The following is a 57671-nucleotide window of genomic DNA, read 5'->3' as shown; positions in this document are numbered from 1 at the left end:
CAGGTTCCCGTGCGACGCGCCGATGAGCTCATCTCAGACCATCTGCGTGGGGTACTGAGCGCGCGGGCCTCCGCGTTGCTCGGCCTCCAGGAAGTGCAGCACTTGCTGGAGGGGCTGGAGGCTCAGGCTCCGGTCCTGGTGAAGGAGGCCATGCAGAAGGTGCCGCTGCCGCTGCTGGTGGACGTGCTGCGGCGACTCGTTCAGGAGCAGGTGAGCATTCGGGACCTGCGGACCATCCTCGAAGCGCTCGTCTCTCCAACGACGGAAGGTGATGCCGCCGCGCTCGCGGAGCGGTGCCGGCAGGCGCTGCACCGCTACCTGAGCCACAAGTTCGCGCCTTCCGGCCCCCTGTATGCCTACCTTGTGGACCCCGAGGTCGAGGAGTCACTCCGGAACGGGGGGCCTCGCGGTCCCGCGCTCGCGCCGGAGCGTGCGGCGGAAATCCTGGAAGGGGTGCGCCGAATCTCCACCGGAGGCCGCGCCGTGTTGCTGACCGCGCCCGATGTCCGACGCTCCCTGCGCAAGCTGTGCGAGGGCGCCTTCCCCGAGGTGGCGGTGTTGACCTACGGCGAACTGGAGGGGAGTCTGCAAATCCGCCCGGTTGGCCGACTCACCGCGGTGTCCGCGGGAGCCTGAAGACCGACGGCAAAGCCCTTCGGTCAGAGGGTGCCGGTTCCGCTGCCCTTGCTCTCGGACGGGGACGGCAGGTCCGTCTGGGCCTGCTGGGGGGCGGGGCGGTTGACCCGGTCTCGGAGCTCCTTGCCGGTGCGGAAGAGCAGGCCCCGCTTGGGCTTCACCGGGATGACCACACCCGTCTTCGGGTTGCGGCCCTGGTATCCCTGGTAGTTCTTCACATGGAAGGCGCCGAGACCGCGAATTTCAATGTTCTCACCACGGCAGAGGGCGTCCTTCATGGACTCGAAGATCGTCTCGATGGTGGCCTCAGCCTGCTTCTGGGTCACGCCTCGCTTGCCAACGAGGATGTTGATCAGATCGGACTTGAGCATCGGACGCTCCCGCAAACCCGGTGACCCCTTCGCAACAGGGCGCTCTGGCCCGTGGTCGAATCCAGAAAACATAACAGAACCCCTCCGTCATGCAAGCCGACGAGGCTTCCAACCACTCAGAAACGTTACGGATTTCGACCACCGGCCGCGACTCGAGGAGTGGATGCCGGGGGCTCCTCCCTCGTGTCGGGTCCGGGTCCTGCGAGCAGATCGACCCAGCGGGTGCGCCGCAACAAGTCGATGCCCGCGCAGTCAGCTGACTGAAAGAGCGGTTCGAGCTGCTCGAAGCCCGGGGCCTTCGGTCCTGTCCAGGTATCCGGCCCACCGGTGATCATCACGCCATGGACCGCCAGGGTCGTGTCCGCCAGGGTCAGCTCGGCGGGGTCCTTGGCGGGGAGCAGGCCCCCTCGGCGCGCGTGCTCCAGCAGTCCGCCTTCGACCATCCGGTCGACGACCTCGTGGACGAGGGATTCGGGGACGCGAATGCGGGTCGCGAGTTCGCGGGGTGATGGTGGGGTCCGTCCTTCCACCCAGCAGAGCGTGGCTTCCTGGGCGACTCGGGCGGCGACCAACTCGTTGGCGCGAGGGTGGCTCCCGAACGCGAACAAGGAATCGCGAAAGGACGTGTGCTCCACGGCATAGGCCAGCCGCGCGCCGAACAGCAGCAGCAGCCAGCTCACATGGACCCACGCGAGGAACAGGGGCAGGGCGCCCAGCGAGCCGTAGAGGGGGTTGTAGTGGAAGCTGCGCACGGCAAACTCGGCGTAGACCTGCTTGGCCAACATCCACCCCAGGCCCGCGACCAGTCCCCCCGAAAGCGCCGAGCGCACACGGACATGCGCGTACGGCGTCCAGTAGTAGAGCAAGGTGAGGCTGACGATGGCCGTCAGCGTGGTGCCGATGCCAATGAAGACAAAGGCATACGGCATGTTGGTCTGCAGGAAGGAGCGCACCGCGCCCGTCCCGGAGATCGACACCGCGAGGAAGAATGGGCCCAGCAGCAGCAGCCCCGCGTAGATGAGCAGCCGCGCCATCAGTGGCCGCTGACGGCGGATGCCCCACAGCTCGTTCACGGCGCCATCGAGTTGGCGCAGCAGCGAACCCGCAGAGAGCAACACGGCGAGGAAGCCCATGCTGCCGACCGCGATGGTGCTGCTCGGGTGCAAGAACCGGTCGAGGAACGCCGCGGACTCCTCGCGCACACCCGGCGCGAGCAGCTCGAAGATGACGAAGCGCAAGCGCTTCTGGAAGTTCTCCTGGTGGAAGGCCCGGAGAAGCACCAGTCCCACCGTCAGCAGCGGCACCAGCGAGAACATGCTGACGTAGGTGAGCGCCGCGGCTCGGAGGCGGAGGTTCTCTCCCATGAACCCCCGGGCCACCGTGCGCGCCGCGAAGAAGGTGTCCGCCGCGAACTGGCCCAGCGTCGTCGCGCCTACAGGTGCCCACAGGCGAGCCGCCCGCGCGAGCAGCCAATCCCGTACCGCCTTCGCATGAGAGGGGGAACCCGAGGCCACGGTCATCCTCACTCGCACCAGCCCGCACGGGCAGATGCCCGGGCGGAAAAGCGGCCCGCAGGGACGGGGGGGCGCCGCGAGGGGGATGGAGAGGGCCGGGCCATGCGAGTCGGGCGGTCCAGGCTAGCCAAACCTGGGGCGCCCGGGCCAGCCCACTCCGTGCGCTGTTCTGCCACAGGGTCACGCATCGCACGGACCCAACGGCGCCGCGTGTCCGCGCTGGAGGGCAACGCCGAGGCTGTTCTCCGCGAGGCCAGACGCGAAGTCTCTCACCCGCCAGGGGTTCCACTGAGGCTCAGCGGTGGGCTGGTGGCCCTTGGGCACGGCGCCGGTCGGTGGCTCATGGCCAACGTCGACCGGCGCCCCATGACTGCTTCGTGCGCTAAGGCGAGGCACTTGGGACGATGGAGGTCCCAAGGCGGTGCTGCGTCACTGCGTGAAGCCATGGGACCTCCGTCCCATGGCCTCACGGTGCGCGTCAGGCCGCGCCGCCGCCCGAGGGCTCCGAGCTGCCTCCCCCAGTCGAGGACGGCGGAGTCCCGCCGGAGTTGTCTCCGCCGCTCCCGCTGTTCGGGGGCGTCTGCCGCGCGGCGTGCTCACCGCCCCGCTCGCCGCGGTCACCTCGCTCGCCGCGCTCACCTCGGTGTTCGCCGCCGCCGCGCCGCTCGCGGTCACCGCCGCGCTCGCGGTCGCCGCCGCTGCGCTCGCGGTCGCCGCCGCGGTTCCGCTCACCGCCGCCCGAGCCTCCACCGCGCTCAGGACGCCGCCCCTCGCGCCGGTCCCCACCGCCGCCTCCGCCACCCCCGCCCCCGGAGCGCTCACGGTCACGGTCACGGCCGCCGCGGCGGTTCTGGTCCTGGCGGCCGTAGTTGCTGTCAGGCCGGCGCTGCTGCATGGCCAGCTCGCCATCTCCCGAGCCGGGAGACGAGGCCACCTTGTGCTCGGGGCCCGTCGCTGAGCGGCCGTAGATGTCGTACTGCTCGCGGTGGTAGTTCTGCTGCGCCTTGACCTGGATGGACTTGTTGTAGCGGTCCATCAGGTGGCGCAGCTCGTTGCGCTCCTCACCCTGGAGCAGCCGAGCCACCTCGGCATTGCAGTTGATGACGAGCGTCGAGTCCTTGTAGCCCGGCGCCTCGCGGCGAATCTCGCGGAAGATTTCGTACGCCACCGTGGTGGCCGTCTTCACGAAGCCCTTGCCGTCGCAGTACGGACAGTCCTCGTGCAGCACGCGGCCGATGGACTCGCGCACGCGCTTGCGCGTCATCTCCACGAGGCCCAGCTCGGAGATGCGCAGGACGTTCGTCTTCGCCTTGTCGCGTCCCAGCGCTTCCTGCAACGACTTGAAGACCTTGTCGCGGTTCTGCGCCTTCTCCATGTCGATGAAGTCGCAGATGATGATGCCGCCGATGTTGCGCAGCCGGAGCTGGTAGACGATCTCCTTGGCCGCCTCGACGTTGATCTTGGTGATGGTCTCCTCGAGGCTCTTCTTGCCGACGTAGCGGCCCGAGTTGACGTCGATGGCGGTGAGCGCCTCGGCCTGGTCGATGATGAGGTAGCCGCCGCTCTTCAGCCACACCTTGCGCTGGGTGGCGCGCTGCAGCTCCTGCTCGATGCCGTACGCGTCGAAGACGGGCTCATCCCCGTCGTGCAGGACGACGCGGTCCCTCAGGGCAGGGTCCTGTGCGGTGACGAAGCCCTGGATGCGCTCGTACTCCTCCGGGTCGTCGACGACGAGCTTCTCCACGTCGTGGGCGAACAGGTCGCGCGTGGCGCGCAGGATGAGGTCCAGGTCCGGGTGCAGCAGGCCCGGGCCACCGCGCTTCTCGTTGCGGCGCACGACCTGGTTCCACACCTCGATGAGGAACCGGATGTCGCTCTCCAGCTTCTCCTGGGGAACGTTCTCCGCCACGGTGCGGACGATGAAGCCCGTCCCGGGTGGGCGCAGCCGATCCACAATCTCCCGCAGGCGCCGGCGCTCCTTCTCATTGGAGATGCGGCGGCTGATGCCCACATGGTCCACCGTGGGCATGAACACCAGATGGCGGCCCGGGATGGAGATGTGCGAGGTGAGGCGCGCGCCCTTCGTGCCGATGGGGTCCTTGGAGATCTGAACCACGACCTCCTGCCCGACCTTCAGCAGGTCCTCGATCTTGTCCGTCCGGCGCTGCTTGGGCTTCTCCTTCTCGTCCTCGCGCTTGTCGCGGCGCTGGCCCTCGGCCGGGCGGCGACCCTTGTCCTTCTCACGGGCCTCGCGGGCGCGGGGCTCGCGGGCCTCGCGGGGGGCGCGGCGCTCTCCGGACACGTCCGCCGGACGGGCCACGACGGCCTCGCCCTCGGGCGCGGGGATGATGTCGCCCAGCGCGGCGGCGGAGGGAGGTGGGGCCTCAGGGGAGGCCAGCGCCACCACGGCGCTGTCATCCGTGCCCGTCGCCATCGGCGCGGCTTCGGCCGGCGGGAGGACGGCCGCGTCGGTGGAGACCGCCTCCAGCACCGCGACCGCGACGGACTCGGTGGCGGCGGGGGCCTCGGGGCTCGCCTCGGCCGCGACGACCGCTCCCTCGGCGGGAACGACCACGACGGCCGCATCCTCCGTGGGGATGATCGCGGGCGACGTGGCCGCCAGCTCCACCACGGTGTCGCGAGGCAGCGCCTCGGTCAGCGGGGCGTTCACCTCGGGGCCCGCGGCCAGCGCCTGGGCCTCGGCTTCGACCTCGGCGGCGTGCGGTCCGGGCTCGTGGACGGCGGCTTCGGCGGCTGCCTCGGCGGCATCCGCTTCCATCTCGGTGGGGACCTCGGGCGCGTCTTCGTGCTCGCCCTCGGTCAGTTCGAACTGAGCGCGGGCGAAGTCAGGGTCATAGACGACGTCGCTGACATACAGGAACGCGGCCTTCTCCAGACCGATGTCCACGAAGGCCGCCTGCATGCCGGGGAGCACCCGGACGACGCGACCCTTGTAGATGTTCCCGACGACTCCCTTGTCCTTCTTACGCTCGAGATAGAACTCCGCGATGTGTCCGTTCTCGACGAGCGCCACCCGGGTCTCGCGACCCGCGGCGTTGATGACGAGGACACTGCTCATGGATGAATCCTGGACGCGCGCGCGGTAGGGCGGACCACACCGGACGGGGGGCGGCGGGGGGCCACACCTCCGAGCACGCTGCGAGGGGAGAGGCGGTTCCAGGCCCTCCAGTGAAGCCGTACACCCCGGAGTCTCCGGGGGGGACCTGCATCGCTGGGGTGAGGGCCAAGGGGACCACCGCCTGCTCCTCCGAGTTCATGTCGCCCCGCATTGCAACCGGCACCGTGCCGGGGGGGCCTGCTTCTCTTCAAGCGTTCGAGGCCCTCCACCACGCGCGTGGGCCGCCCGCCCCCTCTTCCTCACCCGGTCGGTGCCCATCCGTGGGCATCTTGGGGGGGTGTTTGGGAGCCCCGGTGCGGCTGACGCGTTCGGAGGGGTCTGGAACGCAACCCGTCGAAATTCCTGCCTGGACATGACGTCCGACAACGCGGAGCGTCACACAACCGTCCAGAAACACGACGAGTTTTCCACGCCCCACCAGGTGTGTAAAGGCAAGAAGCGTCGTTCATCCACTGGGATGCAGATGCCCTGCGTCTGTCCGCCCGCCCGGTCAGGCCTGCGCGGGGGCCTGCTTGCGGCCCTCGGGCTTGTCCAGGCGGCCGCGTGGGCGGCGCACGAGGCGCAGGCCGGTCCAGGTCGAGTCGATGAGGCAGATTTTGTTGTCCACGAGCCCGATATCGAGCGCGGCGTGGCGCACGAAGTCCTCGGACAGCGTCGACTTCACGCCCTCGCCGCCGGGCCAGCAGACCCAGATGCCCCCTGTGAGGGCCATGGCGCGCGCGAGTGCGGGCAGGCGTTGGACGAGCTCCTGGGCGTCCGGGGTGAAGAAGAGGATGACGTCCAGGCCCGTCTGCGCGGTGATGAGGAACTCCACTCCGTCCGGCAGCGGATTGAGCCGCTGGACGAAGCCGCGAGGCGGGTTGATGACGGAGACCTTGGACCCTGCCCGGATGCCCAGCATGGTCGGCAGGGACGCCAGCGCGTACGGCGTCATGAGGTGCGCTCCACGGAGAAGAGGCTGTACTCGCCGGTGGCCTCGCCGTCCGTGCGCACCACCTCGGTGACGTGCGCGGAGCGGGGGCCACGATGGCTCCACTGAATGAAGAGGTCGAGGGCGGCGGGCTCACCCTCGGCGACGGCTTCCACGCTGCCATCGCTCAGGTTGCGCACCCAGCCGGTGAGGCCCAAACGCTGGGCCTCGGCGCGGGCGCTCTCCCGAAAAGAGACACCCTGCACCTTGCCCCGGATTCGCAGGGTCGCGCGCCGCCGCGTGCTCATGCCTCGGTCCTCATCATCCTCTGGCGTCGCCTTGTAGCATCAGGAGGAACGCCTGCTCATCCAGGATTCTTACCCCGAGTTCCTGCGCCTTCTTGAGCTTGGAGCCGGCATCCTCGCCCGCGACGACGAAATCGGTCTTGCGCGAGACACTTCCGGACACTTTGCCGCCGCGGCGCTCGACTTCTTCCTTTGCTTGCTCCCGGGACATGCCGCTCATGCCTCCGGTGAGGACCACCGTCTTTCCCAGGAACGGGCCGCTGGTGCTCACCTGCGGCGGGGCTGGGGAGACGCCTGCTTTCAAGAGCGCCTCCACGGCCTGCTGGTTCTGCGGCTCCTGGAAGAAGGTGTGGATGACCTGGGCCATCACCGGGCCCACGTCCTTCACGCGGGTGATGTCCTCCAAGGTCGCGGTGAAGAGGCGGTGCACCTCCGGGAAGGCCTCGGCCATGGCCTTGGCGGTGGCGTCCCCCACGTGGCGGATTCCCAGGGAGTACAGGAAGCGGCGCTGCGTGGTCTGCTTGGAGTGCTCGATGGCCGCGAGCAGGTTCTCCGCGCTCTTGTCACCCATCCGCTCGAGCGTCAGCAGCTTCTCCTTGGTCAGCCCGTAGACGTCCGCGAAGGACTTCACGGTGCCGGTGGCCACGAGCTGGGTGGCCAGCTTGTCGCCCAGGCCCTCGATGTCCATGGCCAACCGGCTGGCGAAGTGGCGGATCTTCTCCACCAGCTGCGCGGGACACGAGGCGCCGGTGCAGCGGATGATGGCGCCATCCTCGTCCTTCGCCGCGGCCGCGCCGCACACGGGGCAGTGCGCGGGGAACTCGAAGGGCCGCGAGTCCGCGGGGCGCTTGGACAGCACCACGCTGACAATCTCTGGAATCACGTCACCAGCGCGGCGCACGAAGACGGTGTCGCCCTGGCGCACGTCCTTGCGACGCAGCTCGTCCTCGTTGTGCAGCGTGGCGCGGGACACCGTGACGCCGCCCACCTTCACCGGACGCAGGTGGGCCACCGGCGTGAGCGCGCCCGTGCGGCCCACCTGGATGCCGATGTTCTGCACCTCGGTGGACTCCTCCTCGGGCGGGAACTTGTAGGCCACGGCCCAGCGCGGACTCTTGGAGACCTGTCCCAGCCTGCGGCGCAGGTCCTCCTCGTCCACCTTCACCACCATGCCGTCGACCTCGAAGGGCAGGGCGTGGCGTCCCTTCAGTGAGTCATCGTAGGCCTTGCGGATGCCATCGACGCCCTCGACGCGGACGTAGGTGTTGATGGGGAGGCCGAGCTTGCGCAGGTGCTCCAGCTTCTCGACGTGGCTCTTGAAGGCGGGCAGGTCCTCGGAAGGGACGCACTCGTAAAGATAGACGGTGAGAGGGCGCGAGGCCGTCACCTTCGGGTCGAGCTGGCGGAGGCTGCCAGCCGCGGCGTTGCGCGGGTTGGCGAAGAGCGGCTCTCCGGCCTCCTCGCGCTTCTCGTTGAGCTTGCGGAAGTCCTCCTTGCGAATGAAGACCTCGCCGCGCACTTCCAGCCGCTTGGGCACCTTCACGCCGGCGTCCAGGGGGAACAGCTCCATGGGCAGGCTGCGGATGGTGCGCAGGTTGCTGGTGACGTCTTCTCCCGTGGTGCCGTCGCCTCGGGTGGCGCCCTGCACGAACCGGCCGTTCTCGTACCGCAGCGAGATGGCCAGGCCGTCCAGCTTGGGCTCGCACACGTAAGCCACCTGGGTGAGTCCGGTCAGCTTGCGGATGCGGTCCTCGAACTCCACGAGCCCGGCGTCATCGAAGAGGTTGGCCAGGGACAACATGGGGGCCGAGTGGACGACCTCTCCGAAGTCATCCACCGGCGCGCCTCCCACGCGCTGCGTGGGCGAGTCCGGCGTGGCGAGCGAGGGGTGCGCTGTCTCCAGGCCTTGGAGCTCCCGCATCAGCGCGTCGTATTGCGCGTCGCTGATCTCCGGCGAGTCGAGGACGTAGTAGCGGTGATTGTGGTGGGCCAGCTCGCGGCGGAGCTCAAGGGCTCGGGCTTCGGCTTTCTGGAAGGTGTCCACGGGGCGGGGTCCTTACTCCAATTCACGGCGTCATGGCGCGTGCCCCCGGTATGGAGGACTCGCGCCGTCAGTGGCTGGCGGAGCCCCACACTCTACGGCCGTGACCTGACACGGCGTGCGCGCGCCGTCGTCGGGGCCTCCGGAGGGAGTGAGGCCGTGAGCCCGAGCGCGCCTGAATCGTGCGAGGACGCCGCGCGAGGACGCAGCGCCCGACGCTCCTCCGTGCCGGGTCGTGGCCAGCGTGGAGACTCCTCGGGTGGGGCGCGCGGCGCGGGCACGGAAGAGGATGTGCTCGGATTGAGCCGTCGCGTACGTGTCCTCCTGGAAAGGGAGTCCTCGAACGTGGCGCCGTGTGCTCTCCGAGTCCGATAGGCCAGGGATGCCTCCCTGATGACCGCGGATGAGGCGCGCGTCCCCGCGGGTGTGCCTTGCCCGGACAGTCCATGGGGTCGGCGGCTGGGGCGTTGAGGCGTGACGGCTGTGTCACATCTCCGGGGCCACATCTCCGGGGCCACATCTCCGGGGCGCAGGTCCGGGCGGGAGCGGGAGGCCATCGACAATCACGCGATGGGAAGAGGGTGGGGGAATGAGGTGTTGTCCCCACCAGGAGCCCACCTCGGTCGCTCGTGGGCCCGAATTTCAATGACATAGCGTTTTCCAGGTTCAGGAGGAGGCCTCCCTCCGGATGCAACCTCCTGAAAAATGGGTCGATACGGGGCACGGATGCCTTGACAGGCCCAGAGGGGGTCAATAGTTTCCGGCGCGATTCATGGCGCAGGGGTTCCCTCTCGCCCGTCTCTTCCCAACCACAGGCTTCCGCCCACCTCCGTCCCGTTCTCGGACCCGGGTAGGGCTGCCCTCCTGGAAGGTGCTTCCGAGCGCCGCGCGGCACTTTTCCGCGTCTCCAACCTGCCCGAGCCCTCGGGCGTTCCCCCCTTCCGTTGCTGCCCTGTCATGCCCAAAGCACGTTCCCCCAGAGAGAAAGTCACCGGCCCCGAGCTCGTCTCCGTGGAGGCGGACGAGAAGCCCCGTCGCAAGCGCGCGGCGAAGTCGGCCGAGCGCTACGAGGCGCCTGAGAAGCCCTCTCGCACCCGTCGCACCCCGTCCCGGCGCGATGAGGCCGGCGAGGAGGCGAGCGCTGAGCCGCCCCGTCCCGTGCTGACGCCCATGACGCCCGTCTCCCGGCCGGTGCGCGACGACGACCTCCAGGAGGTTCGTTCCACGGAGGACGGTGAGGAGCTCGCCGCCACCCTGCCGCCCGCGCCGGAGTCCCCCGAGGCGCCCGCCATCACGGAGGTCACCCGCGACGGCGCGCCCATGCAGGTCATCAAGCTCAATGACCTGAAGCGGATGAAGATCACGGACCTGGCCAAGATGGCCCACGACGTGGGCATCGAGGGGTACCAGGGCCTGAAGAAGCAGGACCTCATCTTCGCGCTGCTCGGTGGCATCGCGGACAAGCGCTACGAGGTCCATGCCGAGGGCGTGCTGGAGCTGTTGAGCGACGGCTTCGGCTTCCTGCGCAGCTCGGACAGCGACTACCAGCCGAGCCCGGACGACATCTACGTGTCCCCCTCGCAGGTGCGCCGCTTCAACCTGCGGCCGGGCGACACCGTGACGGGCCCCATCCGTCAGCCGCGCGAGGGTGAGCGGTTCTTCGCGCTGCAGAAGGTGGACAAGGTCAACTTCGCGGACCCCATGTCGGACGCGGCGCGCGAGCGCATCCTGTTCGACAACCTCACGCCGCTCTACCCCACGCGCAAGCTCAAGCTGGAGCATGAGGCGGGGGAGATGACCACGCGCATCATCGACATGTTCTGCCCCATCGGCCTGGGCCAGCGCTGCCTCATCGTGGCGCCGCCGAAGGCGGGCAAGACGGTGCTGCTGCAGAACATCGCGCACGCCATCAGCCGCAACCACCCGGACGTCTACCTCATCGTGCTGCTCGTGGACGAGCGCCCGGAGGAAGTGACGGACATGGAGCGCAGCGTGCGCGGCGAGGTGGTCTCCTCCACCTTCGATGAGCCCGCCACCCGCCACGTCCAGGTCGCGGAGATGGTCATCGACAAGGCCAAGCGCCTGGTCGAGCAGAAGTACGACGTGTGCATCCTGCTGGACTCCATCACCCGTCTGGCGCGCGCTTACAACACGGTGGTGCCGGCGTCCGGAAAGATTCTCTCCGGCGGCGTGGACGCCAACGCGCTCCACAAGCCGAAGCGCTTCTTCGGCGCCGCGCGCAACATCGAGGAGGGCGGCAGCCTCACCATCATCGGCACGGCGCTCATCGACACCGGCAGCCGCATGGACGAGGTCATCTTCGAGGAGTTCAAGGGCACGGGTAACTCCGAAATCGTCCTGGACCGGAAGCTGATGGAGAAGCGCATCTTCCCCACGCTCGACATCAACAAGTCGGGTACGCGCAAGGAGGAGCTGCTCTTGTCGCCGGGAGACCTCGTGCGCATCACTGCGCTTCGGCAGGTGCTCCACCCGTTCACGCCCATCGACGCCATGGAGTTCGTGCTCAAGCACATGCGTCCCACGGCCGCGAACGCGGAGTTCCTCGGCTCGATGAACCGCTAGCGACGACAGGGGGCCGCATGCGCCGTTCCGCAGTCGTGCGTCTCGCCACCCTGGTGTTCGGGGTGGCGCTCTCCGGCTGTGACGTGGGCGCCGAGGACCTGCCCGGGGGTGACTCGCCCCCGGTGCTCTCGCAGCGCGCTTGCTACGCGGACTCGGACTGCGTGGCGAATGCTTGCTGCGGCGAGGGCACGGCCGTCACGCACCGCGTGGACGGGCCCAGCTGCGGCGGGGCCTCTTGCACGGGGCGCTGTCCGGCCAACAGCATCGACTGCGGCCGCTGCATCCCCACCTGTCGCAACGCCCGCTGCGCCGCCGCGTGCCAGTGACGCGGGCTCACGCCGCGGTCGAGGACTTCTCCACGACGGGCGACGGCGGCAGGGACTCCACCACCGGGGGCTGCGCCTTGATGCGCGCGTAGTCGAAGCAGGCCACGAGGATGGCGGCGCTCGGCACGGCGAAGAGGGCGCCCATCAGCCCGTAGAGCTGCTCTCCCGCGATGAGGGAGAAGGCGACGATGACGGGGTGGATGCGCGCGGCCTCGCCCATGATTTTGGGGTTGAGGAAGTACGCCTCGAGCGCGTGGATGCCGACAATCCACAGCAGGATGGCCACGCCCTTCTGGAAGCCGTCCGCCAGCGCGATGAGCACGATGGGCACCGAGCTCAGGATGGTGCCGAAGATGGGGATGAGGCTGAGGAACGTCGCCACCGTCGCGAGCAGGAAGGCGAACTTCACCCCGAACAACAGCAGGCCCACGAAGGTGAGCCCGCCGTTGACCATGCAGATGGTGAGCTGGCCGCGCACCACGCCCGACAGCGAGCGGTCAATGCGGTCCACCAGCAGCCTCGCGTCCGGGAGCAGCTCCGGAGGGACGAGCGTGCCGAAGTAGCGGCGGATGGCCTGGGCGTCGATGGAGAAGAACGCGGCCACCATCAAGATGAAGAACAGCATGAAGACGCTGGCCAGCACCGACGTGACGATGCGCCGCGACACGTTGACGATGTCACCCAGGTTCTCCTTCACCAGCGAGGAGCCTCGCGCCACCGTGTCCCCGAGCAGCTTCTCCAGGTCCAATGCCAGGCTGAAGTGCCCCGCGCCGCCCGGGCCGTCCTCGCCCTCCAGCGCGCGGTTGGAGAGGGCCACGGGGATGCCATGGTCCGCCAGCCACGTCTCGCCGTGCTGGGCCAGCTCCTGCACGTGCTCGGGCGTGAGCGTGTTGGCGAAGGCCGCGGCCTCGCGACTGACGCGGGCCAGCTCGCGGTAGAGCTGGGGCACCAGCGCGACGAAGAAGAGATACACGCCGAGGAAGAACCCCGCGTAGATGAGCAGCAGGGCCGTCCAGCGGGGGAGCGCCCGCCCGGCCACCTTGCGCTGGGTGAGCCGCGCGACCAAGGGCTGCACCAGGTACGCGATGAGCGCCGCGCCCGCGAAGGGCATCACCACGGAGCGCAGGGCGATGAGCACCCCCGCGATGGCCACCCAGAGCCCCGCGAGGAGGAGGAAGCGCTTGCGGCGGTCGGCGGTGGCGGCGATCGAGGCGTCAACGGGCGGCGACATGGCGAGCCCGGCTTAGGGCACCCCACGGCCCGCTGACAAGGGGCGCGCGTGCGACAACGGGCCTTCAGGCCTGGATGGTCGCCTGCCGCAGCCGTGCTTCCAGGCGCTCCAAGCAGTTCTGCATGTGGGCGCGCTTGACTCGGCCCTCGGTGGCCTCGCCCAGGCCCAGCATCTGCTCGGTCAGCCAGCGGCTGAGGAAGAGCAGCGGCAGGCGGTCCTCGGAGACCAACCCCCGCTCCAGGTAGCGCTTGTTGCGCACGTACTCGTCCAAGGCGTCGAACTCGCGGGTGAGCTCCCAGCGCGTCAGCCGCAGCGCCTCCGTGTAGACGGCGGCGGCGGGCCGGGGCCGGGGCTCGGTGAAGAGGGACGCGAAGGCCCCTCCCGTGTCCAGGTCCAGCTCCTGCACGGGCGGAGGCCAGGTCTGGAGGTCCTTGGCGAGCAGCTTCGCCACCTCGTCGAGGAGGTGGTCGATGAGCGCGACGGGCTTGAGGTCGAAGAGGTGGTCCCAGCGCGAGGGCATGGCGGCTCAGGAGCCCGCGGACGGGAGCGACACGAGGGTCGGCTCCACGGCGGGCTCCGAGACACCATACCCCAGCGCCAGCTCACGGCGGATGACCTCGTAGACGGAGCGCTTGGTGAGCAGCTCGCCGTGGGACACGCCAGGGACCTCCAGGTTGAAGACGTTGGGCTGACCGTCCACGTGGAGCACCGCCGAGGGCCACGGCGCCACGGCGTCCGCGCGCGAGTAGATGGAGACGAGCCGCACGTCGCGGGGAAAGGCCCCCACGCTCAGGTGCTTGATGAAGGGGGACACGGGCGTCAGCTGCCACATGGCGCGACTGGCCCAGCCGAGCGTCATGCAGCCCAGGTACGCGAGCTTCGAGCCTCGGTGCGGCGTGCCCAGCGTCACCAGGCTCCGCACGCGGGTGTCACCGCCCAGCCGCTTCACGTAGTAGTGGCCGATGAGCCCGCCCTTCGAGTGGCCGATGATGGTGAGCGGCCCCATGTCCGGGTGGCGCGTGTAGAGGCGCTCCACCTTGCCGCGGACGCGGTGGGCCAGCTCGTCCACACCCTGGATGTTGAGGCGATCCAGCATGCCGCCCAGGTGGAGGGTCCAGACGCAATAGCCGTCCCGACGCAGGCGGTGCTCCAGGACCTCGAGGACGCGGTGCGTGCTGAGGAAGCCATGCAGGAGCAGCACGGGCCTGGCGCAGTCCTGGAAGTCCGTGCGCCGAGGCACGGGCCTCGCTCGAGGCGTCAGGTGGAGATAGCCGGTGAGGTGCCTCCACCGGCGCATCAGCTTGCGGTACTGCAACACGAAGAGATTCATGGCGCCCCCCCGCACTCAGTGACCCGAAACCCATTTCGCCGACTGGGTTCACGATAAGGTGCGAGTCCGGCACACGCCGGAGCCAGCGGGGCGCAACCGTCCACATTCGCGCGAGGCTCAGCTTCCTCCGTCCTCGTCGAGGCCGCCCGCGTCGGGAATCCCACCATCGTCCGCGCCCGCGTCGGGGGCTCCGGCGTCCGGGATGCTTCCTCGGCAGCAGGCCGCGTCGCGGAAGTAGACCCCGGCCTGCGCGCACGTGACGTGGATGTTCCGGCGGTACGCGCTGCACCCCGACACGAAGCCGCGTCCATCACAAACAGGAGGCGCGGCGGTCGCCGGGTCGCACGCCGACAACTCCTGCGCGCAGACCGCGCGCGAGCGGAAGAATCGCGCGTCGTTCGAGTCGCCCGGGACGACGGTGCAGGTGGTGCCCTCGGCGCACTCCAACTCGGTGGGGCCGGTGGAGCAGGGGCCCACCACGCACGCGGTATCGCAGTTGAGCGCGATGCCATCGTCGCAGCGAGGCGCCAGCGAGCAGAGGTTTCCGTTGGAGCAGGCGCCCAGGGCGCTGGCGAGGAGGAGGACGAACAGGTGGCGCGGCACGCGGGGCCTCGGGAGAACGGCGAAGAATGGGAGCGCGGTGAAGTTGAGCAGGATTCGGCGCGCGGCGGGAGTGTCTCTCAATCGTCCAGTGGTGGGCAGATGCGAGCCCCTCGTTGCGCGTGCGGGACGCTGATGCGCGCGCGGACCCCGGCTGCTTTCCACCGCATGACGTTCGCCGACGCGCGCGGTTGCCGAGCCAGGAGGCGGTTCCTACCGTGTCCGGCGCCCGGTGCCCCACACCGGCCGCTCTTTGTCTCGTGCGCCCCCGCGCACCCCGAGGCCTCGCATGTCCGACGCGCGCTCGCTCACGCCGCAGCTCCCCGTGCTCCAACTGCTCATCGAGGGTCAGTGGACAGACCCGGTGGAGGGCGGCACCTTTCCGGTGACGAATCCCGCCACGGGCCAGCGGCTCTGTGATGCGCCATCCGGCACCGCCGCGGACGTGGACCGCGCCGTGAAGGCCGCGCGCCGCGCCTTCGAGTCCGGGCCGTGGAGTCGCATGACGGGCCGCGAGCGAGGGCGGCTCGTGCGCAAGCTGGCGGACCTGCTGTGGGAGCGGCGCGAGGAGTTCGCGCTCATCGAGTCGCTCAACAACGGCAAGACGTTCCGAGACGCGGTGCGCGGAGACGTGGCGCCGGGCGCGGGCACGCTCGCGTACTTCGCGGACCTGGCGGGCGGCGTCCTCGGCGAGGTGCTCCCGGTGGCGGGGCCCTTCCACACCTACTGCCTGAAGGAGCCCGTCGGCGTGGTGGGCGCCATCGTCCCGTGGAACTACCCCACGTGCCTCCTGTGCTGGAAACTCGGCCCCGCGCTGGCGTCCGGGTGCACGGTGGTGGTGAAGCCCTCCGAGTACACGCCGCTCACCGCGCTGAAGCTGGGCGCGCTCGCGCTGGAGGCGGGCTTCCCGCCGGGTGTGCTCAACGTGGTGACGGGCTACGGTGACCCCGCGGGCGAGGCCCTCGCGCGTCACCCCGACGTGGACAAGATTTCGTTCACGGGGTCGGCGCGCACGGCTCGTCGGCTGATGCAGGCCTCGGCGGGCAGCAACCTCAAGAAGCTGACCTTGGAGCTGGGCGGCAAGAGCCCTCAGGTCATCTTCCCCGACGCGGACTTCGACCGCGCGGTGGAGGCGTGCTTCTGGGGCATCTTTGGCAACAAGGGGGAGACGTGCAACGCGGGCAGCCGCGTGCTCGTGCATGAGCGTGCGTATGACGCGTTCGTTCCGCGCCTCGCCGAGCGCGCCAAGGCGCTGCGCGTGGGCGATCCGTTGGACCCATCCACGGAGATGGGCGCGCAGGTGAGCCAGCGGCAGCTGGACATCATCCTCGGGTACATCGAGACGGGCATGAAGCAGGGCGCGCGCGTGCTCGCGGGCGGTGAGCGCGACCTCGAGGGCGAGAAGTCTCGGGGCTACTTCGTGAAGCCCACCATCTTCGGCGACGTGAAGCCGGAGATGCGCATCGCGCAGGAGGAGATTTTCGGCCCGGTGCTCAGCTGCCTGCGCTTCCGCGACGACGCCGAGGCGCTGAGCATCGCCAATGGCACGCCCTATGGACTGGCCGCGAGCTTGTGGACGCGCGACGTGGCGCGGGCGCATGCGCTCGCGCGACAGGTGAAGAGCGGCGTGGTGTGGATCAACTGCTTCAACGAGTTCGACGATGCGGCGCCCTTCGGTGGCTACAAGGAATCCGGCTGGGGCCGGGACCTGTCGCACCACGCGCTGGAGGGCTACCTGCAGACGAAGGCGGTGTGGACCCAGCTGCCCTCGCTCCCCTGAGGTTTCCGTGCGGTAGCACCGATTGCGAAAGGGATGGCCCCATGTCGACGCGACCCAAGGCGAAGCTCCTCACGCATCCGACGCTGGCCCGGCGCGCGCGGACGAAGGAGCGGGGCGACGCTGCTCGCGGTGCCCCCACGCGCGAGGGTGGCTCGGACACCCTGCATCGCTGGATGGACGCGAAGGGCGTGCGCAAGGTGAAGCTGGGCGCCATCGACCTGGATGGTGTCTGGCGCGGCAAGTACGTCTCGCTCGACAAGTTCTTCAGCGCGGCCAAGGGCGGCCTGGGCTTCTGTGACGTCGTCTTCGGCTGGGACCTGGGAGACGAGTTGCTGGACAACACCGAGGTGACGGGCTGGCACACGGGCTACCCGGATGCGAAGGCTCGGGTGGACGTGTCCACCGCGCGCATCATCCCGTGGGAGCCGGACACCGCGGCCTTCCTGCTCGACTTCGTGAACCCGGATGGCTCGCCCTTCGAGGCCAGTCCGCGTCAGCTCTTGCAGAAGGTGGCCGCGCGCGCGCGACAGCAGGGCTTCCTGCCGAGGTTCGGCGCCGAGTACGAGTTCTTCATCTTCAAGGAGCAGCCTCACAGCCTGCGTGAGAAGGGCTTTCAATCCCTGTCTCCGCTCACGCCGGGGATGTTCGGCTACTCGTGGCTGCGCACGTCGCTCAACGCGCCGCTGGTGCACGCGCTCATCGATGGGTGCAACGCGTTCGGCCTGGACATCGAGGGCTTCCACACCGAGACGGGCCCCGGCGTCTTCGAGGCGGCCATCCGCTACGACGACCTGGAGAAGGCGGCGGACAAGGCGGCGCTGTTCAAGACGGTGGTGAAGGAGATCTGCGCGCGCCACGGGCTCACCGCGTGCTTCATGGCCAAGGTGAACCCCAAGCTGCCGGGCTGCTCAGGGCACGTGCACCAGTCCCTGTGGAACCTCAAGGGAGATGAGAACCTCTTCCATGACCCCGATGCGCCGCAGGGGATGAGCGCGCGGATGCGGCACTACATCGGTGGGCAGATCGCCCTGATGCCGGAGCTGACCGCGCTCTACTGGCCCACCATCAACAGCTACAAGCGCAGCGTGGAGAACACGTGGGCGCCCACCACAGCCACCTGGGGCGTGGAGAACCGCACCTGCGCCATCCGCGTCATCGGTGACAGCCCGAAGTCCATGCGCCTGGAGTACCGCCAGCTCGGCGCGGACATGAACGCCTACGTCGGCATGGCGGTGAGCCTGGCCGCGGGCTTGTGGGGCATCGAGAACGAGGTGGAGCCGCCCGCGCCCGTGCTGGCCAATGCGTACTCCGCTCGGCACGCCAGGCCGTTGCCGCGCACGCTGAAGGACGCCGTCACGCTGCTCAAGGAGAGCGAGCACGCGCGCGAGCTGTTGGGCGATGCCTTCGTGGACCACTTCGTCCGCACCCGCGACTGGGAGGTGCGCCAGTACGAGCGCGCCGTCACCACGTGGGAGCTGGAGCGCTACCTGGAACTCATCTGACAGGAGATGCCATGAAGCCGTTCGACATTCCCCCCGAGCCTCGCGTGACGGAGATGGCGTGGCCCACGCGCATCGTCTTCGGTGCCGGTGCCCTCCAGCGCCTGCCCGCGCAGGTGGCTCGGCTGAGGATGAAGCGTCCGTTGGTGGTGACGGACGCGGGCGTGGTGAAGGCGGGGCTCGTCTCGCGTGTGCTGGAGACGATGAAGACCGCGGGCGTGACGTGCGCGGTCTTCGACCGTGTGGAGCCCAACCCCACCGAGGCCGATGTCTTCGCGGGGCTGGAGGCGTATCGCCAGCAGGGCTGCGATGGAATCATCGCGCTTGGGGGCGGCAGCGCGCTGGATGCGGGCAAGCTGGTGCAGTTGCTCACCACGCATGAGCCTCCGCTCAGCCGCTATGACGACGCGACGGGCGGCGACCAGTTCATCCGCGAGGACGTGCCCCCGCTCATCGCCATCCCCACCACGGCGGGGACGGGCTCGGAGGTGGGGCGCTCGGGCGTGGTGACGCTGAAGGACACCGGCCGAAAGACGGTCATCTTCAGTCCGCACCTGTTGCCGCGAGCGGCCGTGGTGGACCCTGAGCTGACGCTGGGGCTGCCTCCCGCCATCACCGCCGCCACGGGCATGGACGCGCTCACGCACTGCGTGGAGGCCTACGTGGCGCAGGGCTTCCATCCCTTGGCGGACGCGGTGGCCGTGGACGGGATGACCCGCGTGGGGCGCTCGCTCGTCACCGCGGTGCGCGAGGGCGAGGACCTCGCCGCGCGCACGGACATGATGGTGGCGGCGATGGAGGGCGCCATGGCCTTCCAGAAGGGCTTGGGGGCTTGTCACGCGCTGGCCCACGCGCTCACGCCCATCTCCGGCGTGCCGCACGGGCTGGCGAACGCCATCTGTCTGCCGGTGGTGATGGAGTTCAACCGCGCGGTGTGCACGGCGCGGCTGGCGCGCGTGGCGGTGGCGTTGGGGGACACCACCCAGGCCCGCGAGGAGGTGCTCGCGGGCAACGCCGTCGAGCGCGTGCGGCAGCTCAACGCCGCGGTGGGGTTGCCCTCGCGCCTGCGCGACGCGGGCGTGCGCGAGGCGGACCTGCCGCTCATCGCGACGAAGGCGTTCCAGGACGCCTCGCACCAGGGCAACCCGCGCAAGGTCACCGAGGCGGACCTGCTCGCCCTGGCGCGCGAGGCGTACTGAGCCCTCGCGCGCTCCAGTGGCTCAGTCCTCCTCGGGCTCGACGGGGAGGACGGAGTCCGCGCCCGCGTCGGCGTTGAACGAGGTGCCGCCGTCGGACAGCACCACGCTGCCCGAGCCGGGAGACGGGCCCGCTTCGCCGCCGTCGTGCGGCGTGAACTCCAGCGTCTCCACGAAGACCTTGCCCGGCAGCCGCAGGTCCATGGCGCTGATGCGGTCCTGGTTGCGCAGGTCGAAGAGCTGCTGCGCCACCGGGCCGGCGGGGATGCGGTCATCCGTGAAGAAGACGAAGAGGCGGACCTTCCCCTCCTGCACCGGGATGCGGAAGCGTGTGTGCCCGATGGGCTTGTTCGCCTCGCAGCGCACGGACTGATTCTCGCGCGTCATGGTGAGCTGGCGGATGACGCCCTTCTCGGACATGGAGTACAGCAGGCAGTAGGGAAGCTGTCCCTCCGCGGGGAGCACCTCCACCTGCGCGCCCTGGACGGCGCGGACCTGGGCTCGCGCCGAGCGCTCCGGTGGCTTGTTGTTGTTGCAGCCCGTGGCCAGCGCGGCCAGCGCCAGCGCGCACGTCCAGCGCATCATGTGTTCCTCCTGGCCCGAGTGGTCGCGGGCGCTGGTCGCGAGCCTACTCGCGCTCCTCGGGTCGCTGGTAGACGACGACCTGCGGCGTCTCGTCCACGTACAGCCCCGTCACGGGCGTGCGCGTGCCGAAGGCCTCCCACGTGAGGAACTCGTGCTCGCGAAACTCCTGATGGTACTGATACGCGACGATGTCCGCCTCGGAGGGGGCGCCCACCGCGCGCAGGTCCTCGCGCAGCATCCCGTTGCGCTGATAGTCGCGGAACGAGAAGCCATTCACCTCGTGCAGGAAGATGCGCGCACCGGGCTTCGCGTGGGCGTTGATCCACGGCAGCACGCCCGTCACGTGGCTGGACCAGAACTGGCGCTGCATGCCCAGGGTGGCCGCGCCGGGCAGCCCTCCCGCCAGCTCCGAGTAGTACGCCGTCCCATAGGGGAACACGCGCGTCAGCGCCCACAGCGCGGGCGCGAGCAGGAGCGCGAACACGGGCACCAGCACCGCCACGCGAGGCACGGTGGGGCGGCGCTCCTTCACGTGTTCCCACAGCGCATCGCAGCCGCGCACCACGGCCGCGCCCGCGAGGATGCCCAGGAAGGGCATCGAGGGGAGCCAGTGCTTCACGCCACCGAAGTGCGGCACCTCGGGGTGGCTGATGACGAGGATGGACAGCACCGCGTTGACGCCCACGAGTCCCTCGGCGGGAGTCGGGATGCGAACCCATTCCCGTGCGCGCGGCGACAGGGCCAGCACGCTCCGGCCGGCGAGCGCGGCGAGCCCCGTCACCATGGGCGCGAAGAGGCTGGTGGGCACCGTCAGCGCCGTCTTCACCACGACATAGGTGAGCGGGAAGGGCGGCGCGCGCATGAGCGTGCCCAGATAGAACCAGGCGTAGTGATTGTGCGTGGCGTGGAAGGCCAGGTACCACGCGGTGCGCTCCACCGGCTGGTGCCAGAGATAGGGCCAGTGCAGGTAGAAGATGACGGGCCCGAACACCGCCATCGCCGCGAGCGGCACCAGCGCGCGCGTCACGCGAGGGCTCACCGGCTCCAGGTCCTTCAAGAGCCACGCGCCGCCCGACGCCATCCCGGCGAACAGCAGCGTGTGGGGGCTGAGCAGGAAGAACTTGCGCTGGAAGCCATCGAGCCCGCCCAGGCTCACCACGAGCAGGCCGTAGAGTCCGGCCACCGCGGCGAACAGGCCCACGAAGCGGAAGAGTCGCGCGCGGGCCTCGGGCTGGGACGCGCTCTCCGTCCAGGCGCGCCACAGCGCGAAGGGCGCCAGCGCGAAGGGCAGGAAGAGCGCGTTGTGCTTGGTGGCCAGCGCGAGCCCGAAGGCCACGCCGCAGCCCACGCCCCAGCGCGAGTCCTCCATCGCGCGCCAGAAGCAGTACACGACGAGCAGCCACATCGCGGCCACCGGCATGTCGAAGCACGCCAGCTCGGCGTTGAAGTACTGCCGCGGCACCAGGAGGAACGAGAGGGCCGCGAACAGGCCCGCCGCGCGGCCATACAGCGCGCTGCCCAAGAGGAAGCTCAGCGCGGGAATCATCGCCGCCAGCGCGAAGGCCGGGAGGCGGAACGCGGTCGCGTCGCGCACGAGGCCCAACGTGTCGTGGAAGAGCAGGTGGCTCAGCCCGAACAGCGTCTTCATCAGCGCGGGGTGCTCGTGGTTGTAGTCCCACGCGCGCACGATGGCCGCGTCTGAGAGGGCCTGCGTCGGCGCGTGGAAGAGCAGCCGGAACCAGCCCGCGTAGCCCTCCGCCGCCGCGAAGTAGACGCTCTCGTCGCGCGTGAAGCCCACCGCGGACTCGGTGAGGCACAGCGCCACGAAGGCCAGCGCCCACAGGGCCCACGCCAGGCGCTTCTCGTCGCGTGTGGCCGCTCGGCCCGTCATCCCCGGCCTCCCACCGTTGGCTCCAGCGCCATCACGTCCAGGCACACCTGCCGCGAGTCCGCGTTGTCCGCCTGCACCCAGACCTTCACCGTGCGCGGCGGGCCGGGCGGGAGGATGACCTCCGAGGTCTGCACGCCTTCACGCCCGGGAGGAACCGGGACCTCCAGCAAGCGCGCGTTGCTCGCGGCGTCGTCCACGCCCAGGTGCGCGGTGCTCAGCCGAGGGTCCTTCGAGTGCGCGAACTCGAAGATGATGCCCCCCTCGAGCCGCAGCCCGAGCCCGCCCGGCACGTCGTCGAACTCGGCCACCAGCCGCTGGGGGCCGCCCGGTGCGTGCATCCACAAGCAGTGGCGCGGCTCGTAGAGAATCTCGTGCCACTCCGGCGCGACGTAGAGATACGGCGGGCCGGGACACCGGTGCGCGCGGCCGTCGAACGGGCACTCGCGGCGCGAGCCATCCTGCTGCTCCAGGTACACGCGCGCCCGAGCGAAGGACTCCGAGGCCACCCAGCGGCGCGGTCGATACCGCCCGTTCTCATAGAGCCCCAGTGTCAGCGTGCCCGCGTGCGTGGCGGGGCCCGCCGCCTTGCGCCCCGGGAGGAACGCGGCGTCGAACGCGGAGACATCCGAGCGCGGAAGCTCCGGCTGGCCCAGCACCCAGATGCGCGGGTGCGCGGAGAGGTCCGCCTTGTCCGAGGCGAGCCAGCCGTAGATGGGAATCTCGGGGGGGAGGTAGAGGCGCGCGCGCTCGGCCCACCAGGGGAAGAGCAGCACGGCGTCCCCGGGACGGGCCTCGGCCCGCAGTCGCTCCGCCACCGCGCGGTAGTCCGCCTCCGAGGGAAGGCGGCCCGGCAGCCGGAGGTGGAAGAGCAGGCACAGGAGCGCGACGAGAAGCAGGCCCCCCAGCTCCACGAGGGGCAGCGCGCGCGTCAGCCTAGGACTTCGCAAGGCGAATCTTCTGCTCGCTCTTTTCCCGGCAGAAGGTGCAGAAGATGGGCTCGCCCTGGCTGAACGACGGCGTCCAGGGCGGGTACATCGAGCACCGCGGGTCCAGGCAGTGGTGCAGCTCCCAGAGGTGGCCGAGCTGGTGCAGCGCATGCCGGGCCAGGCCCTTGTAAGCGCTCTCCAGGTCCTTGTGCGGGTGGATGCTGAGCACCGCGCGGTCCTTGCCCTGGCGCGCGAAGCCCACGGTGGGCGCGGTGCCGCTCGGCAGCTCGCGGTCCTTGAGCTTGCGCGTGGTGAGCAGCAGGACCTTGTCGTCCGTGTAGGCGCGGATGCCCTTCACCGCGTCCACGAGCTTCTCCGCGTCCAACGGCTCGGACATGCCCGCGGGAATCTCCGCGCTGCCGCTGTGCTCGCTGCCCACGCCGAACGCCGTGTAGAGCGTCCGGTTGAACTTGGCGAGCTGCTTGTCGTCGATGGGGTCCAACGTCACGACGCGAATCACGGGGCGTCACCTCGGCGGAGGAGGGGCGGGGAGGCCATCACGTCACTCGCCCTCCGGTGGTTTCACCTTGGGCGGGCGACCGCGCTTCTTGGGAGCGGCGGGCGCGGCGGTCTCGCTCTCTGGCGGCTTGGGCTTGGGCGGGCGGCCGCGCTTCTTCGGCGGCGGAGGCGGCTCGGTGGACACGACCTCGGGCTTGGGCTTGGGCGGACGGCCGCGCTTCTTGGGAGCGGCCGGGGCCTCGCCCTCGGCGGGCTTGGCCTTGGGCGGACGGCCGCGCTTCTTCGGAGCGGACTCGTCGGAGGCGGACTCTTCGGACTCCTCGCCTTCACCTTCGCCCTCGGCGTTCTCCTCGGGCTCGGCGGGGGCCTCCTCCTCGGAGGGCAGATCCAACTCGCCGCCATCCAGGCCCATGAGGTCGCCGTCGAGGTCCATGTCGCCGTCCTCGCCATCGGGGCGAGCGAACTCGGCGGCGGTGCGCTTGGGGCGCTCGCGGCCGGGCGGGAACAGGACGATGTCGATGGAGTCCTCGGCGTTGACCTCGGCGGTGCCCAGCGCGGCGGCCACCTCCGAGACCAGCAGGTGCCGGGCGGAGTCGTACAGCTCACGCTCCTTGGTGGGCAGCGGGCGCAGCTCGCTCAGGACCTGCAGCGCCTTGACGACCTCGGCCAGGCCGAGGATTCCGCCCTGGGTCATCCGGTCCAGGTTGGTGCGCGCGCGCTGCTTCCAGTCCAGGTCCGCCTTGTCGCTGTCGGAGCGCAGGAACGCATAGATGCGCTCGACGTCCTCGGCGGTCGCGACCTTGCGGACCCCGATGGCCACGACCTTGGCCTCGGGCACCATGACGACCGCACCGTCCTCCTCGCGGCGCATGGTGACGAACGTGAGCTTCTGGCCAGCGACTTCCTTGACGTCAATCGCGGTGACGCGACAGACCCCTTGGTTCGGGTAGACGACCCGGTCGCCGACCGCGAGCTGGAGTGCAGCGGACCCTTCAGGCATGTCCCCCTCGAGGGCGAGTGAGAGAAGAACCGACGCGGACGCCGGTCGTAGCATTGAGCCACGCCGGACGCCACGAGTTTACCGGGGGAGGGTGGCCATCCGTTCTCCGGCGCGCTGGGACTCCAGCAGCCGGCCCAGCACCTCGTGCGTCCGCGCGTCCAAGGCCGCCTCGACCTGGGCATCGGTCGGACCCTCGCTCGCCGCGGACAGCTCGGGGCGCGCATCCACGCGGGACGAGAGCCCCGCCGTCGCCACCACCGCGAACACGACGACCACCATCAGCTTCTTCATGTTGAGTCCTCCGTGGCGACCCAGGGTAGGGGGAGCGCTCGGTGGATCAACTTTTCGGCAACAGGTCGCTGCACCGCTGTAGCGCCCGGTGGCTCATGGCGACGCGGGCGGCTTCCCCGCGAGCGGCATCAGTACGGACACGTGCAGCGTGAGACTGCCTGAGTTGTCGTCCGCCGCGTCGTCTGGGTACAGGAGCTCCAGCCACCGCGCGCCGTGCACCAGCGTGGGGTGGTTGACCTCCAGCACCTCCAGCGAGTCTGGATCCTCGCCGTTGCCATGCAGCGCGAGCACCTGGCTCACTGGCTCGCTGCCGGGGCCGCGCGTGCGTGCGGGCTCGGCGCCCTGGCGCACGAAGACCTCGTAGGTGGTGTTCGGATCCAACGCCCGCAGGGTGAAGCGCTCGGAGGGCAGGGGCGTCACCGTGTTGCGACGCGAGTCCAGCAAGAGGGTGGTGAGGGCGCCGGTGGCCTGCTCGCGCACGTGGACCTGGAGGGCGCCGCGGTTGTCGTCCACGCGCCCGTCCAGGAGGAACACGTAGAGCACGGCGGCCTGGCTGACCTCGACCTCTTCGTCGGGGCCCACCACGCCAAAGGTGCGCCGCGCGGGCAGGGCGGTGCTGCCCTCGACGAACCACGCGGCCTGCGCGGTGGGGACCGGGCCGCCCAGCGACACACGGCCCTCGGTGCGCAGGCCATAGGTCCGCGATGGATCCAGCCGCACGCGAGCGGCGGCCGAGGGCGGAATGAGCAGGACCTGCGCCGCGGCGGACAGCGACGGCGACGCCGAGGGTGTGAAGGTCGCCTCGTGGGACGCGGCCTCCAGTGCCTGCGCGCGAGAAGCAGCGGGCAAGGCCGCGGGCGGAGTGCGTCGCCGCAGTCGGGCATGGACGGCGAGGGTCGTGCCTCGCTCGGCGTGCAGCCGCTGGCTCCATGGCACCATGCCCGGCAGCGTCACCTCCACCAGGTGCTCCGTGTCCGAGTCCAGGTGGGTGACGAGCGCGGGCGTGGTGTCCGAGATGGGCCGGCCATCGACGCGCAGCATGGCCCCCGGCGGCGAGGAGCTCAGCTCCACGGAGAAGGAGTTCGTGCCTCCCAGGAACAGCCCCAGGCTGGTGGCCATCAGCGCCACGCCCACGGGCGCGAGCCACACGGCGCTCCGGCGCAGGCGGAACCGTTGGGGCGCGGGGGCGGGGGGCTCGGGGATGGGTTGGGTGGTGCGTTCGCCTCGGGGCTCGGGGGGGAGCGGTTCGGCGGGGACTGGCCTCGCGGGCTCGGGCGTGCTGTCCGAGGGGCGTGACCAGCGAGAGACCTCGGCGAGGAACTCGCGCGGCAACTGCACCGGGCGCCCCTCGGTGACGAGGTCGGGCTCGAACAGGTAGCCCATGAGATGCGCCAGCGCGCTGGAGGACACGTCCGGCGCGGCGAGGTGGAGGAAGCGCGCCAGGGACTCGGCGAACGCCTGCGCGGTGGGGAAGCGGCGCGAGCGCTCGGTGGCCATCGCCGTCAGCAGGATGCGCTCCAGCGCGGCGGGGATGGTGGGGTCCAACGCGCGGGGTGGGGCGAAGTCTCCGTCGATGATGCGCTGGAGCACCCGGTCCCGTGGCCCCTCGAAGGGAAGGCGTCCGCAGAGCAGCTCGTACAGGACGGTGCCCGCGGCGAACACGTCCGAGCGGGCATCCAGCGCCTCGCCGCGGGCCTGCTCGGGCGAGAAGTAGAAGTACTTGCCCTGCGCGGCGCGGGCCTCGGCCTCGTGGTGCCCGGCCAGCCGCGCGCGGGCGATGCCGAAGTCCACCAGCTTCACCTGCCCCTCGTAGCTGAGCAGGACGTTCTGGGGGCTCACGTCGCGGTGGATGATGTGCAGCGGGCGGCCCCCTTCGTCGAGGCGCGTGTGGGCGTAGGACAGACCGCGCAGCATCTCGATGCCCACCAGCACCGCGAGCGGCTGGGGCAGGGCGCGCAGGCCCTTGTCACGCGCGCGGCGGAGGACCCGCGACAAGGGGTGGCCATCCACCCATTCCATGGCGAGGAAGTACTCCCCTCCCACCTCGCCGAAGTCGAACACTTGCGCGATGTTGCCGTGACTCAGCCCCACCGCGATGTGCGCCTCGTTGATGAACATCGAGACGAAAGCGGTGTTTCCCGCGTAGTCCGGGAGAATCTTCTTGATGACGACAGGCTTGGTGACGCCCGCGGCAGCGGTCATCCGAGCGCGGAAGATCTCCGCCATGCCGCCCGTCGCGATGCGATCGAGCAGCGTGTACTTCCCGAATGGCTGGCCCGCGGGAGGCGGCGGCACGTTCGATTCGGCTCCTTCGTTGGGCAGCCCGCACGAAGACCGAGGAACGCTATCATGGACCCTATTAGACGCCATGGTTGGAAAATTCCGCTGAGCACACCCATTCGACACTTGACTGTTGCGTTGTTGTTGGCGTCCCCGGCCGCCCTGGCGGGTCCTGCCATCTGGGTGGCGCCCGCCCTGGCGAGTCCCGAGGGGCTCACCCTGGCGGGCCGGGTCCTGCAGGACGCCCCACGTCCGGGCAGCTCGCCGCTGTCGCGAAACCTGCGGCGTCTGCTGGCTCCGAACTGGGAGGGCGCGTCGGTGGAGGTGGAGTTCCAGGGCGTGAAGGCCTCCGTGACGAGCGGCGACGACGGCGCGTTCTCGGTGGACCTCCGGCCTGGGGAGGGGCATCGCTTCGAGTCCGGCCCATCCGTGGCGGAGGTGCGCGTGGCGGGAGCTCGGGCGCGCGCGCGGGTGGAGGTGGTCGCGGACGACGTGCCCTTCCTGGTGGTCTCGGACTTCGACGACACGGTGGCGGTGACGGGCGTGACGAGTGCACGGAGCCTGTTGACCTCCGCGCTGCTGCGGGACGGCCACACGCAGGAGGCGGTGCCTGGGATGGCGGCCTTCTATGGCTGTCTGCGAGCGGGCGCCGCGCCGGCGTTCGCGCTCGTGAGCGGCTCGCCCATTCAGTACCTGTCGCGGGTGCGAATGTTCCTGGCGCGCAACGGCTTCCCGTCGGGGTTCGGGGTGTACCTGCGCGACCTGGGGCCGGGGACGTGGTCGGGCTACAAGCAGCCCATCATCCGGCGGCTGCTGCGCCAGTTCCCGCAGCCCGTGGTGCTGGTGGGGGACTCGGGTGAGAAGGATCCGGAGGTGTACCGGGAGATCCGCGACGAGTTCCCGGGGCGCGTGAAGGCCATCTACATCCGCGACGCCGGCCACTCCGAGGACCCGAAGCGCTTCGCGGACATGGTGCTGTTCCAGGCGCCGCGCACCGCGGCCGAGCACGCGGCGAAGGCCGGACTCGCGAGCCCTGGATGTGTCGCGGCCTCGCTGCCCGTTGCGAAGGAGGCGCCGTGACGGTCCTTCGTGGGCGTGCTCCGTGGCGCCGAGGCGCGAGCCGTCCGGGGCTTGGCCCAGGTGATGGACACCGCACCATGACCGCCGCGAGCGGGCTCCCAGGCGCGGTGGCCGCCATGGGGCTGGTTCTCCTCCTGGGCGCGGGCTGTCGTGAGGACACGCCCGTGGAGCCGCTGCGCTCGTTGGCTCCGGCCCCGCTGCCATCGCTGGCGAGTGGCTCCGCGCATGGCTCGGACGCGGGGCGCGCGGAGGATGCCCTGCTCGAACTCGCGCCCGCGCCCGTGTTCGGTGAGCCGCTGCCCCAGGACGCCGTGACGGTGGTGCTCCACGGCGATGGTGCGCGCGTGGCGGGAGAGGACTTCGTGCCAGCTCGCCCCCAGGACGCCGCGCGACTCGGCGCGCGGATCGACGGGCGCGAGGTGCTCATCGTTCCGGACGCGGACACGTTCCTGGCGCAGGTCTCCGAGCTGTTCGCGGTGCTGAGGACGCACGCGGCCGAGGTGTGGCTGCAACACCCGGATGCGCCGGCGGCATACCCCCTCACGCTGCGCGATGAGGAGGGCTTCCGGGCCTGGTTGGATGATGTCGCGCCCGGAAGGCCGCGCATCATCCAGCGCGCGGACGGCTTCGAACTCGCCACGAGCGTGGGCAAGCTCCCGGGGCCGGACGCCAATGGACCTTCGGTGCCGGTGCGCGGCGGGCGTCAGGACCTCGCCACGCTGCGCCGCGGGCTGCGCCTGTTGAAGGGGCGGTTCACGACCACGGAGGAGCTGTGCCTGGTGCCCTCCTTCGGCACCGAAGTGGCGCAGGCCGCGAGGGCCCTCAGCGCGGACTATGTCGCGCGAGGCGAGCCCACCTTCGAGTCGCTCTGCCTCGTCTACCCCACGCCGCCCCGGCGCGCGGACGGAGGTTAGTCCCGAGCGCTCGCGTGCAGCGGGGTCTCCCTCGCCTGCTCGCAGCGGGTTGCCGGGTTGGGCGTCCGTGCTGACTACCCCACGAACGTGCCCCGCCGTACATTGCCTCCCGGGGCGTTGCGCGCGATGCCTCGCTCGGAGGAGTCATCCATGGTTGCTGTCGTCGAGTCCGCTGACCGTTCCCAGGCAGCTCTGGCCGGGGGAATGTTCCTCGCTCAGGAGGTGGGGGCCACGCCCTTCGTCACGCCCGAGTCCTTCACCGACGAGCAGCGCCTGTTCTTCAAGACGGCCCTGCAGTTCTGCCGCGAGCAAGTGCTGACGCAGGCGGAGCGCATCGAGGCGAAGGACAACGCGCTCCTGCGAGACTTGCTGCGCCGCGCGGGCGAATTGGGACTCCTGAGCGTGGACATCTCGGAGGCCCATGGCGGCACGGGCCTCGACAAGACGACGTCGCTGCTCCTGGCCGAGGCCATGGCGCTCCTGGGCTCGTGGTCGGTGACGTTCGGCGCGCACACGGGCATCGGCACGCTGCCCATCGTCTGGTTCGGCAACGCGGCGCAGAAGGCGAAGTACCTGCCCAAGCTGGCCTCGGGCGAGTGGGTGGCGGCGTACGCGCTGACGGAGCAGGGCAGTGGCAGCGACGCGCGCGCGGCGAAGACGAAGGCGGTGCGCTCCGCGGACGGACAGCACTACGTGCTCAACGGCTCCAAGCTCTACATCACCAACGCGGCCTTCGCGGACGTGTTCGTCGTCTTCGCGCAGGTGGACGGCGACAAGTTCACCGGGTTCATCGTGGAGCGCGGCACCCCGGGCTTCAGCGTGGGCCCCGAGGAGCACAAGATGGGCATCCGTGGCTCCTCCACGTGCCCGCTGTACTTCGAGGACGCGCGCGTGCCCGCCGAGAACCTCCTGGGCGAGCTGGGCAAGGGCCACAAGATCGCCTTCAACATCCTCAACTACGGCCGGCTCAAGCTGGGCGCGGGCGTCATCGGCGGCATGAAGCTGCAACTGGAGAACGCGCTCAAGTTCGCGCAGGAGCGCCAGCAGTTCAAGACGCCCATCGTTCGCTTCCCGCTCATCCGCGAGAAGCTCGCGCGCATGGCCTCGCTCGTCTACGCGCTGGAGACGATGACGTACCGCACGGCGGGCCTGGTGGATGGCCGGCTCGCCTCGAAGGAACGCTCGGCGCCGGACTACGACGCGCACCTCATCGCGGCCATCGAGGAGTACGTCACCGAGGCCTCCATCATGAAGGTGTTCGGCTCGGAGGCGCTCGGCGTGCTGGTGGACGACGCGGTGCAGATTCACGGCGGTGCCGGCTACATCGAGGAGTACCCTGTCGAGCGGGCCTATCGCGACGCGCGCATCAACCGCATCTTCGAGGGCACCAATGAGATCAACCGCATGCTCATCACCGGCATGCTCCTCAAGCGCGCGGTGAAGGGAGACCTGCCGCTGTTCGCGCTGGCGCGGTCCGTGGCGGATGCCTTGTCTCGCGCAGAGCGACCTCGGGCGCGCAAGCAGGATGCGCTCGCCGCCGAGGAGGTGGCCGCCGAGTGCGCCAAGCAGCTCGCGCTCCACGGCATGCGCCTGGCGACAGAGGCGTTCGGCACCGAGTTGGATCGCCACCAGGAGGTCATGGCGCTCCTGGCGGACGTGGTGATGGATGCCTTCGCGCTGGACTCGATGGTGACGCGCACGCGGCAGGTCGCCGGTGACGGCGCGCTGGACCCCACGCGGGTGGCGCTGGTGCGGCTGTACGCGCAGGAGTCCACGACGCGCGCCTTCGAGCGCACCCGCCGCGCGCTGTGCTCCATCTTGAAGGGAGAGGCGCTCCAGGCGGAGCTGAAGCGGTTGGCCACGCTGGACGCCTTCAGCCCGTATGACCCCGCCGAGCTGCGCGAGACGGTCGTCGCGGCCCTGGAGGTCGCGGGCGGCTATCCATACAGCGCCGCGTGACGGGCCCGCTCAGGGCATCCGCGACACGGCGTCCAGGCCAAAGCTGACCCGCGCCTGCCAGGGCGCGGGTGGCAGGGCCTCCAGCGCCATCAGCGCCTCCAGGCGCGCGAGCATCTCCGGGCGCAGCCGGCCGAACGTGGCGCCGAAGCCGGGCGTCACCGCGTCCGAGCCCTGCCGAGGCACGGTGGAGGTCCAGACGACCTCACCGTGCAGCATCAGCGGTCCCTCGCGCATCTCCAGCTCCAGGAGGAAGGGCGCGCCAATCTGCACCATGCGCGGCAGTGCCGGGGCCTCCACCTCCAGGCCCACGCCGCCGCGCGAGATGTCCCGCACGACGAAGCCGGGGGACTGGGGCCGATCATCCAGGGCGCGCACGTGGAGGGGCAGGCGCGGGAAGCGCCGCAATCCCGTGGCGTCCTCCTGGGCGAAGATGTGCTGGAGCACCGCGTCCAGGCCGCCTCGCTCATGGCCCGCGTCGTAGCGCACGGTGAGGCGGAAGCGGCTGTCTCCCATCCGCTCCACCTGGACCACCTCGCCCAACACCTCCACGGGGCGGGGGACGCCTCCCACGTGCATCTCGAAGGTGAAGAGGGTGCCCAGGGGCAGCCCGCGGCGCGTCTCCAGCGTGACGCCCCCCCGGCTCATGCTCCGGGTGTATTCGCCCACCAGTGACTGCGGCGTCTTGTAGGCCACCTTCAGTCGAACGTTCGTCGTCACGCTGTCCGACTCTCGGGCGGGGCGTGGAAAGAATCAAGTTCACCCCAGCTTCAAGGGTAGGCCACCGCACCGCGCCAGCCGGGTGACGCGCCAGGTGAGGTGCCCCGGAGCACGGCCCTTTGCCGGCCCCCCGCTGTTTCAACCTGTTGCGGTTTCTTGACCCCCCTGGAGGGGCCGCGTATGAATGCCGGCGTTGGGTGGTAAGGGGTGGGAAGGAGTGGCGCAGTTTCCCGTGGCGGGTTGAAAAGGTGGATCGTCCCGCGTGTTCCGAGGCGTCTATGAGCATCAGGTCGACGCGAAGGGGCGGACGAGCCTCCCGGCGAAGCTCCGGGAGACGCTGGTCGGCGCCTACGACGAGCGGCTCATCCTCACGACCGCGCTGGACCCCTGCCTTCATGCCTACCCGGTGCGGGAGTGGGAGGCCCTCGAGGCGTCCCTGGCGAAGCGCAACCCCATGGAACCTGGGGTCAAAACGCTGATGCGCCTGTACGTGGCCAGCGCGCAGGAGTGCCCCCTGGATCGGTTGGGGCGGCTGCTCATCCCGCCGTCGCTGCGCACCTACGCGGGGCTGGAGAAGGACGTGGTGTGGGCGGGGATGGTGAAGGTGATTGAGCTGTGGAGCCGCGAGGGCTGGGCGAAGGCGCAGGAAGCGGCGCGCCAGGAAGCCACCTCCGCGGACGTGATGCGCGTGCTCGCCGAGCTGCGCCAGCAGTAGGTCGGAAAGTCGACAGGAGCCGGAAGTCCCGGGAGGGTGGCACGCGTATGAACCAGGTTCTGGAGGTGCGGCGAGGCGCGGTGGCGGCGTTGGGAACCGAGCGGGTGGAGACGCTGATGCTGGAGGGCGAGCTGGGCGAGCAGGAGCTGACCGAGCTGTGCGAGGACCTGGGCCGCAAGCTGAACCGCGGCACGCGGCAGATCGTCCTGGACTTCCATGAGGTGTCGCACCTGAACTACCGCGGCGTGAAGCCGCTGATGGCGCGCGCCGAGGCGTTCCGCCGCTCCGGAGGGGACCTCAAGCTGTCCGCGCTGTCGCCGTACCTGGCCGCCATCTTCCGCGCGGCCGGCGCGCACGACTCCTTCGAGATGTATCCGCACATGAACGACGCTCGGGCGGCCTTCACGCTGTCGCGCGCCCCCTTCGTCTGACTTGCGCGAGCCTTTGGACTTCCAGCATCAGACCGTGCTCCTCCAGGAGACGGTGTCGCTGCTGCAGCCGGGAGCGGGGAAGGTGATCCTCGACGGCACCCTGGGGGGCGGAGGCCACTCGGAGGCGCTCCTCGCCGCGGGTGCGACCGTGGTGGGCGTCGACCGGGACCCGGTCGCCCTGGCCGCGGCCACCCAGCGCGTGGGCGCGAGCACCCGCTTCCAGGCGCGCCAGGGGAACTTCGGGGATCTGCTGCGCGTGGCGGCGGACCTGCTGCCGGTGGATGGCGTGCTGGTGGACCTGGGCGTGTCCTCACCGCAGCTCGACGTGGCCGAGCGCGGCTTCTCGTTCTCCAAGGACGGCCCGCTGGACATGCGCATGGGGCCGGACGGTCCCACCGCGGCGGAGCTCATCGCGAGCACGGACGAGCGCGACCTGGCCTTCCTCCTCAAGGACCTGGGCGAGGAGCCCTTTGCCCGGCCCATCGCGCGGGAGCTCAAGCGCGCGCTGCCCACGCGCACGCTGGAGGCCGCCGAGGTCGTCAAGCGCGCGGTGCCGCGCAAGGCGTGGCCCACCCGCATCCACGTGGCCACCCGGACGTTCCAGGCGCTGCGCATGGCCGTCAACGGTGAGCTGGAGGCGCTGGACGCGCTGCTCGCCGCGCTGCCCAAGTTGCTGAAGGTGGGTGGGCGCGCCGCCGTCATCTCGTTCCACTCGCTGGAGGACCGCAAGGTGAAGGAAGCCTTCCGGTCGCTGGCGGGCCAGTGCACCTGTCCCCCGGGGCTGCCGGTGTGCGCCTGCGGGGGCGTGGGAGACTTCGCGCTGCTCACGAAGAAGGCCGTGGCGGCGTCCGAGCAGGAAATCGAGGCCAACCCCCGGTCTCGCAGCGCGCACCTTCGCGGCGTGGAGAAGATTCGATGAGCAAGACGTCCCCGCGTGGCTCCGTGTCCCTGACGGGCGTGCTGCTGCACCTGTTGCCCGCCGTGTTCCTCTTCGCGCTGTTCGCCGCGGTGGGCATCCTCCACGTCACCAGCCGCGTGCTGGTGGTGGACATGGGTTACCGGCTGTCCCAGGAGGAGGGCGAGAGCCGTGCCCTCGCGCGGGAGAACGACCGCCTGAAGCTGGAGCTGGCCACCCTCAAGGGGCCGGTGCGGCTGGAGCGCGTGGCGCGTGAGCAGCTGGGCATGGCCATGCCCGCGGGCGGCGCGGTGGTGTCTCTGGGCGCGGACTCGCGCCGGGCCCCGGCGTCGGCGACTCGGGTGGAGGCGCGCACCGCCGCGCCCTCGACTCGGGTGGCGGAGCGGGGGACGGCGCGGTGAGGGATTTCAAGGCCGCCAGGGCTCCCGAGCCCAACGCGAAATGGCTCAAGCTGCGGGTCCAGCTGCTGTTCGGGCTGTTCCTGACGCTCTTGGGAACGGCCTTCGCGCGCGCGGTCTTCCTCCAGGTCTTCGAGCAGGAGAAGCTGCGCGGACTCGCGCAGGACCAGTACGTCCGTCAGATTGAGATTCCCGCCCGCCGAGGTGACATCTTCGACCGGCGCGGCACGCCCCTGGCCCAGAGCGTGGAGGTGGACTCCATCTGGGTGGACCCCTCGCTCCTGCCGGACGTGCGCGCCGCCTCGCGCGCCATGGCCCGCGTGCTGAAGGTGGACGCGGACGAGCTGTTCGGCCGGCTGACGCGGGCCAAGCGCTTCGCGTGGGTGAAGCGGCAGGCCAAGCCCCAGGACGTGGACGCCATCAAGGAGCTGGGGCTTCCGGGCCTGGGCTTCACCAAGGAGCCCAAGCGCTTCTATCCCCAGCGAGAGCTGGCCGCGCATGTGGTGGGGCTGGTGGGCACCGACGGCCACGGCCTGGAGGGCCTGGAGCTGGCCTTCGAGGACGAGCTGTCGGGACAGAACTCGCGCCTGTCCGGCTTCCGTGACGCCAAGGGGCGCAAGCTGTTGGTGCAGGGCGCGTTGGATCCGCTCGAGCGGCAGGGCGCCTCGGTGACGCTCACGCTCGACCGGCACCTTCAGTACGTGGCCGAGAAGGCGCTGGCCAAGGCGGTGGAGGAGTCGCGCGCGGTGGCCGGGACGGCGGTGGTGTTGGACCCGCGCACCGGCGAGCTCTTGGCCCTGGCCAACAACCCCCGCTTCAACCCCAACGCCCCCGAGGGGGGCGACCGCGGCGCCATCCGCAACCGCGCCGCGCTGGACACCTTCGAGCCCGGCTCCACCATGAAGTCGTTCGTCATGGCGGCGGCGCTGGACCAGAAGCTCATCACCGCCGACTCGACGTTCTTCTGCGAGAACGGCGCGTGGCCGGTGGGCCGGCACACCATCAACGATACGCACCCCCACGGGAACATGAACATCGAGGGCATCCTCCAGGTGTCCTCGAACATCGGCACCGCGAAGGTGGCCAACGTGCTGGGCCGCGAGCGGCTGGTGGCGGCCTACCACGCGTTTGGCTTCGCCGAGCGCACCGGCCTGGCGCTGCCGGGTGAGGGCCGGGGCGTGATTCCCTTCCCCAAGGCGGACGTGGCCCTGGCCACCCAATCTTTCGGGCAGGGCATGACGGCCACCGCAGTCCAGGTGGCGGCCGGCTATGGTGCACTGGCCAACGATGGCGTGCTCATGCGTCCCTATCTCGTCTCCAAAGTGGTGGACCCGGACGGGGTAGTCTTGCTGGAGAACCAGCCCACGGAGCTGCGGCGGGTGGTCTCCGCGAAGACGGCCCGGCAGGTGGTGGGCATGCTCGAGAGCGTCGTGACCAAGGGAGGAACCGCGCCTCGGGCCGCCATGGCGGAGTACCGCGTGGCGGGCAAGACGGGCACCGCCCAGAAGGCGGACCCGGTGGCGCGGGGGTACTCGGACAAGCGGATCGCCTCCTTTGTCGGCGTGGTGCCGGCCGAGGCACCGCGTGCCGTGATTCTCGTCGTAGTGGACGAACCGAAGACGGACGTATACGGGGGGCTCGTGGCTGCCCCCGCCTTCAAGGAAATCGCAACCGCCGCCATGGCCCACCTGGCCGTGCCCCCGTCTCGCACGGTGGCACCACCAGAGGGAGTCGCGGCGGCCGTTCCCCTGGCGCCCCCCCCGGCGTCCAAGGCATCGGCCAAGGCAGCCCCCATCAAGGCGGCCCTGGCGGAAGCGGTGACCGAGACCCCGGAGCCTGGCACGGTGCGTGTGCCAGACGTCCAGGGACAGGCGGGCCGTGACGCGGTGGTGCAGTTGTTGGCCGCGGCTCTGGAGCCACAGGTACTGGGCAGTGGACGTGTGGTGTCTCAAACCCCCGCCGCCGGCTCAATGGTGGAGAAGGGGGCCCGGGTGACGCTGGAGCTCGCCACGCGGCAATAAGGCCGCGCCCGCTCCAGGCCCCGCGCTTGCAATACGTGTGAAGGGGAAGAGATGAAGCTGACGGATGTCCTCGCAGGGTGTGGAGCCGAGCAGACCTCGGGCGGCCGTTCCGCGGTTGACGTCACCGGTGTGACGCAGGACTCGCGGCGCGTGAAGCCGGGGGACCTCTTCGTCGCCGTGCCGGGGACCAGGGAAGACGGTGCCCAGTTCATTGGGGAGGCCGTGTCGCGCGGCGCCGTGGCCGTGGTCTCCGAGAAGCCAGTGCCCGCGTCCCAGGTGCCTTTCTTCAAGGTTGGCAGCGCGCGCAAGGCGCTGGCGCTCATCGCCGCCAATTTCTACGGACGCCCCGCGGACAAGCTCACGCTGCTCGCGGTGACGGGAACGAACGGAAAGACGACGACCACGTACCTGCTCGAGGCCATGAGCACGGCGGCCTACGCGTCCACGGGCGTGATTGGCACGCTGGGGTACAAGTTCGGCGGCAAGACGGTGGAGAGCCCGAACACCACGCCGGATCCGCTTGAGCTGCACCGGATCTTCCGGGAGATGGTGGACGCGGGCGTGGAGACGGTGGTGATGGAGGTCTCCAGCCACGCGCTCGCGCAGGAGCGGGTGCACGGCCTCACGTTCAAGGCCGCCGGCTTCAGCAACCTGAGCCGCGACCACCTCGACTACCACAAGGACATGGAGGACTACTTCCAGGCGAAGCGGAAGCTGTTCGCCGAGAACCTGTCCGCCACCGGCGTGGCCGTGGTGAACGGCGACGACACCTACGCCAGCCGCGTCTACAACGAGCTGCGCGGCCAGAAGCGCATGGCGTGGAAGTTCAGCCGCCTGGGCGCTGGCGAGGTCTCCGCCACGGACGCGACGTTCACGCTCCAGGGCATCAAGGCCACGCTCAAGACGCCCGCGGGTGACATCCCCGTGAAGAGCAAGCTGCTCGGGCCCCACAACCTGGAGAACATCCTCCTGGCGGCGGGCATCGGCCTGGGCGCGGGCTTCTCGCGCCGCGACGTGCAGGACGGCATCGAGCGCATGTCGCGCGTGGATGGCCGCATGGAGCGCGTGGAAAACTACGGCCCCGGGCCGGGGCCCGCGGTCCTGGTGGACTACGCCCACACGGATGACGCGCTCAAGCGCTCCATCGAGGCGTCGCGCGCGCTGGCCAAGGGCCGCGTCATCGTGGTGTTCGGCTGCGGCGGAGACCGCGACAAGGGCAAGCGTCCGCTGATGGGCGCGGTGGCCGCCGAGGGCGCGGACCTGGCCGTGGTGACCAGCGACAACCCGCGCACCGAGGAGCCCGAGGAGATCATCGCGCAGGTGACGCCGGGCCTGGAGAAGGGCGGCCTGCGCCGCATCTCCGTGGGCAAGGCGAAGAGCGGCGAGAAGGGCTACCTGGTGGACGCGGACCGGCGCGCGGCCATCGAGCAGGCCGTCAACCTGGCGAAGGAGGACGACGTGGTCCTCATCGCGGGCAAGGGCCACGAGGTGCACCAGGTCATCGGCGCCCAGAAGCACACCTTCGATGACCGCGAAGTGGCGGCCAAGGCGCTGGCGAGCCGCACGCCAGGCTGAGCCCAAGCCCACCCGTCGCCGCGCTCGCACACCGTTATGGCCGCTCGATTCTCCGACGACGAGGTGGTTCAGGCGACCGGGGCCACCCGGCGCGGCGAGCCGGTCCCCACCGGCTTCTCCGCGGTCTCCACGGATACGCGGACGCTCACCCCGGGGTGCCTCTTCGTGGCGCTCCAGGGCGAGCGGTTCGACGCCCATGACTTCGTGGACGCAGCGGCGCGCGGCGGCGCGGCGGGCGCGGTGGTGAAGCGCGGGCAGCGGCTTCCAGTCCTGCCCGAGGGCTTCGCGCTGTTTGAAGTCGAGGACACCCTGGCCGCGCTCGGCGGCCTGGGGCGCCACCACCGGATGCGCTTTGGCATCCCGGTGGCGGCGGTGGGGGGCAGCAACGGCAAGACGACCACCAAGGAGATGGTGGGCGCCATCCTCGCCGTGCGCGGCCCCGCGCTGAAGACCGAGGGCAACTTCAACAACGAGGTGGGCGTCCCGCTGACGCTCTTCCGCCTCGAGCCTCGGCACGTGGCGGCCGTCATCGAGGTCGGGATGAACCGGCCCGGTGAGATTGAGCGGCTCACCCGCGTGGTGCGGCCGGACGCGGGCGCCATCACCGTGGTGCAGCCCGAGCACCTCGAGGGGCTGGGCAGCCTCCAGGGCGTGGCGGAGGCCGAGGGCGAGCTGTTCCGCGAGCTGTCGTCGCGCGCGACGGCGGTGGTGAACCTGGATGACGCGCTGGTGGCCGCGCAGGCCGCGGGCTCACCGGCGAAGCGGCTGACGTTCGGGCGGGCCGAGGGCGCGGACGTGCGGCTCGTGGCCGTGGAGACGCTCGGGCGCGACGGCATGGTGGCCACGGTGCGGCACGCGGGCGTGGACTGGCGGGTGCGGCTGCACTTCGTGGGTCCGCACAACGCGCAGAACGCCACGGCGGCCTTCGCGGTGGCGCTGGCCCTGGGGTACACGCCGGAGGAGTGCGCGCGCGGCCTGGAGCAGGCGCGGCCCTACTCGCGGCGCTTGAATGTGTTGGACGGGCAGGGCGGCGTGGTGGTGGTGGATGATTGCTACAACGCCAACCCCGCATCCATGGAGGCCGCGCTGGCGACGCTGGCCACGCTGGTGCCCGCGGGTGGCCGGCAGGTGGTGGTGCTCGGGGACATGCTGGAGCTGGGCCCCGGGGAGTTGGAGGAGCACGCGAAGCTGGGCGCGCAGGCGGGGCGGCAGGTGTCGCTCGCCGCGTTCTTCGGGCCGCGCTCCTCGCGAGGGTTCGAGTCCGCGGGCCTGGGTGAGGCCGCGGCGCACTTCACGGAGGTCGAGCCGCTGGTGGCGTGGTTGAAGCCCCGGCTGCGCTCGGGCGACGTGGTGCTGGTGAAGGCCAGCCGCGGCATGCGGCTGGAGCGGGTGGTGGCCGCCCTGACGGGCACGGCCGCTCCTGGAGGGAGCCACTAAGTGCTGTATTTCCTGTACGAGGCCATCCAGAACACGGAAGCGGGGCGCATCCTCAACTTCCTGCGCTATCCGACGTTCCGCATCATCGCTGCGGGGGTGTTCGCGCTCCTGCTCGGCATGCTCATCGGGCCTCGGGTCATCGCGCGGTTGCGGCTGACGCAGCACGGGCAGAGCAACGTGCGCGAGGACACGCCGGACTCGCACCAGAAGAAGAAGGGCACGCCCACCATGGGCGGCGCGCTCATCCTGGTGTGCATCGCGGCCGGGATGCTGCTGTTCGCGGACCTCAAGAGCCGCGCCGTCTGGGTGATGCTGCTCTTGACGTTTGGCTACGGCTTCATCGGCTTCCTGGATGACTGGCTCAAGCTGTCCAAACGCAACTCGAAGGGCCTGGCGGGCCGCAAGAAGATGGTCCTCCAGACGTTCTTCTACCTGGTGGCCGTCTTCGGGCTCTTGTGCACGTGGACGAAGGCGGATGGCTCGTTCGGGCCCACGCTGCTCATCGACACGCGGCTGACGCTGCCGTTCATCCCGTCGCACTGGTTCAACCCGGACCTGGGCTGGTTCTACGTCCTGTTCGGCTGGCTGGTGGTGGTGGGGACCTCCAACGCGGTGAACCTCACGGACGGCCTGGACGGCCTGGCCATCGTGCCCACCATCGTGTCGGCCGTGACGTTCTGCGTGCTCTGCTACGTGGCGGGCACCACGCTGCACATCGCGGACACCGAGACGGTGAACGGGGTGGCGCGACTCACCGCCACGCCGCTCTACAAGTACCTGGGCATCCTCCAGGTGCCGGGCGGCGCGGAGTTGGCCGTGTTCTGCGCGAGCATCGTGGGCGCGGGCATCTCGTTCCTGTGGTTCAACACGTATCCGGCCTCGGTCTTCATGGGCGACATCGGCTCGCTCGCGCTGGGTGGCGCGCTGGGCGGGCTGGCCGTGCTGTCGAAGAACGAGGTGGTGTCCGCCATCATCCACGGCATCTTCTTCGCCGAGGCCCTGAGCGTGATGATCCAGGTGGCCTCGTACAAGATGACGGGCAAGCGCGTCTTCAAGATGGCGCCCGTCCATCACCACTTCGAGTTGAAGGGGCTGGCGGAGCCGAAGATCATCGTCCGCTTCTGGATCGTCGCCATCCTCTGTGGCGGCGTGGCGCTCCTGTCCCTCAAGCTGCGCTGAGCGCGAGCGAGGTTTCGCAGGCCATGACGACGTCGCTGTCCGGTCGGAAGGTGTTGGTGTTCGGGCTGGCCAAGAGCGGCGTGGCGGCCCTCCGCCTGCTGCTCGCGAAGGGCGCCCAGGTGACGGCGCTGGACGCGCGCTCGCGCGAGGCGCTGGGCGACGTGGCGACGGAGCTGGAGTCGCGGGGCGTGACGCTCGTGTCGGGGGCGACGCCCCCAGGCTTGCTCGAGCGCCAGGACCTGGTGGTGGTGAGCCCGGGCGTACCGCTGGCGCTGCCGGAGTTGCAGGCCGCGCGCGCGGCGGGCGTGCCCGTCTGGGGCGAGGTGGAGCTGGCCGCGTGCTTCCTCACGGTGACGCCGCTCTTGGGCATCACGGGCACCAACGGGAAGAGCACCACCACGGCGCTGACCGGTGAGCTGTACGCGCGCGCGGGGCTGCGCACGTTCGTGGGCGGCAACCTGGGCCGGCCGCTGGCCGAGGCCGCGCTGTCCCCCGGTGACTGGGACGCGCTCGTGGTGGAGCTGTCCAGCTTCCAACTCGAGGGCATCCACGCGCTGCGGCCCCACGGCGCGGCGTTGCTCAACCTCACGCCGGACCACTTGGACCGCTACGCGAACCACCAGGAGTACGGCGAGGCGAAGGCGCGCATCTTCCGCAACCAGCACGGCACCGACTTCGCGGTGGTGAACGCGGACGACGCGGACGTGATGCGCCTGGCCCAGGCGGCGCGCGTGCCGGTGTATGGCTTCAGCCTGACGGGCACGCCGGTGGTGCCCGCCCCGAAGCTCGCGGGGCTGGCGGTGGCGGAGCCCGGGGGCTTCCGTCTGGATGCGCTCGGTGAGCGCTACACGCTGACGAACCGCGCGCTGCGCGGGGCGCACAACGCGCAGAACGCCATGGCGGCCACGCTGCTGGCCCGCCTGGGGGGAGTGCCCTCGGCCGCGGCGCAGGCGGGCCTGGACAGCTACCCGGGGCTGCCGCACCGGCTGGAGAGCGTGCGCGTGCTGGAGGGCGTGGAGTGGGTGAACGACTCCAAGGCCACCAACGTGGACTCGGTGCTGGTGGCGCTGCGGGCCTTCGCGGGCGACCTGTGGCTGGTGGCGGGCGGCAAGGGCAAGGGCGCGCCGTACCAGCCCATGGTGGACGCGGGGTTGGGCAAGGTGAAGGGCGTCTTGACCATCGGACAGGACGCGGACGTGATTGCGCGGGCCTACGCGGGCGCGGCGCCGGTGCACGCGTGCGGCACGCTGGACGCGGCGGTGGCGCGGGCTCGCGAGCTGTCTCGGCCGGGCGACACGGTGCTCCTGTCGCCGGCGTGCGCGTCGTACGATCAGTTCAAGAACTTCGAGGACCGAGGCGACGTGTTCAAGCGCCTGGTCAAGGCGCTGTGACGCGATGAAGACCGCTCCTCCCACCGCCGCCGCCCCCGCGCCGCCTCCCGTGCGGTTCGACCCGCTGCTGTTGTGCGCGGTGCTGGGGCTCGTGTCGCTGGGTTTGGTGATGGTGTACTCGGCGAGCGCGGTGCTGGCGCAGGACAAGCTCGGCGACAGCCTCTACTTCCTCAAGCGGCAGCTGAGCGCGGCTGGGATGGGGCTGGTGGGGATGGCGGTGATGATGAAGCTGGGCTGGCGCCGGCTGGCGCGGCTCGCCTATCCGCTGCTGCTCCTGGCCATCGTGTTGCTCATCGCCGTGGCGATTCCGGGCATCGGGACGACAGCGGGCGGCGCGCGCCGGTGGATCCGCCTGCCGGGCTTCAGCCTCCAGCCCGCGGAGATCGCCAAGTTCGCGTGGGTCGTCTACCTCTCGTATTCGCTGGCGAAGAAGCGCGAGAAGGTGGCCACGTTCTCCATCGGCTTCCTGCCGCACCTGGCGCTGTGCGGCATCCTGGTGCTCTTGTGCATGCTCCAGCCGGACTTCGGCAGCAGCGTGCTGCTCGTCTTCATGCTGTTCGTGCTGCTGTTCGCGGCGGGCACGAAGCTCAGCTATCTGGTGGGCTCGGTGCTGCTGGCCTTGCCCATGGCGTACATCGCCATCGCGACCAGCCCGTATCGCATGAAGCGCATCCTGGCCTTCCTGGACCCGTGGGCGCACCGGCATGACGTGGGCTATCAGGTGGCCGAGTCGCTCATGTCCATTGGCTCGGGCGGTGTGACGGGGCTGGGCCTGGGGGACGGGCGGCAGAAGCTGTTCTTCCTCCCGGAGGCGCACACGGACTTCATCTTCTCCATCCTCGGAGAAGAGACAGGGCTCATTGGCGTGGGGCTGCTGGTCCTGCTGTACGGCGTGGTGCTGTGGCGAGGGGTTCGCGCGAGCCTCGCGGCGGGCGAGACCTTCGGGACGTACCTGGGGCTGGGCATCACGTCCATCATCGCGTTCCAGGCCACCGTGAACATGTCCGTGGCCATGGGCCTGTTGCCGACGAAGGGACTGACGCTGCCCTTCGTGTCCTACGGAGGAACATCCCTGGTGGTGCTGATGGGCGCGGCCGGTGTGCTGTTGTCGTTGAGCGCGAGCGCGCAGGGGGCCGTCAATCGCCCCGTGCGGACGGGTTCGGATGTTCGGGGGGTAACCGCGTGAAGGTACTCATCGCCGGCGGTGGGACGGGCGGCCATCTGTTCCCGGGCATCGCGCTCGCGGAAGAGGTGGTGACGCGCCACCACGCGAACGAGGTCGTCTTCGTGGGGACGGACCGCGGGCTGGAGTCCCGCGTGGTGCCGCGCGAGGGCTATCCGCTGGAGTTGGTGAAGGTGCAGGGGCTCAAGGGCAAGGGCTTCCTGGGCCTCTTGAAGGGACTGCTCGCGCTGCCGCTGGCGTTCATCGAGTCCTTCCGCATCCTCGCGCGCCAGAAGCCCGACGTGGTGGTGGGCGTGGGGGGCTACGCGAGCGGGCCGGTGGTGCTGGCCGCGTGGCTGATGGGCATCCCCACGGCCATCCAGGAGCAGAACGCGCTGCCCGGCCTCACCAACAAGCTGTTGGGGCGCGTGGTGCGCGTGGTGTTCACCGCCTTCGACGAGGCGCGCCGCTTCTTCCCCGAGAAGAAGGTCCAGCTCATCGGCAATCCCATCCGCCGCAAGCTGATGGACAACTACCTGCGCAGCAGCGCCGCGCACGAGCACTTCTCGCTGCTCATCTTCGGCGGCAGCCTGGGCGCCCGCGGCGTCAACGCGCGCATGTTGGAGGCGCTGGAGCACTTGGGCGACCTGAAGGAGCAGCTCTCGTTCTTCCACCAGACGGGGAAGAACGACGTGGAGAGCGTGCGCCAGGGCTACGCGGACAAGGGCTTCCACGCGACGGTGGTGGACTTCATCGATGACATGTCCTCCGCGTACGCGCGGGCGGACCTGGTGGTCTGTCGCGCCGGAGCCACCACGCTGGCCGAGCTGACGGTGTGCAAGAAGGCCAGCATCCTGATTCCCTTCCCGCACGCCACGGACAACCACCAGGAGGTCAACGCCAAGGCCCTGGTGGACGCGGGCGCGGCGATGATGTTCCGAGAGTCGGAGCTGACGGGGCAGAAGCTGGCGGAGACGCTCCGCGCGCTGATGTCGGAGCCGGCGAAGTTGAAGCAGATGGAGAAGCGGGCGGCCCTCCTGGGTCGTCCCGAGGCCGCCAAGGAGCTGGCGGACGTGTGCGTGGACCTGATGGTGCAGGCCTACGGCCCTTCGGGCCGGGATCGCGGCGCGCGAGAAGAAAAGAAGGCCCCCAGGAGCGAGTCGTGACCCGGTCCCCCCCCAGCAAGCCCGTCAGCCTGTTCAAGACGCGCCACGCGGCGCATGTGCACTTCGTGGGGATTGGCGGCATCGGCATGAGCGGCATCGCCGAGGTGCTGCTCAACCTGGGCTACCGCGTGTCCGGCTCGGACATGAAGGAGAGCGACATCACCCGGCGGCTCGCGAAGCTGGGGGCCACGCTCTTCGAGGGACACCGCGCGCAGAACCTGGTGCACGCGGACGTGGTCGTCATCTCGTCGGCCGTGCGCCGCGACAACCCCGAGGTGGTGGCGGCGCGCCAACGGAAGATTCCTGTCATCCCCCGCGCGGAGATGCTCGCGGAGCTGATGCGCCTGAAGTACGCCGTCGCGGTGGCGGGCAGCCACGGCAAGACGACGACGACGTCCATGGTGGCCACCGTGCTGTCCGCGGCGGGGTTGGACCCGACCGCGGTGGTGGGCGGCAAGGTGAACGTGCTCGACTCCAACGCCAAGCTCGGCAAGAGCGAGCTGATGGTCGTGGAGGCGGACGAGAGCGACGGCAGCTTCCTCAAGCTGCATCCGTCCATCGCCATCGTCACCAACATCGACCCGGAGCACATGGACCACTACGGGACGCTGGACGCGCTCCAGACGGCCTTCGTGGAGTTCTGCAACCGGGTGCCCTTCTACGGCCTCAACGTGCTGTGCCTGGACAACCCCAACGTCCAGGCGCTCCTGCCGCGCATCGAGAAGCGCTTCGTCACCTACGGCAGCTCGCACATGGCGGACTACCGGCTGGAGGGCATCTCGCTCGACGGCTTCACCACCACGTTCCATGCGTTCCGTCGCGACGAACCGCTGGGCGAGTTCCGCGTCCGCATGGTGGGCGCGCACAACGCCTTCAACGCGCTGGCGGTCATCGCCGTGGCCGAGGAGATGGACATCCCGCTGGAGACGGTGCGCGGCGCGCTCGCCGAGTTCGGCGGGGTGCAGCGGCGCTTCACGGTGCGCGGTGAGTCCGCGGGCGTCACCGTGGTGGACGACTACGGGCACCACCCCACCGAGGTGATGGCCACCCTCGCGGGGGCGCGCAAGGCGTTCGGTCGTCGCGTGGTGGTGGCCTTCCAGCCGCACCGCTACACGCGCACGCATGACCTGATGAAGGAGTTCGCCACGTCCTTCAACGACGCGGACGTGCTGTTCGTCACCAGCGTCTACGCGGCGGGCGAGGAGCGCATCCCAGGGGCCACGGGCGACGCGCTGGCGGATGCCATCCGCGCGCACGGACATCGCGACGTGACGTTCGTGGAGAAGCGCGCGGACCTGCCTCGGGCGCTTCAGGAGCGGCTGCGTCCGGGAGACCTCGTGCTGACGCTGGGCGCGGGCGACATCACCCAGGTGGGGCCGGAGCTGTTGACGCTGCTCAACGCCTCCGGGCCGGCGAAGGCGTAGACCATGGTCGAGCCGGGCGTGAGCACCGCTCTGGCCGCGCGCGTGGCGCGGCTGGAGGGCTGCGAGGTGAAGGCGGGCGAGCCCCTGGCGCCGCACACGAGCGTGCGCGCGGGCGGGGCGGCCGAGGCCCTGGTGCGGCCCCGTTCCCCCGATGCGCTGGTGGCGCTGCTGCGGCTCGTGCGTGAGGAGGGCGTGCCCTTCACCGTGCTGGGCGGCGGGGCCAACACGCTGGTGGGCGACGGCGGCGTCCCAGGTGTCACGGTGCGCGTGCCGGGAGACCTGTTCCCCGAGCAGGTGGACGTGGGGCCCGAGGAGGGGCGGCTGACGCTCGGCACGGGCTCGGCCATCGTCCGGTTGGTCAACCTGATGCGCGCCAATGGCCTGGTGGGCGCGGAGTTCCTCGCGGGCATCCCGGGGACATTGGGCGGCGCGGTGGCGATGAACGCGGGCACGAAGAACGGCGAGTGCTTCCGCGTGGTGGAGGCCATCGAGGTGGCCACGGCGGATGGGGTGGGGTGGTTGTCCAAGGCGCAGGTGCCGCACGAGTACCGGCACGCCTCGCTGCCGGAAGGCGGCGTGGTGACGCGGGTGCGCTTCGCGTTGCGCAAGGGCGACGTGGTCGCGAGCAAGGCGGCCATGGACGCGGACCTGGGCTACCGCAAGCGGACGCAGCCGCTCAGCCAGCCCAACTTCGGCAGCGTGTTCACCAACCCGCCGGGCGACTTCGCGGGCCGATTGATTGAACTCGTGTCCCTGAAGGGGCACACCCTGGGACGCGCGCAGGTCTCCACCCTGCATGCGAACTGGATCGTCAACCTGGGCGGCGCCGCTGCCCGCGACGTGCTGGGCCTCATCACCCTCATGCAGCAGCGGGTGCGCGAGGCGACGGGCGTCGACATGAAACCCGAAGTCAAGCGCGTGGGAGTGTTCCTGCCATGACCCGAGGCACCCGAGGCTTCACCCAGGCCGAACTCAAGACGAAGCGCGTGGCCGTCCTTCAGGGCGGCCTGTCCGCGGAGCGCGAGGTGAGTCTGCGCACGGGCGCGGCCGTCTCCGGAGCGCTCAAGGGGCTGGGATACGACGTGGTGGACCTCGACGTGGGCAAGGACCTGCCCGCGCGCCTCCTCGCGGAGAAGGTGGACGTGGCGTGGCTCGCGGTGCACGGCCGCTACGGAGAGGACGGCTGTCTGCAGGGCCTCTTGGAGTCCATGTTCATCCCGTACACGGGCAGCGGCGTGATGGCGTCCGCGGTGGGCATGGACAAGGTCTACGCGAAGGAGATCTTCGTCGCGCGCGGCATCCCCACGCCGCCGTATCGCGCCTTCCAGACGGCGGAGGCGGCGCTGGCGGCGGTGGATGCACTGCCCTTCGGCTTCCCGGTGGTGGTGAAGCCCAGCCGTGAAGGCAGCAGCGTGGGCGTGCACATCTGCAAGACGCGCGAGGCGTACGTGGCCGCGGTGGAGGACGCCGCGAAGTACGCGGGCACCCTGCTGGTGGAGCAGTTCATCAAGGGCCGCGAGGTGCAGGGCGCCGTGCTGGACAACGAGGCCCTGGGCGTCATCGAGGTGCGCGCCGCGCGCGAGTTCTACGACTACGAGGCCAAGTACAAGGCCGGCAGCGGCACGCAGTATCTCTTCCCGGCCCCGCTGGAGCCCGCGCAGTACGAGCGGGTGAACGCGGTCTGCCTCGCGGCGCACCAGTCGCTGGGCTGCGCGGGCGCGTCGCGCTCGGACGTCATCGTGACGGAGAGCGGTGACGTGTTCCTGCTGGAGATCAACACGCTGCCTGGAATGACGGCCAGCAGCCTGTTGCCGAAGATTGCCGCGGGGCGGGGCATCGACTTCCCGGCCCTCTGCGAGCGGCTCCTGCTGGGCGCGTCCCTGAAGGCCTGAGCGGCGTCCCCAGCGCCCCGTCCCGACGATGAGGCGCGCTCAGCGCTTCATCGGGTTGCCGAGCTTGTTGTTGAGCGCCACGGCCTCGCGCAGCAGCGTCGCGAGGGAGGCCGGGAGCTGCTGGCCGGCGCGAAGCCGCACGTACCGCATCCCCTCTCCGTCGCCCTCCAGGATGTGGTCCGGGTCGCGGAGCCGGCCACCGCGCCACAGTCCGATGGTCAGGTGGGCCTTGGCGGGCTTCGCGAGCACGAACGGGCCCGCCTGGTCCCAGATGGGGTGGCCCCACTTCACGTAGACCGAGGCCTTCGGCGCCGCCGCGGCCACGAGCGCTGAGAGCGCGTGCACCAGGTCCTGCTGCCACGACTCCATCTTGGCGATGAACGCGTCCACCGCCGCGTCCTGGGACGGGGCGGCCTCGGAGGTCGAGCCTCGGGCGGCCTTGGGCGCGGGCCTGGCCGCAGCGGGGCTCTTCTTGGCGGCGGGGGCCTTCTTCGCCTTCGCGGTCTTGGCGGGAGCGGACTTCTTCACGGGAGCCATGGGGTGGGGCCTCGGGTGGGTTGGATTCGCCGTTTCAAAATCACGTCGAATGGCCCTTCGAGAGATCGACACGGGCGCTGACGTTTCTCGCGACCGTGCCTCACCAACTCCGGGGGGCGCCAGCCCGCGAGCGAGGTGCTCCGGCGGCGCGAGACACCGCACGGTTCACTCCGCGGGGGGCGGGTTGTACTCCCACCGCCAGGGCATGTCCGTGGGGCCCAGGATGGCCTCCGCGAGCGCGGGAAACACCTGCGGGCCCTTCACGCTGTTCGAGAGCAGCAAGACACAACGCCGCCCCTGCTCCAGGCAGAGGAAGAAGTTGTCTGTCCAATCGTCATGCCCGCCCTTGAAGTACGCCGGGCCCGCACGCCCACGGAACAACACCACGCCCAACCCGGCCGACAAGGCGAGGTCCTGATTGCGCGCGTCGGTTTCGGTCAGCAGCGTAGGGAACTGGTGCGCCGTCGAAATGGCGATCTGCGAAGTGAGCATCTCCGCGCGAGCCCTGGCGGAGAGGCCCTCGCCTCGGACAAGCGCTGAGAGGAACTTCGCGTAGTCCTCCACGGTCGTGTCCATGGAGCCCGCGGCGCGGACACTCTCACGCCGCTTGTGGACTTGCGCGGTGCCGTGCTCGTCGTAGCCCGTGACGACGTTGGATTCGAAGTCGTCCCGCCAGACCATGCTGGTGCGCCGCATGCCGAAGCGCTCGAAGATGCGGCGCTTCATCTCCTGCTCCACGTCGAGTCCCAGGCCCGCGTCCTCCAGGACGAACTGCAACAGGTTGATGCCTTCGCCTGAGTAGGCGTAGCGCGTGCCCGGATCGAACTTGAAGTCGAGCTTCCCATTGGGATTGAGGAAGCGGAAGTTGGGGAAGCCGGCCGTGTGGCTCAGCAGCATGCGCGCAGTGAGCTGCTTCCAGCGCGGATCCGCCGCGAGGTCCGCGTACTTCGGATACGAGGGCAGCGGCTTCTTCAAATACCGCTCGATGGGCGTGTCCAACGTGAGCACGCCTTCGTCAACGAGCTGCAGGACCAGATACGTGAACACGACCTTGGTCAGCGACGCGCCGTACATGACCGTGTCGGTTCGCAACGGGGCGGATTGGCTCACGTCCCGGACGCCATAGGCTTTCAGGGACGCGACCTGCCCATCCTCGATGATGGCGACGGCGAGGCCCGGGAGTTGGGCCTTCGTCATGAGTCGATGAACGGTGTCATCGACGTCCGTGCCCGCGGTCGCCCGCACCTCGGCGGTGGGGGGCTTCGCGGAGGTCGCGGTCTGGGTGGCGCAAGCCGTGGAGAGGAACGCGCAGAGCATCGATGCGAGCGTGCCGCGGTGCAGTGAGGCCATGGCTGGGAGTATGGGCAACACCCTACATGCCCGCAACGTGGAGGGAGACCGTGGAGCCGTGAGCAAGGATGGGGACATAGGTTCCATCACTACTCGCGAGCCACCCGGGGATTGCGTGGAGCCTGGGGCTCCGTGGACACCCGGGCCGCGAAGTTGGGACGCGATTCGAGCGCGGACCCATGTCCGTTCGATGCGGTCACGCCGCGAAGAATGGGTGGCACCCCGCGTAGCGAACTCTCCATGACGGACCTGTCACGAGTGGACGGGCCCATGCACGCGGCTCCAGAGCGAAGAGGGCTCTGCACCGGTTTTGCACAGACCCCGAGCCTCACTCGAGAAGGAGAACCGCATGCGACGAATGCGTACGTGGACGGTCGGTGTGCTGGCGATGCTGGGCGGCTGTACCGAGAGCAAGGTGTCGCAGGACCAAGACGTCGTCCTGAGTGGGCGGCTCCTGGATGAGTCGGGCACCCCCCTTTCGGGTACGTTGCTGAATGTCTACCGCAGTGACAACTCGTCCTGTGGATTCACGATCTTCTCGTCGAGTTGGAGGACGGTGAAGACTGGCGCCGATGGCACGTTCAGGATGGACCTGCTGGGCGCGGATACGCGCAACGGGAGCATCGCGCGGTGCTTCGTGGCGCGCTCGCCCACGCAGAAGGAGGGGCGAAGTGTCGCGGCCTACTTCCTCATCCAGCAGCCGGACTCTGCGCTGCCCGCGCTCCAGGAGTGGACGGGCACGTTGACCTCCACCGTGGAGGCGCAGGGCGTGAGCGTGGGCTTCCGTCCCTTGTCCGCGACCCACGGGGCCGGCACGGATGAGCACTCGCTGACGATCGGGCCCTCGCTGGTCGAGCCCGTCTGGCAGGTGGCCAAGGCCGCCTCGCCGGTGCATCTGAGCGACTATGTCCTCGAGGACATGGACGGACTCAAGGCCTCCATCCACGTCACGCGCACGGCGAAGGTGGGGAGCGAGACCGTCGACTACACCTATTCCTCCGATTTGCTGGCCCTGCCGCGCCGCGCCCGCGTGCCCGTCAGTCGTGGCGCGACGTGCGCGTACCAGGACGCGAAGGCGCCCTGTGCCATCACGGACGGCGGCCTCGGTGGGCTCGTGCTCTTCGCTCCGGGGGTTCGCGATGTCTCATTGCAGCTGGCTCGGCCCGCGGTGCTGCGAAAGGCCGTGCTGCGCAGCTTCGAGATCTCGGGCACCCTGACCGAGGTGGTGTTGGAGGGGAGCGCGGATGGCACGCAGTGGGTGCCGTTGGTGAACCTCCTGGCCGGCGCGGGCGTTCAGCGCTTCATGGAAGTGGACCTCTCGGGCACGACGGCGGTGTCGCAGGTCCGGCTGCGCGCGGCGACGAAGGATGCGACGGCGGGACTCCGCTCGCTCGGGCAGCTCTCCGTCTTCGAGTAGCCCCGCGCAGGTGGTTCCCTTCGCGCCTGGGTCGATGGTTGGTGTTCGTTTGACACTAAGCGGGGATGCTGCGAGAGTGGCGGCGTCATGGACACCGCCTTCGTCGCCTTCGTCCCGCTCTCGAACTGGCTGCGCGGATTTGACCGCTACCGCATGCGGTACTCGAAGGCGCTCATCTCGGAGTCGACCTTCCCCGGCGCGTTCTACATGTTGAAGGAGGACGAGCCCTGGGCGCCGGGGCTCGACAAGGCTCGGCGGTTGGTGGCGAAGCTCGGCCGCGCGAAGGACCGCGTGGTCGCGCTGCGCGCCCGCCTGCCGACCTCGGGTGCCCAGGCCATGCGCCGCAACGATGTCACGGGCACGGGCATCGGGTGGCATTGGCCCGCTCCAGAGGTGCCACTGAGCGGCGTGGCTTGGGTCTCGGACGACGGCACGCTGCGCCCCACGATTCACGAGGAGGTGACCGCGCAGGCCTTCTTGCTCGACGACGCGGGGCTGACGCCCTGGGCACGCTGTCGGCCTCGCAGCTTCTCGGTGTTGCCGGTGGCGCGGGCGTGTCAGGCGCGATGCGCGTTCTGTTTCTCGAAGGCCAGCGTCTCGGACCTCGCGCGGCAGCGCAGTGCCTCGCTCGAAGTCCAACTGGCCTGGGCGGACCTCGCTCGAACGCGTGGGGCGGAGCGCGCCGTCATCACCGGAGGCGGCGAGCCGACCTTGCTGGCCCCGAGCCAATTGCGCGCCCTGGTCAGGGGCCTCGCCGAGCGATACCCCAAGACGCTCCTCATCACGAATGGGGCGCGACTGGATGCGGAGCAGGTGCGTGCCTTGCGTGACGAGGGGCTCACCACGCTGGCTCTCAGCCGTCACGGCGTCACCCGCGAGGACGACGCGCGCATCATGGGACTGTCGATTGACTCGGGGCCGCTCGCGAGCACTCCCGGGCTGCGCACCCGAGCCATCTGCGTGCTGCAGCGCGGTGGCGTGGAGGATGTGTCCAAGGTCCACGCGTATCTCGACCGCAGCGCGCGCGAAGGGTTTCACGAGGTCTGCTTCAAGGAACTCTACGTCTCCAGCCTCTCCGAGAGTGCCTGGGCCCCGAGCGCGGTGAATCAGTTCTGCGCCGCGAACCAGGTGCCCCTCGAAGTCGTGCTCCGTGCGCTGGATGCAGCGGGCTTCCGAAAGGTGGCGGAGTTGCCTTGGGGGAGCCCGGTGTTCGAGGGCGAGGTCGCGGGCCGAGCGCTGCGCGTGGCTGCCTATACCGAGCCATCCGTGGGGTGGGAGCGAACGAACGGCCGGGTGCGCTCGTGGAATCTCATGACGGATGGGACCTGTCTGGCGTCGCTGGAAGACCCTGCCTCGGAGCTGCATCGATGAACCACGAAGCCTTCCTCGCGCTGCGGGCCTCGTTGCGCGCCGGCCGCCCCGAGTTGGTGGACCTCGCGGAACTCAACGTCTACCGGAGCCTGGGGCCATCGTTCTCCGTCATCGCGCCGTCGCTGCATTCCGAAGCGCCGTATCGCTGTCACGTCGCGGAGCGATTCCTCGCCCACCTCGGGCTGGATGGCCAACTCAAGTCTCGGACGCAGGTCAGTCACGGCGTGCGGCGCTCCTTGCGAGCGCTGTTCGGGTGGCTCGCGTCGCGCAACGCTCGGGTGGGAGTCCCCGACGACGTGTATCCGGTGTACCTCCGGCTCGCGGAGGAAGCGGGCGTGGAGGTCCTGCGATTCTCCGCGAGAGAGGGGCTGCCCCCGCTCGAACAATGCGAGGCCCTCCTCCTCTGCGAGCCGCTCAAACCGTGGGGCCTCACGTTGCGCCGCGACGATGCCGAGACGGTGGAGGCCTGGGTCCGCGCCGCGCCGCGCCAGCGGGTGCTGCTGATTGATTCGGCGTACGCGACACCGCCCACGCCGTGGGTGCGCCGCTTGCTGGAGGAGGACCTGGCCTTCGTCCTCGCCTCGCTCTCGAAGGGGTGGCTCATCCCGGACCATGTGGGGCTTTGCGTCACTCCCGAGCGATGGCGAGAGGAGGTGCGTGCCGTCTTCGCGCCCCTGCCAAAGGACGAGCAGAAGCTCCGCATGGGTTACGCGGCGCTCACGGAGCACGCGTCGCGTCCGAGTGAGGTGGGCGCGCTGCTCGCGGAGCGGGCTCGCATCCTCGATGCCTACACGGCCCGCCGGCCCGGGCTTCGTACCTCGCGCTGTGTCGGGTACTTCGCCACGTCGCAGTGCTCCTTCGATGAGCTCCTCGAGCACGGTGTCCTCGGAGTGCCTGCCTCGGTCTTCGGAGGTCCTGCCCAGCTGAGCATCGTGTCGAGCCTGAGCGCCGCGGTCTCCTGACCTGTACCCATGCTCGCGCGAGGGGGAGGGCGTGCTCCTGCGCTATGGTGCGCCGCAGGAGGCTGGAGCGCACCCCCATGACGAAGTACCTCGTGAATCTCTCCGCGGCGCCCTTGGGGCATGAAGTTCCAGCGTTGCTCGCGAAGTTCGGCGCCTGGGTGGCCGAGCAGGACCACGGAACGCTGGGCGCATTCGATGGGCTGGTGGCCGAGCCCATCCCCACCGAGTGGAGCCCGACGAAGGCGGAACGGCTCCGGCGGGAGGGCTTCACGTTCCTGGGGTTGCCGGATGGTTCGTTGGTCGCGCTCATCCGCCCGGGCGCCATGACGCGATCGGCGGTGGCCTTGCTCGGCTCGGAGGGCGAGGCGAGGACGGTCGCGAACAGCCTCGAGGAGTTCCTGTCGCTGTGGGCGCAGGGCGAGACCGGGCTCGACGAACTCGATGCCGCGGACACGTCGGGTCGCAAAGCGCTGGTCGCGTGGCTGAAGCAGCACAAGCTCAAGGTGCCGAAAGGGGAGGACTTCGACTTCGCGACCTGGCTGGAGGGGGATGCGCCGCTGGCCACGGGCGCGGAGGCGGCCCCGCGCTTCACTCCGACAGAGGTGCTGGCCAGGCTGGGGCCGAAGACGCAGCGACTGGCCGCGGTGCTGGGCCGGCGCGCCGATGCTCCCGAGGTCGTCGCCTACGTGACGGAGGTGCTGGGGAAGAAGGTGCCTCGGTCCACCTCGGAGAACACGGACTCCGTGAACGTCTCGGCCCCCAAGCAGGGCGTGGAGCTGGTCTTCTCACACGACGTCCTCAACGACGCCTTTCCTCCGCAGCCGAAGACGGCCAAGACGTTCATTCCCTATGTCTCCACCGCCTGGGTGCGCGCCGCGGTGGGCGAGCCCCTGCTCGGAGTGCCCTGGAAGGCAACTTCGGAGGAGGAGGTCGCGCGAGTGCTCGGACCGCCCACGGGCCGACGCGCCGCCTTCGCGACCGAAGATGCGCTGACCGTCGCGTTCTGGACCTGGGCGCTGGACACCGCTGGGCACCTGGAGCTCGAACTCGAGTTCGATGACGGCATCACCGTCACTCTCTCCGTGAGGAGCGCGCGAGCGCTGGAGCGATACCCGGACATCACGACGGGACTCTTCGTGGGCTATGCCGCCACGCGAGGCTTGCTGGTCCCCGAGCGCTTCCCGGCGCATCAAGAGCTGCTCTCCGCCGTGGCGCGGCGCGAAGTCCAGGGCTCGCGCTTCGTCAAACAGGCACTCCCGCGAGGACTGTGGGACGACCACCTGCGGGATGCGCCGGGCCTTCGCAGTCTGGCCTACCGCTGGTTCCACAACATGAAGGGGCTGTGGCTGACGGAGGACCTCAAGGCGGTCTTTGGCAGTCGTCGAGGCGCCTTCGGGCACGACGAGCCCGTGCTGGATGACGACACGTGGGATGCGGTCGACAAAGCGGCGCCCGTGCTCGACCAGCGCTTGGGGGCGTGGCTGGGGAGCGTGCCTCGCTGAGAGGTCGCTGCGGAAGCGGCGCGAGGTCCTGCCCGGCGCGGGGGGGGCAGGTTCAATGGCGAGGTGAGGCGTGGATGTGATTGCGGTCAGAGTGCTGATTGTTGCGGCCACGGTGCTCCAGCGCATGGCCAACGCCGGACTCATCACGCCTGAGGAGTTCGCTCGCAAGCGCGAGGAGATGCTGGCCCGGCTCTGACCGTGAGAGTCTTTCCCGGCCATGCATCCTGTTGCGTCGCCGTGACCCGATGAGAGACATTCCCGGAGGGTTGAGTCCGCGCGGACTTCGCGTTTCGCTTCAGCGCGGAAACCCAGTCAGACGCATCGAAAGTTGCTGAGACGCAGGGTGAAGCCTCTACACTATCGACCATGTCACGATGGTTGATCGCGCTGCTGTTTCTCTCGGGATGTGCGGACTCCCCCTCGCCGTCGGATGCTGGGACATCGACTGAAACGCGAGATGCGGGTGGAGACGCGGGGACACCCTATGACGCAGGGGTTCGCGACGCCGGCACTTCGCCTGGCTGGGGTCATGGCAGCAATCCCGGCACCTATTCCAATGATGTGTGGACGCCTGGGCGCGACAACGATGGTCGCGTGAATGAGTCGAGTTGGGCGCTCGTGCCGCATGGTCGGTGGGTGAGTGTCTCGGGCACGAAGCTGGAGTCATTGGGCGCACAGGTGCAGGCCGCCATGCCCGGGTGGAAGGATTACGGCAGCAGCAGCTGGGGAGGCGTCACTGAGGCGTGGAATGCGCCGGCCTTCGACCTGGCTGGCCGCCGACTGTGGCGTCATGGCGGGGGCCATAGTGACTCGAGCAACAACGGCATCTACCGCTTCGACCTCGACTCGATGCAGTGGTCGATTGAGCACATGCCCAGCGACTCGCGGCTCTGGAGTCAGGCCTACCGCACGTCCGGCACCTTCGCGGGCTGCCCCGAGTCGCGCGCGGCCTACAACGCGGAGGCCGATGCGGGGACCTGGGCACAGCGCGACCACTGGTACTACGACGAGATCTACTGGGACCGCACCGCGAGCGACCCCATCGGCAGCCCCACGGCCCGGCACGTCTATGACGGCTTCGTCTACGTGCCCGAGACCCAGGAGCTCATCGTCGCGTGTCGCCGGCTGTGGCGGTACTCGCTGGGGGACCACAAGTGGACGCTCAAGACGCACCCGCGCGCCAACGGTGACGACACCGCGCTCACGGAGGAGATGATCGCGGTCCTCGACCACGAGTCGAAGCTGATCATTGGGTCCTGTGGTTCCAGCGGCCCCTTCGCCGCGGACTATGACCTGCGCACGAACACCTGGCTCGCGCCGCGCGCCACGTGGGGGAGCTGGGACTGGAGCGGTGGCGCCTATACGCAGGAAGGCGATGTCGTGACCATTTTCGTGCCGCCCAACAGCTCAGGTAACTATGCCTCGCCGGGCCGGTGGCAGCAGTACAGCGTGGCCACGCACGCCGTGCTCGCGTCGGGCTCGACGTGGAACTACGAGGGCGGGCTGTCGCTCGCGTCGTTCCCGGACACCGGCCACGCCACCGATGGGCACGGCATGGTCTACGTGCCAACCGAAGGTGTCTATTGGGTCTACACGAAGCTCAACAGCGGCATGGCGTGGCTGGAGCTGGACCTCAAGACGACGCCCGCGACGCTGCGGCCGAAGACGTTCGCCAACGCCGCGCCCGTCTTGCAGAGCGGAATCGCTCGGCGTCGAGCCATCTACTTCCCCAGCCTCGACGCCATCGTGTGGATGAGCCCTGGAGACAAGGACGTCCTCGTCTTCCGCCTGTGAGCGGCTGGTCGTGAGCGCGGCGGGCCGCCCCGGTGACGAACCCGTCACCGGGCGCGGAGTCGACCGGCTCAGTCCACGATGAAGAGCCGAGCGCCCGTCGTGGTCGACGAGCGATGGGCGCCGTCGTCATCGGCGACCTCGTAGCTCATCATGGGCCCGAGCTCGAAGCTCCGGCCATCCTGCAACTCGGTGAGCAGCGTCCCTTCGAGCACGAGCAAGATGTGTCCCCGGCGGCACCAGTGGTCCGCCACGTAGCCGGGGGTGTATTCCACCATGCGGATCCGGATGTCTCCGGCCTGGAGCGTTCTCCAGAACGCCTTGCCCGAAGTGCCCGGGTGCTCGGTGGGTTGGATCTTCCCCCAGTCCGTGGTGGTGAAGGGGAGGTTCGAGATCTTCATGGGAGATGCCTCTCGGTGACGGGCGAAGTCGCGTTCCAGGTGACGGGAGCGCGAAGTGCCTGGGATGTTCGAGCGCGTGCGCTGGCGTCTACTTCAAAGCGGGACAGGGCGCCGCGACTCATTCACTCCTGCTTGCGCGGATCCGAAGCGGTCCTGCGTTTGGCCGGGATGGAAATGAGGCCGAGGCGCTCGGGTTTCGCGCCGCGAGGGCGCCCTCTGGCTGGAGTGGAATCCCGTGAAGGGACTCGACGACAGCGCAGGGAGCGGCCCCTCGTTCCGTTCGAATGAGGCACGCGTGTCGCCTTCGCGCTGGCGTGGCTCCGTGCAGGTGGTGGGCGCGTATGTGCTCCTCGCCTTCATCGATGGCGTGCAGCTCTCCGTGTGGTGTTGCGCGATGGCCAGGCGCTGACGCTGAGCCGCATGGACCGAGCGCGACTGGAGCAACTGCGCGGCCACGCGTTGTGAGGGGCTCGCCGCCATGCCGCACGCGGCTCGTCCCTGGAGGGTCACGGCCCATCCCAGACCTCGGCGACTCATCCCCTCCTCGCCTGTTCGTTCGAGTCCCTCTCTCGCGGTCCTCTCGCCGGGAGTTCCCGGGCACTTCGTGGGGAGGATGTCATGAGGCAGTTCGCAGGGGCCATGTGCCTGACCGCGCTCGTCACCGCTTGCGCGATCGGAGCTGTGGGGCAAGGCAGTGGCCGCGGAGGAGAGGACGGCGAAGGTCGTCGCTTCACCGCGGTGGTCGTCGCCGTGATGCAGGCGTATGACTTGGAGACGCGGCCGGTGCGAGGACCTTCTTCGAGCGCTCGCTGAGCGTGGCGCAAGCCTCCGATGCTGCGCTGATGGCGTCGTATGCCTTCATGCGCCTCGCGGGGCTTGCCGAGGGTCAAGTCCCGAATCGTGTGTAGTCGGTTCGGAGGGGGTACGGGGGAGGAAAGCTCCTTGGCGGCATCATTCAGCGGTGCCTGGGTTTGAAGTCAGCAAGGCCATGTCGAGGTAGCGACGGTCAT

At 69.8% G+C, this 57671-nt stretch carries 49 protein-coding genes (1 of these 49 running past the window's edge); 28 read left to right on the top strand and 21 right to left on the bottom strand.

Annotated elements, in window-relative coordinates:
* Positions 1–636, top strand: the 3' end of a protein-coding gene (locus tag KRR26_RS26975) for a flagellar biosynthesis protein FlhA (protein ID WP_217081199.1). Its footprint begins 1443 nt before the window's first position; 636 of the gene's 2079 nt are visible here — the last part of the coding sequence; the start codon falls outside the window, past its left edge; the stop codon is at positions 634–636.
* A 23-nt stretch (positions 637–659) separates the two neighbouring features.
* On the opposite strand, the gene KRR26_RS26970 is transcribed toward KRR26_RS26975, so the two are convergent.
* The 6 genes from KRR26_RS26970 to ligA all read right to left on the bottom strand — a co-directional run bounded on the left by KRR26_RS26970 (position 660) and on the right by ligA (position 8919).
* Complete coding sequence (locus KRR26_RS26970; protein ID WP_120202548.1) at positions 660–1007, bottom strand: HU family DNA-binding protein; 348 nt, start codon at positions 1005–1007, stop codon at positions 660–662.
* A gap of 125 nt (positions 1008–1132) precedes the next feature.
* Positions 1133–2521, bottom strand: a complete 1389-nt coding sequence (locus KRR26_RS26965) for a YihY/virulence factor BrkB family protein (RefSeq protein ID WP_233576650.1) — start codon at positions 2519–2521, stop codon at positions 1133–1135.
* A 478-nt stretch (positions 2522–2999) separates the two neighbouring features.
* On the bottom strand, positions 3000–5600 hold the full coding sequence (locus KRR26_RS26960; protein ID WP_217081198.1) for an Rne/Rng family ribonuclease: 2601 nt from the start codon (positions 5598–5600) through the stop codon (positions 3000–3002).
* Between the two features lie 550 nt (positions 5601–6150).
* On the bottom strand, positions 6151–6594 hold the full coding sequence (locus tag KRR26_RS26955; RefSeq protein ID WP_120202542.1) for a DUF3052 family protein: 444 nt from the start codon (positions 6592–6594) through the stop codon (positions 6151–6153).
* On the bottom strand, positions 6591–6878 hold the full coding sequence (locus tag KRR26_RS26950; protein ID WP_120202540.1) for an acylphosphatase: 288 nt from the start codon (positions 6876–6878) through the stop codon (positions 6591–6593). Before KRR26_RS26950 ends, KRR26_RS26955 begins: the two co-directional genes overlap by 4 nt.
* Positions 6879–6891: 13 nt before the next feature.
* Positions 6892–8919 carry an NAD-dependent DNA ligase LigA gene (gene ligA, locus KRR26_RS26945; protein WP_217081197.1) on the bottom strand — a complete coding sequence of 676 codons (2028 nt, stop codon included), beginning with the start codon at positions 8917–8919 and terminating at the stop codon, positions 6892–6894.
* 954 nt (positions 8920–9873) lie between these two features.
* On the opposite strand from ligA, the gene rho reads away from it, so the two are divergent.
* The gene (gene rho / locus KRR26_RS26940) at positions 9874–11499 is read left to right on the top strand and encodes a transcription termination factor Rho (protein ID WP_199723670.1); all 1626 of its coding nucleotides are present in this window, start codon (positions 9874–9876) and stop codon (positions 11497–11499) included.
* 17 nt (positions 11500–11516) lie between these two features.
* Complete coding sequence (locus KRR26_RS26935) at positions 11517–11825, top strand: hypothetical protein (protein WP_120202537.1); 309 nt, start codon at positions 11517–11519, stop codon at positions 11823–11825.
* 7 nt (positions 11826–11832) lie between these two features.
* Here the strand turns inward: KRR26_RS26935 and KRR26_RS26930 are convergent, their stop codons facing one another.
* The 4 genes from KRR26_RS26930 to KRR26_RS26915 form a co-directional block, all read right to left on the bottom strand.
* The gene (locus KRR26_RS26930) at positions 11833–13056 is read right to left on the bottom strand and encodes an AI-2E family transporter (protein ID WP_120202535.1); all 1224 of its coding nucleotides are present in this window, start codon (positions 13054–13056) and stop codon (positions 11833–11835) included.
* A 64-nt stretch (positions 13057–13120) separates the two neighbouring features.
* Positions 13121–13576, bottom strand: a complete 456-nt coding sequence (locus KRR26_RS26925) for a hypothetical protein (protein WP_120202533.1) — start codon at positions 13574–13576, stop codon at positions 13121–13123.
* Between the two features lie 6 nt (positions 13577–13582).
* Positions 13583–14386 (bottom strand): alpha/beta fold hydrolase, encoded by an 804-nt coding sequence (locus KRR26_RS26920; protein WP_120202531.1) that lies wholly within the window; start codon positions 14384–14386, stop codon positions 13583–13585.
* Positions 14387–14503: 117 nt separating this feature from the next.
* Positions 14504–14989 carry a hypothetical protein gene (locus tag KRR26_RS26915; RefSeq protein WP_199723669.1) on the bottom strand — a complete coding sequence of 162 codons (486 nt, stop codon included), beginning with the start codon at positions 14987–14989 and terminating at the stop codon, positions 14504–14506.
* 286 nt (positions 14990–15275) lie between these two features.
* Between KRR26_RS26915 and KRR26_RS26910 the strand changes: the two genes are divergently transcribed.
* Genes KRR26_RS26910 through KRR26_RS26900 form a run of 3 tightly spaced genes read left to right on the top strand, consistent with a single transcriptional unit; the run spans position 15276 to position 19464 of the window.
* Positions 15276–16766, top strand: coding sequence for an aldehyde dehydrogenase family protein (locus KRR26_RS26910; RefSeq protein ID WP_120202529.1), 1491 nt, complete (start codon positions 15276–15278; stop codon positions 16764–16766).
* 41 nt (positions 16767–16807) lie between these two features.
* Entirely contained in the window at positions 16808–18268 is a 1461-nt protein-coding gene (locus KRR26_RS26905; RefSeq protein ID WP_120202527.1) for a glutamine synthetase family protein, read from the top strand.
* 11 nt (positions 18269–18279) lie between these two features.
* Complete coding sequence (locus KRR26_RS26900) at positions 18280–19464, top strand: iron-containing alcohol dehydrogenase (RefSeq protein ID WP_120202525.1); 1185 nt, start codon at positions 18280–18282, stop codon at positions 19462–19464.
* Positions 19465–19485: 21 nt separating this feature from the next.
* On the opposite strand, the gene KRR26_RS26895 is transcribed toward KRR26_RS26900, so the two are convergent.
* The 7 genes from KRR26_RS26895 to KRR26_RS26865 form a co-directional block, all read right to left on the bottom strand.
* Complete coding sequence (locus KRR26_RS26895) at positions 19486–20046, bottom strand: hypothetical protein (RefSeq protein ID WP_217081196.1); 561 nt, start codon at positions 20044–20046, stop codon at positions 19486–19488.
* 43 nt (positions 20047–20089) lie between these two features.
* Positions 20090–21937, bottom strand: coding sequence for an ArnT family glycosyltransferase (locus tag KRR26_RS26890; RefSeq protein ID WP_217081195.1), 1848 nt, complete (start codon positions 21935–21937; stop codon positions 20090–20092).
* On the bottom strand, positions 21934–22884 hold the full coding sequence (locus KRR26_RS26885) for a hypothetical protein (protein WP_217081194.1): 951 nt from the start codon (positions 22882–22884) through the stop codon (positions 21934–21936). Before KRR26_RS26885 ends, KRR26_RS26890 begins: the two co-directional genes overlap by 4 nt.
* The gene (locus tag KRR26_RS26880; RefSeq protein ID WP_120202517.1) at positions 22871–23383 is read right to left on the bottom strand and encodes a zinc metalloprotease; all 513 of its coding nucleotides are present in this window, start codon (positions 23381–23383) and stop codon (positions 22871–22873) included. Before KRR26_RS26880 ends, KRR26_RS26885 begins: the two co-directional genes overlap by 14 nt.
* Before the next feature lie 42 nt (positions 23384–23425).
* On the bottom strand, positions 23426–24382 hold the full coding sequence (locus KRR26_RS26875) for a CarD family transcriptional regulator (RefSeq protein ID WP_217081193.1): 957 nt from the start codon (positions 24380–24382) through the stop codon (positions 23426–23428).
* 78 nt (positions 24383–24460) lie between these two features.
* Positions 24461–24673 (bottom strand): hypothetical protein, encoded by a 213-nt coding sequence (locus KRR26_RS26870; RefSeq protein ID WP_120202513.1) that lies wholly within the window; start codon positions 24671–24673, stop codon positions 24461–24463.
* A gap of 93 nt (positions 24674–24766) precedes the next feature.
* Positions 24767–26968, bottom strand: coding sequence for a serine/threonine-protein kinase (locus KRR26_RS26865; RefSeq protein ID WP_328707220.1), 2202 nt, complete (start codon positions 26966–26968; stop codon positions 24767–24769).
* A gap of 168 nt (positions 26969–27136) precedes the next feature.
* On the opposite strand from KRR26_RS26865, the gene KRR26_RS26860 reads away from it, so the two are divergent.
* The 3 genes from KRR26_RS26860 (at position 27137) to KRR26_RS26850 (ending at position 30906) form a co-directional block, all read left to right on the top strand.
* Positions 27137–28033: a phosphatase domain-containing protein gene (locus KRR26_RS26860; protein WP_233576648.1), complete on the top strand. Its 897-nt coding sequence runs from the start codon at positions 27137–27139 to the stop codon at positions 28031–28033.
* A 77-nt stretch (positions 28034–28110) separates the two neighbouring features.
* On the top strand, positions 28111–28947 hold the full coding sequence (locus KRR26_RS26855; protein WP_236069228.1) for a hypothetical protein: 837 nt from the start codon (positions 28111–28113) through the stop codon (positions 28945–28947).
* 150 nt (positions 28948–29097) lie between these two features.
* Positions 29098–30906, top strand: coding sequence for an acyl-CoA dehydrogenase family protein (locus KRR26_RS26850; RefSeq protein ID WP_217081191.1), 1809 nt, complete (start codon positions 29098–29100; stop codon positions 30904–30906).
* 9 nt (positions 30907–30915) lie between these two features.
* Here the strand turns inward: KRR26_RS26850 and KRR26_RS26845 are convergent, their stop codons facing one another.
* On the bottom strand, positions 30916–31623 hold the full coding sequence (locus KRR26_RS26845; RefSeq protein WP_217081190.1) for a PilZ domain-containing protein: 708 nt from the start codon (positions 31621–31623) through the stop codon (positions 30916–30918).
* Between the two features lie 262 nt (positions 31624–31885).
* On the opposite strand from KRR26_RS26845, the gene mraZ reads away from it, so the two are divergent.
* From mraZ to KRR26_RS26775, 14 genes are read left to right on the top strand one after another with little or no spacing between them, the layout of a single operon-like run.
* Positions 31886–32338 carry a division/cell wall cluster transcriptional repressor MraZ gene (mraZ, locus tag KRR26_RS26840; protein WP_120202502.1) on the top strand — a complete coding sequence of 151 codons (453 nt, stop codon included), beginning with the start codon at positions 31886–31888 and terminating at the stop codon, positions 32336–32338.
* 47 nt (positions 32339–32385) lie between these two features.
* Positions 32386–32769, top strand: a complete 384-nt coding sequence (locus tag KRR26_RS26835) for an STAS domain-containing protein (protein WP_217081189.1) — start codon at positions 32386–32388, stop codon at positions 32767–32769.
* Positions 32770–32782: 13 nt separating this feature from the next.
* Entirely contained in the window at positions 32783–33688 is a 906-nt protein-coding gene (gene rsmH / locus KRR26_RS26830) for a 16S rRNA (cytosine(1402)-N(4))-methyltransferase RsmH (RefSeq protein WP_120202498.1), read from the top strand.
* On the top strand, positions 33685–34086 hold the full coding sequence (gene ftsL / locus KRR26_RS26825; protein WP_120202495.1) for a cell division protein FtsL: 402 nt from the start codon (positions 33685–33687) through the stop codon (positions 34084–34086). Before rsmH ends, ftsL begins: the two co-directional genes overlap by 4 nt.
* Complete coding sequence (locus KRR26_RS26820; protein WP_120202493.1) at positions 34083–36104, top strand: penicillin-binding protein; 2022 nt, start codon at positions 34083–34085, stop codon at positions 36102–36104. Before ftsL ends, KRR26_RS26820 begins: the two co-directional genes overlap by 4 nt.
* Positions 36105–36155: 51 nt before the next feature.
* Positions 36156–37679: a UDP-N-acetylmuramoyl-L-alanyl-D-glutamate--2,6-diaminopimelate ligase gene (locus KRR26_RS26815; protein WP_120202491.1), complete on the top strand. Its 1524-nt coding sequence runs from the start codon at positions 36156–36158 to the stop codon at positions 37677–37679.
* Between the two features lie 36 nt (positions 37680–37715).
* Positions 37716–39116: a UDP-N-acetylmuramoyl-tripeptide--D-alanyl-D-alanine ligase gene (locus tag KRR26_RS26810; RefSeq protein ID WP_217081188.1), complete on the top strand. Its 1401-nt coding sequence runs from the start codon at positions 37716–37718 to the stop codon at positions 39114–39116.
* Entirely contained in the window at positions 39117–40295 is a 1179-nt protein-coding gene (gene mraY / locus KRR26_RS26805) for a phospho-N-acetylmuramoyl-pentapeptide-transferase (protein ID WP_120202487.1), read from the top strand.
* Between the two features lie 23 nt (positions 40296–40318).
* Positions 40319–41686, top strand: coding sequence for a UDP-N-acetylmuramoyl-L-alanine--D-glutamate ligase (murD, locus tag KRR26_RS26800; RefSeq protein ID WP_120202485.1), 1368 nt, complete (start codon positions 40319–40321; stop codon positions 41684–41686).
* 4 nt (positions 41687–41690) lie between these two features.
* On the top strand, positions 41691–42872 hold the full coding sequence (ftsW, locus tag KRR26_RS26795) for a putative lipid II flippase FtsW (RefSeq protein WP_120202483.1): 1182 nt from the start codon (positions 41691–41693) through the stop codon (positions 42870–42872).
* Positions 42869–44014 (top strand): undecaprenyldiphospho-muramoylpentapeptide beta-N-acetylglucosaminyltransferase, encoded by a 1146-nt coding sequence (gene murG / locus KRR26_RS26790; protein ID WP_120202481.1) that lies wholly within the window; start codon positions 42869–42871, stop codon positions 44012–44014. Before ftsW ends, murG begins: the two co-directional genes overlap by 4 nt.
* A complete protein-coding gene (gene murC, locus KRR26_RS26785) occupies positions 44011–45438 on the top strand; it encodes a UDP-N-acetylmuramate--L-alanine ligase (RefSeq protein ID WP_120202479.1) in 1428 nt (475 codons plus the stop codon). The genes murG and murC overlap by 4 nt, the downstream gene beginning before the upstream one ends.
* Before the next feature lie 3 nt (positions 45439–45441).
* Positions 45442–46377: a UDP-N-acetylmuramate dehydrogenase gene (gene murB / locus KRR26_RS26780; RefSeq protein ID WP_217081187.1), complete on the top strand. Its 936-nt coding sequence runs from the start codon at positions 45442–45444 to the stop codon at positions 46375–46377.
* On the top strand, positions 46374–47330 hold the full coding sequence (locus KRR26_RS26775) for a D-alanine--D-alanine ligase (protein ID WP_217081186.1): 957 nt from the start codon (positions 46374–46376) through the stop codon (positions 47328–47330). Before murB ends, KRR26_RS26775 begins: the two co-directional genes overlap by 4 nt.
* A gap of 39 nt (positions 47331–47369) precedes the next feature.
* On the opposite strand, the gene KRR26_RS26770 is transcribed toward KRR26_RS26775, so the two are convergent.
* A complete protein-coding gene (locus tag KRR26_RS26770) occupies positions 47370–47867 on the bottom strand; it encodes a DUF1801 domain-containing protein (RefSeq protein WP_217081185.1) in 498 nt (165 codons plus the stop codon).
* Between the two features lie 165 nt (positions 47868–48032).
* Positions 48033–49217, bottom strand: a complete 1185-nt coding sequence (locus KRR26_RS26765; RefSeq protein WP_236069227.1) for a serine hydrolase domain-containing protein — start codon at positions 49215–49217, stop codon at positions 48033–48035.
* A 349-nt stretch (positions 49218–49566) separates the two neighbouring features.
* Between KRR26_RS26765 and KRR26_RS26760 the strand changes: the two genes are divergently transcribed.
* The 5 genes from KRR26_RS26760 (at position 49567) to KRR26_RS26740 (ending at position 56263) form a co-directional block, all read left to right on the top strand.
* Positions 49567–50634, top strand: a complete 1068-nt coding sequence (locus KRR26_RS26760) for a hypothetical protein (RefSeq protein WP_236069226.1) — start codon at positions 49567–49569, stop codon at positions 50632–50634.
* An 87-nt stretch (positions 50635–50721) separates the two neighbouring features.
* On the top strand, positions 50722–52005 hold the full coding sequence (locus KRR26_RS26755; RefSeq protein ID WP_120202469.1) for a radical SAM protein: 1284 nt from the start codon (positions 50722–50724) through the stop codon (positions 52003–52005).
* Positions 52002–52967, top strand: a complete 966-nt coding sequence (locus KRR26_RS26750) for a PLP-dependent aminotransferase family protein (RefSeq protein ID WP_120202466.1) — start codon at positions 52002–52004, stop codon at positions 52965–52967. Before KRR26_RS26755 ends, KRR26_RS26750 begins: the two co-directional genes overlap by 4 nt.
* A 77-nt stretch (positions 52968–53044) precedes the next feature.
* Positions 53045–54469 (top strand): hypothetical protein, encoded by a 1425-nt coding sequence (locus KRR26_RS26745; protein ID WP_120202464.1) that lies wholly within the window; start codon positions 53045–53047, stop codon positions 54467–54469.
* Between the two features lie 594 nt (positions 54470–55063).
* Entirely contained in the window at positions 55064–56263 is a 1200-nt protein-coding gene (locus KRR26_RS26740; protein WP_217081184.1) for a hypothetical protein, read from the top strand.
* A 68-nt stretch (positions 56264–56331) separates the two neighbouring features.
* Here KRR26_RS26740 and KRR26_RS26735 read toward each other — a convergent pair whose 3' ends face one another.
* On the bottom strand, positions 56332–56661 hold the full coding sequence (locus tag KRR26_RS26735; RefSeq protein WP_120202460.1) for a DHCW motif cupin fold protein: 330 nt from the start codon (positions 56659–56661) through the stop codon (positions 56332–56334).
* Between the last annotated feature and the right edge of the window lie 1010 nt (positions 56662–57671).

The organism is Citreicoccus inhibens (assembly GCF_019039035.1).
GTDB classification, from domain to species: Bacteria; Myxococcota; Myxococcia; order Myxococcales; family Myxococcaceae; genus Citreicoccus; species Citreicoccus inhibens.
The sequence above is the reverse complement of the archived record's forward strand: the minus strand, read 5'-3'. Positions and strand labels throughout refer to the sequence as shown.

Bases quoted from the DNA above. Each gene is read 5' to 3' on its own strand.
- KRR26_RS26920 (WP_120202531.1), bottom strand. From the start codon at position 14,386: ATGAATCTCTTCGTGTTGCAGTACCGCAAGCTGATGCGCCGGTGGAGG.
- KRR26_RS26735 (WP_120202460.1), bottom strand. From the start codon at position 56,661: ATGAAGATCTCGAACCTCCCCTTCACCACCACGGACTGGGGGAAGATC.
- KRR26_RS26950 (WP_120202540.1), bottom strand. From the start codon at position 6,878: ATGAGCACGCGGCGGCGCGCGACCCTGCGAATCCGGGGCAAGGTGCAG.
- murB (WP_217081187.1), top strand. From the start codon at position 45,442: ATGGTCGAGCCGGGCGTGAGCACCGCTCTGGCCGCGCGCGTGGCGCGG.
- KRR26_RS26955 (WP_120202542.1), bottom strand. From the start codon at position 6,594: ATGACGCCGTACGCGCTGGCGTCCCTGCCGACCATGCTGGGCATCCGG.
- KRR26_RS26850 (WP_217081191.1), top strand. From the start codon at position 29,098: ATGGTTGCTGTCGTCGAGTCCGCTGACCGTTCCCAGGCAGCTCTGGCC.
- KRR26_RS26875 (WP_217081193.1), bottom strand. From the start codon at position 24,382: ATGCCTGAAGGGTCCGCTGCACTCCAGCTCGCGGTCGGCGACCGGGTC.
- rho (WP_199723670.1), top strand. From the start codon at position 9,874: ATGCCCAAAGCACGTTCCCCCAGAGAGAAAGTCACCGGCCCCGAGCTC.
- KRR26_RS26905 (WP_120202527.1), top strand. From the start codon at position 16,808: ATGTCGACGCGACCCAAGGCGAAGCTCCTCACGCATCCGACGCTGGCC.
- KRR26_RS26755 (WP_120202469.1), top strand. From the start codon at position 50,722: ATGGACACCGCCTTCGTCGCCTTCGTCCCGCTCTCGAACTGGCTGCGC.
- KRR26_RS26770 (WP_217081185.1), bottom strand. From the start codon at position 47,867: ATGGCTCCCGTGAAGAAGTCCGCTCCCGCCAAGACCGCGAAGGCGAAG.
- ftsW (WP_120202483.1), top strand. From the start codon at position 41,691: ATGAAGACCGCTCCTCCCACCGCCGCCGCCCCCGCGCCGCCTCCCGTG.
- KRR26_RS26960 (WP_217081198.1), bottom strand. From the start codon at position 5,600: ATGAGCAGTGTCCTCGTCATCAACGCCGCGGGTCGCGAGACCCGGGTG.
- KRR26_RS26750 (WP_120202466.1), top strand. From the start codon at position 52,002: ATGAACCACGAAGCCTTCCTCGCGCTGCGGGCCTCGTTGCGCGCCGGC.
- KRR26_RS26970 (WP_120202548.1), bottom strand. From the start codon at position 1,007: ATGCTCAAGTCCGATCTGATCAACATCCTCGTTGGCAAGCGAGGCGTG.
- KRR26_RS26930 (WP_120202535.1), bottom strand. From the start codon at position 13,056: ATGTCGCCGCCCGTTGACGCCTCGATCGCCGCCACCGCCGACCGCCGC.
- murD (WP_120202485.1), top strand. From the start codon at position 40,319: ATGACGACGTCGCTGTCCGGTCGGAAGGTGTTGGTGTTCGGGCTGGCC.
- ftsL (WP_120202495.1), top strand. From the start codon at position 33,685: ATGAGCAAGACGTCCCCGCGTGGCTCCGTGTCCCTGACGGGCGTGCTG.
- KRR26_RS26810 (WP_217081188.1), top strand. From the start codon at position 37,716: ATGGCCGCTCGATTCTCCGACGACGAGGTGGTTCAGGCGACCGGGGCC.
- KRR26_RS26760 (WP_236069226.1), top strand. From the start codon at position 49,567: ATGCGACGAATGCGTACGTGGACGGTCGGTGTGCTGGCGATGCTGGGC.
- KRR26_RS26745 (WP_120202464.1), top strand. From the start codon at position 53,045: ATGACGAAGTACCTCGTGAATCTCTCCGCGGCGCCCTTGGGGCATGAA.
- KRR26_RS26910 (WP_120202529.1), top strand. From the start codon at position 15,276: ATGTCCGACGCGCGCTCGCTCACGCCGCAGCTCCCCGTGCTCCAACTG.
- KRR26_RS26870 (WP_120202513.1), bottom strand. From the start codon at position 24,673: ATGAAGAAGCTGATGGTGGTCGTCGTGTTCGCGGTGGTGGCGACGGCG.
- KRR26_RS26935 (WP_120202537.1), top strand. From the start codon at position 11,517: ATGCGCCGTTCCGCAGTCGTGCGTCTCGCCACCCTGGTGTTCGGGGTG.
- KRR26_RS26855 (WP_236069228.1), top strand. From the start codon at position 28,111: ATGACCGCCGCGAGCGGGCTCCCAGGCGCGGTGGCCGCCATGGGGCTG.
- KRR26_RS26925 (WP_120202533.1), bottom strand. From the start codon at position 13,576: ATGCCCTCGCGCTGGGACCACCTCTTCGACCTCAAGCCCGTCGCGCTC.
- KRR26_RS26815 (WP_120202491.1), top strand. From the start codon at position 36,156: ATGAAGCTGACGGATGTCCTCGCAGGGTGTGGAGCCGAGCAGACCTCG.
- KRR26_RS26895 (WP_217081196.1), bottom strand. From the start codon at position 20,046: ATGATGCGCTGGACGTGCGCGCTGGCGCTGGCCGCGCTGGCCACGGGC.
- KRR26_RS26890 (WP_217081195.1), bottom strand. From the start codon at position 21,937: ATGACGGGCCGAGCGGCCACACGCGACGAGAAGCGCCTGGCGTGGGCC.
- KRR26_RS26765 (WP_236069227.1), bottom strand. From the start codon at position 49,217: ATGGCCTCACTGCACCGCGGCACGCTCGCATCGATGCTCTGCGCGTTC.
- KRR26_RS26835 (WP_217081189.1), top strand. From the start codon at position 32,386: ATGAACCAGGTTCTGGAGGTGCGGCGAGGCGCGGTGGCGGCGTTGGGA.
- KRR26_RS26775 (WP_217081186.1), top strand. From the start codon at position 46,374: ATGACCCGAGGCACCCGAGGCTTCACCCAGGCCGAACTCAAGACGAAG.
- KRR26_RS26900 (WP_120202525.1), top strand. From the start codon at position 18,280: ATGAAGCCGTTCGACATTCCCCCCGAGCCTCGCGTGACGGAGATGGCG.